Annotated in this window: 48 protein-coding genes and 1 pseudogene; 12 read left to right on the plus strand and 37 right to left on the minus strand. The window is 63.8% G+C overall.

Annotated features, from left to right (window positions below; all coding sequences use genetic code 11):
• Positions 1-96 precede the first annotated feature (96 nt).
• The 13 genes from ACK1VC_RS16110 to ACK1VC_RS16170 all read right to left on the minus strand — a co-directional run bounded on the left by ACK1VC_RS16110 (position 97) and on the right by ACK1VC_RS16170 (position 16860).
• A complete protein-coding gene (locus ACK1VC_RS16110; protein WP_033731667.1) occupies positions 97-798 on the minus strand; it encodes an NAD(P)H-dependent oxidoreductase in 702 nt (233 codons plus the stop codon).
• Positions 799-841: 43 nt separating this feature from the next.
• Entirely contained in the window at positions 842-2254 is a 1413-nt protein-coding gene (locus ACK1VC_RS16115) for an aldehyde dehydrogenase family protein (RefSeq protein WP_096426202.1), read from the minus strand.
• Positions 2247-3437 carry a pyridoxal phosphate-dependent aminotransferase gene (locus tag ACK1VC_RS16120; RefSeq protein ID WP_096426203.1) on the minus strand — a complete coding sequence of 397 codons (1191 nt, stop codon included), beginning with the start codon at positions 3435-3437 and terminating at the stop codon, positions 2247-2249. The genes ACK1VC_RS16115 and ACK1VC_RS16120 overlap by 8 nt, the downstream gene beginning before the upstream one ends.
• 24 nt (positions 3438-3461) lie before the next feature.
• Positions 3462-4691 carry an alanine racemase gene (alr, locus tag ACK1VC_RS16125; protein WP_016487566.1) on the minus strand — a complete coding sequence of 410 codons (1230 nt, stop codon included), beginning with the start codon at positions 4689-4691 and terminating at the stop codon, positions 3462-3464.
• Between the two features lie 34 nt (positions 4692-4725).
• Entirely contained in the window at positions 4726-6333 is a 1608-nt protein-coding gene (locus ACK1VC_RS16130) for a 5-guanidino-2-oxopentanoate decarboxylase (RefSeq protein WP_191086699.1), read from the minus strand.
• Positions 6326-8443, minus strand: a complete 2118-nt coding sequence (locus ACK1VC_RS16135; protein WP_096426204.1) for an acetate--CoA ligase family protein — start codon at positions 8441-8443, stop codon at positions 6326-6328. Before ACK1VC_RS16135 ends, ACK1VC_RS16130 begins: the two co-directional genes overlap by 8 nt.
• Before the next feature lie 17 nt (positions 8444-8460).
• A complete protein-coding gene (locus tag ACK1VC_RS16140) occupies positions 8461-9621 on the minus strand; it encodes an acyl-CoA dehydrogenase family protein (protein ID WP_449117987.1) in 1161 nt (386 codons plus the stop codon).
• Positions 9622-9653: 32 nt separating this feature from the next.
• Entirely contained in the window at positions 9654-10448 is a 795-nt protein-coding gene (locus tag ACK1VC_RS16145) for an enoyl-CoA hydratase/isomerase family protein (protein ID WP_070086532.1), read from the minus strand.
• A 342-nt stretch (positions 10449-10790) separates the two neighbouring features.
• On the minus strand, positions 10791-12197 hold the full coding sequence (locus ACK1VC_RS16150; RefSeq protein WP_096426206.1) for an amino acid permease: 1407 nt from the start codon (positions 12195-12197) through the stop codon (positions 10791-10793).
• A gap of 196 nt (positions 12198-12393) precedes the next feature.
• A complete protein-coding gene (locus ACK1VC_RS16155) occupies positions 12394-14646 on the minus strand; it encodes an ATP-binding protein (RefSeq protein ID WP_191086700.1) in 2253 nt (750 codons plus the stop codon).
• A complete protein-coding gene (locus tag ACK1VC_RS16160) occupies positions 14643-15428 on the minus strand; it encodes a substrate-binding periplasmic protein (RefSeq protein WP_016487573.1) in 786 nt (261 codons plus the stop codon). Before ACK1VC_RS16160 ends, ACK1VC_RS16155 begins: the two co-directional genes overlap by 4 nt.
• Positions 15425-16141 carry a response regulator gene (locus ACK1VC_RS16165; protein ID WP_449117988.1) on the minus strand — a complete coding sequence of 239 codons (717 nt, stop codon included), beginning with the start codon at positions 16139-16141 and terminating at the stop codon, positions 15425-15427. Before ACK1VC_RS16165 ends, ACK1VC_RS16160 begins: the two co-directional genes overlap by 4 nt.
• Positions 16142-16215: 74 nt before the next feature.
• A complete protein-coding gene (locus ACK1VC_RS16170) occupies positions 16216-16860 on the minus strand; it encodes a TetR family transcriptional regulator C-terminal domain-containing protein (protein WP_016487575.1) in 645 nt (214 codons plus the stop codon).
• 102 nt (positions 16861-16962) lie between these two features.
• Between ACK1VC_RS16170 and ACK1VC_RS16175 the strand changes: the two genes are divergently transcribed.
• The gene (locus ACK1VC_RS16175) at positions 16963-17709 is read left to right on the plus strand and encodes an enoyl-CoA hydratase-related protein (RefSeq protein ID WP_060517348.1); all 747 of its coding nucleotides are present in this window, start codon (positions 16963-16965) and stop codon (positions 17707-17709) included.
• A 165-nt stretch (positions 17710-17874) separates the two neighbouring features.
• Here the strand turns inward: ACK1VC_RS16175 and ACK1VC_RS16180 are convergent, their stop codons facing one another.
• The 4 genes from ACK1VC_RS16180 to ACK1VC_RS16195 all read right to left on the minus strand — a co-directional run bounded on the left by ACK1VC_RS16180 (position 17875) and on the right by ACK1VC_RS16195 (position 23021).
• A complete protein-coding gene (locus tag ACK1VC_RS16180; protein WP_102689024.1) occupies positions 17875-18930 on the minus strand; it encodes a lipocalin-like domain-containing protein in 1056 nt (351 codons plus the stop codon).
• Entirely contained in the window at positions 18920-21373 is a 2454-nt protein-coding gene (locus tag ACK1VC_RS16185; RefSeq protein ID WP_102689025.1) for an ABC transporter permease, read from the minus strand. Before ACK1VC_RS16185 ends, ACK1VC_RS16180 begins: the two co-directional genes overlap by 11 nt.
• Complete coding sequence (locus ACK1VC_RS16190) at positions 21373-22038, minus strand: ABC transporter ATP-binding protein (protein ID WP_191086702.1); 666 nt, start codon at positions 22036-22038, stop codon at positions 21373-21375. Before ACK1VC_RS16190 ends, ACK1VC_RS16185 begins: the two co-directional genes overlap by 1 nt.
• A gap of 122 nt (positions 22039-22160) precedes the next feature.
• Complete coding sequence (locus ACK1VC_RS16195) at positions 22161-23021, minus strand: DMT family transporter (RefSeq protein WP_191086703.1); 861 nt, start codon at positions 23019-23021, stop codon at positions 22161-22163.
• 512 nt (positions 23022-23533) lie between these two features.
• On the opposite strand from ACK1VC_RS16195, the gene ACK1VC_RS16200 reads away from it, so the two are divergent.
• Positions 23534-24601 (plus strand): aromatic ring-hydroxylating oxygenase subunit alpha, encoded by a 1068-nt coding sequence (locus tag ACK1VC_RS16200; protein WP_016487581.1) that lies wholly within the window; start codon positions 23534-23536, stop codon positions 24599-24601.
• A gap of 10 nt (positions 24602-24611) precedes the next feature.
• Positions 24612-25562 carry a PDR/VanB family oxidoreductase gene (locus ACK1VC_RS16205; protein WP_191086704.1) on the plus strand — a complete coding sequence of 317 codons (951 nt, stop codon included), beginning with the start codon at positions 24612-24614 and terminating at the stop codon, positions 25560-25562.
• 7 nt (positions 25563-25569) lie between these two features.
• Here ACK1VC_RS16205 and ACK1VC_RS16210 read toward each other — a convergent pair whose 3' ends face one another.
• The 3 genes from ACK1VC_RS16210 to ACK1VC_RS16220 form a co-directional block, all read right to left on the minus strand.
• Complete coding sequence (locus tag ACK1VC_RS16210) at positions 25570-26283, minus strand: GntR family transcriptional regulator (protein WP_016487583.1); 714 nt, start codon at positions 26281-26283, stop codon at positions 25570-25572.
• Positions 26284-26623: 340 nt separating this feature from the next.
• Positions 26624-27877: an OprD family porin gene (locus ACK1VC_RS16215; protein WP_191086705.1), complete on the minus strand. Its 1254-nt coding sequence runs from the start codon at positions 27875-27877 to the stop codon at positions 26624-26626.
• A 102-nt stretch (positions 27878-27979) separates the two neighbouring features.
• Positions 27980-29320, minus strand: a complete 1341-nt coding sequence (locus tag ACK1VC_RS16220) for an MFS transporter (protein WP_449117989.1) — start codon at positions 29318-29320, stop codon at positions 27980-27982.
• A 572-nt stretch (positions 29321-29892) separates the two neighbouring features.
• On the opposite strand from ACK1VC_RS16220, the gene mrdA reads away from it, so the two are divergent.
• Positions 29893-31788 carry a penicillin-binding protein 2 gene (gene mrdA, locus ACK1VC_RS16225; RefSeq protein ID WP_016487586.1) on the plus strand — a complete coding sequence of 632 codons (1896 nt, stop codon included), beginning with the start codon at positions 29893-29895 and terminating at the stop codon, positions 31786-31788.
• A gap of 234 nt (positions 31789-32022) precedes the next feature.
• Here the strand turns inward: mrdA and ACK1VC_RS16230 are convergent, their stop codons facing one another.
• From ACK1VC_RS16230 to ACK1VC_RS16250, 5 genes are all read right to left on the minus strand, one after another.
• Positions 32023-32739, minus strand: coding sequence for an ABC transporter ATP-binding protein (locus tag ACK1VC_RS16230; RefSeq protein WP_016487587.1), 717 nt, complete (start codon positions 32737-32739; stop codon positions 32023-32025).
• Positions 32736-33509 carry an ABC transporter ATP-binding protein gene (locus ACK1VC_RS16235; protein WP_016487588.1) on the minus strand — a complete coding sequence of 258 codons (774 nt, stop codon included), beginning with the start codon at positions 33507-33509 and terminating at the stop codon, positions 32736-32738. The genes ACK1VC_RS16230 and ACK1VC_RS16235 overlap by 4 nt, the downstream gene beginning before the upstream one ends.
• A complete protein-coding gene (locus ACK1VC_RS16240) occupies positions 33506-34753 on the minus strand; it encodes an ABC transporter permease subunit (RefSeq protein WP_023047821.1) in 1248 nt (415 codons plus the stop codon). The genes ACK1VC_RS16235 and ACK1VC_RS16240 overlap by 4 nt, the downstream gene beginning before the upstream one ends.
• Before the next feature lie 10 nt (positions 34754-34763).
• Positions 34764-35702, minus strand: coding sequence for a branched-chain amino acid ABC transporter permease (locus ACK1VC_RS16245; protein WP_016487590.1), 939 nt, complete (start codon positions 35700-35702; stop codon positions 34764-34766).
• A 130-nt stretch (positions 35703-35832) separates the two neighbouring features.
• Positions 35833-36981: a branched-chain amino acid ABC transporter substrate-binding protein gene (locus tag ACK1VC_RS16250; protein ID WP_024717576.1), complete on the minus strand. Its 1149-nt coding sequence runs from the start codon at positions 36979-36981 to the stop codon at positions 35833-35835.
• Between the two features lie 329 nt (positions 36982-37310).
• On the opposite strand from ACK1VC_RS16250, the gene ACK1VC_RS16255 reads away from it, so the two are divergent.
• Positions 37311-38036, plus strand: a complete 726-nt coding sequence (locus ACK1VC_RS16255) for a FadR/GntR family transcriptional regulator (RefSeq protein WP_016487592.1) — start codon at positions 37311-37313, stop codon at positions 38034-38036.
• A gap of 192 nt (positions 38037-38228) precedes the next feature.
• On the opposite strand, the gene ACK1VC_RS16260 is transcribed toward ACK1VC_RS16255, so the two are convergent.
• From ACK1VC_RS16260 to ACK1VC_RS16300, 9 genes are all read right to left on the minus strand, one after another.
• On the minus strand, positions 38229-39677 hold the full coding sequence (locus tag ACK1VC_RS16260; protein WP_016487593.1) for an NAD-dependent succinate-semialdehyde dehydrogenase: 1449 nt from the start codon (positions 39675-39677) through the stop codon (positions 38229-38231).
• 63 nt (positions 39678-39740) lie between these two features.
• On the minus strand, positions 39741-41426 hold the full coding sequence (locus tag ACK1VC_RS16265) for a thiamine pyrophosphate-binding protein (protein WP_016487594.1): 1686 nt from the start codon (positions 41424-41426) through the stop codon (positions 39741-39743).
• Positions 41427-41451: 25 nt separating this feature from the next.
• Entirely contained in the window at positions 41452-42648 is a 1197-nt protein-coding gene (locus ACK1VC_RS16270) for an NAD(P)/FAD-dependent oxidoreductase (RefSeq protein ID WP_016487595.1), read from the minus strand.
• A 136-nt stretch (positions 42649-42784) separates the two neighbouring features.
• Complete coding sequence (locus ACK1VC_RS16275; RefSeq protein ID WP_016487596.1) at positions 42785-43597, minus strand: NAD-dependent epimerase/dehydratase family protein; 813 nt, start codon at positions 43595-43597, stop codon at positions 42785-42787.
• Between the two features lie 25 nt (positions 43598-43622).
• Positions 43623-44825: a pyridoxal phosphate-dependent aminotransferase gene (locus ACK1VC_RS16280; RefSeq protein WP_016487597.1), complete on the minus strand. Its 1203-nt coding sequence runs from the start codon at positions 44823-44825 to the stop codon at positions 43623-43625.
• 3 nt (positions 44826-44828) lie between these two features.
• Positions 44829-46493, minus strand: a complete 1665-nt coding sequence (locus ACK1VC_RS16285; protein ID WP_016487598.1) for a hydantoinase B/oxoprolinase family protein — start codon at positions 46491-46493, stop codon at positions 44829-44831.
• 23 nt (positions 46494-46516) lie between these two features.
• On the minus strand, positions 46517-48592 hold the full coding sequence (locus tag ACK1VC_RS16290) for a hydantoinase/oxoprolinase family protein (protein WP_095115473.1): 2076 nt from the start codon (positions 48590-48592) through the stop codon (positions 46517-46519).
• A gap of 195 nt (positions 48593-48787) precedes the next feature.
• The gene (locus ACK1VC_RS16295) at positions 48788-49543 is read right to left on the minus strand and encodes an SDR family oxidoreductase (protein WP_016487599.1); all 756 of its coding nucleotides are present in this window, start codon (positions 49541-49543) and stop codon (positions 48788-48790) included.
• On the minus strand, positions 49536-50285 hold the full coding sequence (locus tag ACK1VC_RS16300; protein WP_016487600.1) for an SDR family NAD(P)-dependent oxidoreductase: 750 nt from the start codon (positions 50283-50285) through the stop codon (positions 49536-49538). The genes ACK1VC_RS16295 and ACK1VC_RS16300 overlap by 8 nt, the downstream gene beginning before the upstream one ends.
• Before the next feature lie 84 nt (positions 50286-50369).
• On the opposite strand from ACK1VC_RS16300, the gene ACK1VC_RS16305 reads away from it, so the two are divergent.
• A complete protein-coding gene (locus ACK1VC_RS16305) occupies positions 50370-50960 on the plus strand; it encodes a TetR/AcrR family transcriptional regulator (protein ID WP_016487601.1) in 591 nt (196 codons plus the stop codon).
• A 22-nt stretch (positions 50961-50982) separates the two neighbouring features.
• Here the strand turns inward: ACK1VC_RS16305 and ACK1VC_RS16310 are convergent, their stop codons facing one another.
• Positions 50983-51174 carry a hypothetical protein gene (locus tag ACK1VC_RS16310; protein ID WP_191086707.1) on the minus strand — a complete coding sequence of 64 codons (192 nt, stop codon included), beginning with the start codon at positions 51172-51174 and terminating at the stop codon, positions 50983-50985.
• Between the two features lie 36 nt (positions 51175-51210).
• Between ACK1VC_RS16310 and msuE the strand changes: the two genes are divergently transcribed.
• The 3 genes from msuE to sfnR are packed head-to-tail and all read left to right on the plus strand — an operon-like array spanning position 51211 to position 54078.
• Complete coding sequence (gene msuE, locus ACK1VC_RS16315; RefSeq protein ID WP_016487602.1) at positions 51211-51771, plus strand: FMN reductase; 561 nt, start codon at positions 51211-51213, stop codon at positions 51769-51771.
• Positions 51772-51780: 9 nt separating this feature from the next.
• A complete protein-coding gene (locus ACK1VC_RS16320; protein ID WP_016487603.1) occupies positions 51781-52968 on the plus strand; it encodes an acyl-CoA dehydrogenase family protein in 1188 nt (395 codons plus the stop codon).
• 9 nt (positions 52969-52977) lie between these two features.
• Positions 52978-54078: a sigma54-dependent transcriptional activator SfnR gene (gene sfnR / locus ACK1VC_RS16325; protein ID WP_191086708.1), complete on the plus strand. Its 1101-nt coding sequence runs from the start codon at positions 52978-52980 to the stop codon at positions 54076-54078.
• Positions 54079-54188: 110 nt separating this feature from the next.
• Here the strand turns inward: sfnR and ACK1VC_RS16330 are convergent, their stop codons facing one another.
• A complete protein-coding gene (locus ACK1VC_RS16330) occupies positions 54189-54815 on the minus strand; it encodes a glutathione S-transferase family protein (RefSeq protein WP_016487605.1) in 627 nt (208 codons plus the stop codon).
• 306 nt (positions 54816-55121) lie between these two features.
• Here ACK1VC_RS16330 and ACK1VC_RS16335 point away from each other — a divergent pair.
• From ACK1VC_RS16335 to ACK1VC_RS16345, 3 genes and pseudogenes are all read left to right on the plus strand, one after another.
• Positions 55122-55460 (plus strand): annotated as a pseudogene (locus ACK1VC_RS16335) (FAD-dependent oxidoreductase); the annotation flags it as partial.
• A gap of 12 nt (positions 55461-55472) precedes the next feature.
• Positions 55473-56255: an NAD(P)-binding domain-containing protein gene (locus tag ACK1VC_RS16340; RefSeq protein ID WP_191086710.1), complete on the plus strand. Its 783-nt coding sequence runs from the start codon at positions 55473-55475 to the stop codon at positions 56253-56255.
• A 216-nt stretch (positions 56256-56471) separates the two neighbouring features.
• Entirely contained in the window at positions 56472-56789 is a 318-nt protein-coding gene (locus tag ACK1VC_RS16345; RefSeq protein ID WP_016487609.1) for a DUF2388 domain-containing protein, read from the plus strand.
• Positions 56790-56848: 59 nt separating this feature from the next.
• Here the strand turns inward: ACK1VC_RS16345 and glcC are convergent, their stop codons facing one another.
• Positions 56849-57613, minus strand: a complete 765-nt coding sequence (gene glcC / locus ACK1VC_RS16350) for a transcriptional regulator GlcC (protein ID WP_016487610.1) — start codon at positions 57611-57613, stop codon at positions 56849-56851.
• Positions 57614-57671 lie beyond the last annotated feature (58 nt).

The raw sequence follows: 57671 nt of genomic DNA on the forward strand, positions 1-57671 counted from the left end.
CAGCAGCCCCGACAATTTGTACTGGGGCGCAGATCCTGGGGCTGCTGCGCAGCCCATCGCGACACAAGGCCGCTCCTACAGGGGGCTGCGCACGACTCAAGATAGAGGGTAAAGCGCCTCATCGAACTGGGCCAGGCGTGGGAACACCAATGGCTGGTCGTCCGAGAGCTGCTCCAGGCGCTGCCGGTATTGCTGCAAAAAGTCCTGGCGCGCCTCATCGCTGATATACGGCACATGCCAGGCCACGAATGGCGGCAGCACTTCAAGCCCCACATAAGCCAGCGTGCCCCGCAGTATCGGCCGCAGCATGTCTTCCAGCGGCCCATGAATCGCCCCTTCGCCAAACATGTGCTCGCGCCCGCCCAGGGTCACGGTCACCAGCGCCTTCTTGCCCGCCAACCCGCCCTGGTCGTAGAAACGCTTGCCGCCATAGCACACCCCCGACACCAGCACCCGGTCGATCCAGCCCTTGAGCATGGCCGGGGCCGAGAACCAGAAGATCGGGAAGTTCAGCACCAGCAAGTCGGCCCACAACAACTTGTCCAGCTCCTGCTGGATATCCTCGGCAAGGGCGCCGCGCTTGACCCCCTGGCGCTGCTCCAGGGCATACACCAGGTACTCGGGGTTCTCACGCTGGGTGAAGTCATCGGCACTGGCCACCGGGTTCCAGCCCATGGCGTACAGGTCGCTGACCTGCACCTGGTGGCCCTGGGCGCGGAAGGTTTCCACGGCCTGGTCGCGCAGGGCAGCGGTGAACGATTGCGGCTCGGGGTGAGCGTGGATGATCAGTACATTCACAAACATTCTCCTTACACAAAACAGGTTGTCTTGCAGCGGTGGCTCAGCACTGTACGGCTTTCACCTCGACGAACTCCGCCAGGCCCTCTTCGCCCCACTCGCGGCCGTTGCCCGACTGCTTGTAGCCACCAAACGGCGCCCGGTAGTTGAACCCGCCCCCGTTGATGAAGCACTGCCCGGCCCGAATCTGCCGCGCCAGCGCCAGGCCGTGCTCGCGGCTGCCCGCCCACACCGCGCTGGACAGGCCGAACGGCGAGTCATTGGCCAGCGCCAGCGCCTGGGCCTCGTCGGCGTAGGGGATCAGGCACAGCACCGGGCCGAAGATTTCTTCCTGGGCAATGCGCATGCGGTTGTCGACGTCGGCGAACAACGTGGGCGCCACGTAGAACCCGCGCTCGAAGCCGCCGCTATCACCACCGCACAACAAGCGCGCGCCCTCCTCCTGGCCCTGGCGAATGTAGTCGAGCACCGTGCGCCGCTGGCCTGCCGAACACATCGGCCCGAGAAAACTGGCCGGGTCACGCGGGTCGCCCATGACCAGTGCGCGGGTTTCGGCCTCGGCGATTTCCAGCGCCTCGGCGTAGCGGCTGGCCGGCAGCAGCATACGGGTCAGTGCCGTGCAGGTCTGCCCCGAGTTGATCATCACGTCCTGCACGCCATGGCGCACCGCAGCGTGCAGGTCGGCATCGGCGGTAATCAGAAACGGTGATTTGCCACCCAGCTCCAGGCACACCCGCTTCACCGTCGGCGCGGCCGCTTGTGCCACCCGGACACCGGCACCGGTTGAACCGGTGAACGACACCATGTCCACCTGCGGGTGCCGGGCCAGGGCCTCACCCACCTTTGCCCCCGGGCCGCTGACCAGGTTGAACACCCCGGCCGGCAGGCCGATGGCGTCGATCATTTCGGCCAGTAAAAACGCGTGCAACGGCGTTTCCTGGCTGGGCTTGACCACCACCGTGCAGCCGGCGGCCAAGGCCGGCGCCAGCTTGCCGATCATCTGGTGCAGCGGGTAATTCCATGGGTTGATGAAAGCGCACACGCCAACGGCCTCGCGGTACACCATCGAATTGCCGACTTCGCGCACCTCATCCATCAACCCGGTCAGTTCGGCGTACTGCGCAAGCCCCACAATCGGGCCTTCGACCTGCACCGCCTGGCACCACTGCACCGGCATGCCCAGTTCGTCGGTAATGGCCCCGGCCATTTCCGCCGCGTGGCTTTTCAGCTGCGCCACCAACGCCTGGATGTACCCTGCACGCACACTGGACGGCGTGCGCGACCAGCCAGCGAAAGCCCGCCGCGCCGCCATCACTGCCCGCTCGACATCCGCCTCGCCACCCAGTGGTACCCGGCCAATGGCCTGCTCGGTGGCCGGGTCGATCACCTCAGCCATACCCTGCCCACTCGGCACCTGCCAGGCGCCATCGATGTACAGCCGCGCATACTCACGCATTGCCGTACTCCCGTTTCAGCTCGTCGGCACAGCGGGCGATGCGCTGGCAGGCATCGACCAGCGCCGCATCGCCCAGCACCAGGCCCAGGCGGATATGCCCGGCAGCACTGGGGCCGAACGCTTCGCCGGCGAGTACCGACACGCCCTGGCGGTCCAGCAGGCGGTCGGCAAAGGCCTGGGCACTTACGCCGGTCTCACGGATATCAACCATCACGAACATGCCACCATCGGGCTTCAGTGCCTTCAGGCCCGGGCAGCCGGCCAGCTGTTCGCACACGAGGTCACGGCGCTGGCGGTAGGCCTCGCGCATGGCGGCCAGCTCGGGCAACGGCTGCTCCAGCGCCACCACAGCGGCGTCCTGAATGAAGTCGGGCGAGCCATACAGCATGCACAGCGCGAGGTTTTCCAAATGGGCGGCCAATTCGGTAGAACCGACCACCCAACCCACCCGCCAGCCCGTCATGGCATGCGACTTCGACAGGCTGTTGAGGGTGGCGGTGCGTTCGGCCATGCCCGGCAGGCTGGCAGGGCTGACATGCTCGCCCTCGTACAGCAATTCGCTGTACACCTCGTCAGAGATCAGCCACAGGTCGTGGGCAATGCACAGTTCGGCCAGTGCTTCCCAGGTAGCACGGGGCAGGCTTGCCCCCGACGGGTTGTGCGGGCTGTTCAAGGCCAGCGCGCGGGTGCGCGGGGTGATGCGCTCGGCCACGTCTTGCGGGCATACCCGAAAGCCGTTTTCCGGCTTGACCGGCACCGGCACCACCTTGGCACCACAGGCACCGAACACCGCCTCATAGGTCACATACATCGGTTCGGCGACAAGCACCTCGTCGCCTGGGTCCAGTACGCACTGGGCCACGCAGTACAGCGCGCACTGGGCCCCTGCCAGCACCGTCACCTGGTCGGCGTCGACGGCCTGGCCGCTACGCTGCTGGTGGCGCCTGGCAATGGCCTGGCGCAGGGCCAGCTTGCCGCGTACATCGGCGTAATGGGTGTGACCCGCCCGCAGGCTGTCGATGGCCGCCTCGACAATCGGCGCAGGTGTGTCGAAGTCTGGGTCACCCACCGACAACAGCAGGATGTCCTTGCCCTCGGCCTGCAGCGCCAGGGCGCGGTAGTGGATGTCCCAGGCCGCAGCCCCGTCGCCGGCGATGCGTTGGGTGAGCTTGGCGTAGCGCATGGTAATCTCCCTTCTTTGGCGGTTTCAGTCGACGAGGATCTTCGGGTTGGAACTGCCCCACACGGTGTACAGGTCGGCCAGCAGCGCGCCGTTGATTTCTTCCATCTCGGCCTGGGTGATTTCGCCCCCGGCCTGCTTGCCGAACAGCACCACTTCGTTGCCGCCCTTCACGTCCGGGAAGTCGGTGACATCGACCATCAGCGTGTTCATCGACACCTTGCCCACCACCGGTATGCGGTGGCCGTTGATCAGCACATGGCCCTTGTTGGTGAACACCCGGCGATAGCCATCGGAATAACCGACGGTGATGTTGGCCAGGCGCGAATCACGGGCCAGGGTGAAGGTGCGGTCGTAGCCGACGGTGTTGCCGGCCGGGTAACTGTGCACCGCCGCCACGTGCGACTTGAACTGCATGGCGCGTTGGTACTCGGTGCGCGCCGGCACGGTGTCACCGAACAGCGCGCCGCCGGTGCGTACCATGTCCAGGCGCGCCTCCGGCACCTCCAGGGTAGCGAACGAGTTGGCGGCGTGCAGGGTGAGCTTGCTGCGGTCGAGCTTCGCGTGCTTGATCAACCAATCGGTCTGCTCGTTGAAGGCCGCCAGGCCCTTGCGGACATCGTCCTTGTCTTCGACGGCGAAGTGGGTCATCAGCGCAACCAGCTTGAGGTGCTTCTGATCGGTGATCTGCAGCGCTTCGCCACGGCCGGACCAGGTCGCCATCTCCACACCGTTGCGGCTCATGCCACTGGAGTTGAGCGCCATATGTATGCGCAGGGTCTTGCCGTGGCGTGCGGCGATGGCATCGACCTGGCGGGCAAATTCGGCGCTGCCGACCAGCTCTTCCATGTCGTACTGCAAGGCATCTTCCAGCTCGCTGAGGCTGGCCAGGCGTACCCGCACCAGTTGCCCGGTGAAGCCACTGGCGCGGACCACGCGGGCCTCCTCGTTGCTGGCCACCGCCACGCAGGGCACGCCCTGGGCAATGATAGACGGCATCACCAGGCCGATACCGTGGCCATAGGCGTCAGCCTTGAGCACGGCGCACAGCCTGGACTTGCCAGCCAGCTCGGCCTGCAGGGTGCGGATGTTGTGTTGCAGGGCGCTGGCGCTGACTTCGACCCAGGCGTTGCTGTTCTGCACGGTCAGGGCGTTGGTGCCATTGTCCATCGACAGCGGAGGTGCGGCATACAGGGGGGCTTGACCGGTGATCAGCAGGGCCAGGGATGCGGCCAGCAGGGTGCGGCGAAATGGCATGTCGGTTTCTCTTGTTCTTGTCGTTGTGCGCGTCTTAACAGACGCAGGTGTGTTTGAGTTCGATGAAAGTAACGCCGGGGGTGGCGAAACCACTGGCCAGGTCGGCCTGCAGCGTGTCCAGATCACGTGGCTGGCGCACCGCGCAACCAAAGGCACGGGCCAGGCCGATGAAGTCCGGGTTACGCGGCAGCACGCCGACCGGCTCGATGTTCAGGCCGAGCATGTCATCGCGGATCTGCCCGAGGGCGTCGTTGTTCCACAGCAGCACCACCAAAGGCCGGTCCAGCTCCTCCACGGCAGTGGCGAGCTCCTGGGCGGTATAAAGAAAACCACCGTCGCCCACCAGCACCAGGCCCGGGCGGTGGCCGGTGGCAAGCATGCCGCCGATGCCGGCCGGCAGGCCGTAGCCAAGGGTGCCGTAGCCAGTGGGGTGCAGCCAGCTGCGCGGCGCCCGGCTGGCGAAAGCGTAGTTGCCGGTGTAGGCCAGTTGGGTCATGTCGCTGCTGATGAACGCCTCATCGGGCAGCACGGTGGCGATGCGGTCCAGAATGGCCTGATGCGTGGCCTGCAACGGTGCATGCCCGGTGCGGATGGCCTGGCGCAACTGGCTGACCGCTTCGCTGGCCTGAGCCGGGTCCCGGTCGAGTGCTGGCAGGTGTTCGAGCAAGCCGGCCAGGGTTTGCCGGGCATCACCTTGCAAGGCAATGGCACAGGGGTAGAAGTCGTTGAACTTGCGTGGGTCGATGTCCACCCGCAGCAGCTCGCCAGTGATTGGCAGGCGCTCGCGCCAGAAGTCGGTGTCGGCCATTTCGGTGCCCACTGCCAGCACCACATCGGCTTGGCTGATCAACTGCCAACCAGGCTCCACGCACAGGCTGGAACCCGCATTCAATGGCGCCTGCGGCGGCAGCAGGCCCTTGCCGGCCACGCTGGTGAATACTGGTGCGGCCAGCCGGGTGCTCAACTGCGCCAGCTGTTCAGCCGCGTGCAGCGCACCGCCACCGGCGATGATCATTGGCCGCTTGGCCGCTGCCAGCTTCAGGGCAGCCTGGTCGAGGGTTTCGCGGCACGGCTGGCCACGCTCGGGGCGGCGTGCCACCTCATCGCTCCAGTCACGGCTGACGGGTGCGGCCAGCACGTCCAGCGGCACCGAAATGTGCACCGGGCGCGGCCGCTCGCTGTCGAACACAGCCCAGGCACGGGCAATCAATTCGGGTAGGTCGTCGCCACTCAAAGCCACCGCAGAGAACGCGGTAATCGGCGCGGTCATGGCACGTTGGTCCTGGGTTTCGTGCAGGCAGCCCCAGCCCTTGCCCAGGCTGGCGGTATGGTTGACGCTGGAAATCACCAGCATCGGAATGGAATCGGCATAGGCCTGGCCGATGGCGGTGGCGGCGTTGGTCACCCCCGGGCCGGTGATGACAAAGCACACGCCCGGCTTGCCGCTCACCCGCGCATAGCCGTCTGCCATGAAACCGGCGCCCTGCTCGTGGCGGGTAAGCACATGGCGGATACCGCTGCCCAGCAGGCCGCGGTACAACTCCAGGGTGTGCACACCCGGGATACCGAAAACGGTCTGCACGCCATAGTTGGCCAAAAGGCGCACCAGCGCCTGGCCGGCAGTCAGGGTAAGGTCATTCATGTCGTTCTCCTTGCGCCTGGCCGAGGCGGATCAGCGCGTCGACCGCGAGGGTGCCGTGGGCACCGACCATCAGTGGGTTCACATCCAGTTCCAGCAGTTGCCCGGCGTTTTCGCAGGCATAGTCGGCTACCGCGCGGATGGCTGCGACCAAGGCGTCCAGGTCGGCGGCCGGCCGGCCACGGAAACCTTGCAGCAGGCTGGCGCTGCGCAGGCTCAGCAACGCGGCGCGGATGGCGCTGTCGGTAGTGGGCAGCAACAGGCTGACACTGTCCTTGAGCAGTTCGACCAGCACGCCACCGGCGCCGATTACCAACGCCAGGGCAAAGTCGTGTTCACGTTTGATGCCCACTATCAGCTCGGCCAGTGGCGGCGCGGCCATGGGTTCGAGCAGTATCTGGTCGAACGCTACCTGTGGGGCATAGGCAGCGATACGCTGGCGCATCTGTACCAGTGCAGCCTCCAGGGCAGCGGCATCGCGCAGGTTAAGTGCCACCGCACCGGCTTCGGTCTTGTGCGGCAGTTGTGCGCTGACCGCCTTCAGTACCAGCGGGTAACCTACGCGGGCGGCATCCACTACAGCGCGCTCGGGCGTACTGAGCACACCTGCCGGCACCGGCAAACCGAAGGCGCGCAGGGCTTGCTTGGCTTGCCATTCGTCCAGCAAACGGCCTTCGCCCGTGACGGCTTGTGGGCACAGCGGTACCCGCGCAGCCTCGCCTTGCTCCAGCAACCGTTGACGGTTGCGTTGGTAAGCGACGATGCGGCCCCAGGCCGCCAGGCCGTCTTCCACACCCTGCAGGGCGGCGATGCCTCGGGCATGCAGGCGCTCACGCGCACTGGCAGGCAGCAGCTCCGGAAAGGCGGAGGTGACAAAACCGATCTTGCCGTGACGCTCCAGCGCGTCGCAGTAAAGCGCCAGCAGCAAGTCGCACTCCTTGCGCTCGCCAGTGAAGGCCGCCGGGTAGTCCAGCACCAGCATGGCGGCATCGGCCGCGCCGCTCAGGGTGCTGTCGAGCATACGTTGCAGGGCAGCTTCATCGCCCCAGATGGCAGTGGTGAAATCCAGTGGGTTGACCAGGTTGGCATAGGCCGGCAGCACTTCGGCCAGTGCCGTCACTTGGCCTTGTTCAAGCTTTGGCAGGTGCAGATGGTTGCGTTCGGCATAATCGGCAATCAGGCCCGCATCGCCGCCTGAACAGGCCAGCGCGATCAGTTCGCCCTCTGCCGGCAAGCGCCCGCAAGCGGCGGCCTTGAGCGTTTCGACAAAGCTCACCGGGCCGCTGACGCGGATCACGCCCAGGCGCTGGAACAGGCTGTCGTACAGAGCATCGGAGCCGGACAACGAGCTGGTGTGGCTGAGCGCCAGTTCAGCGCCGATCTGCGACACACCCGTCTTCAGGGCAATGATCGGCGTGCCCTGCTGCAATGCCTTGTAAGCGGCGCGTGCAAAACCCGGTACGTTCTTCACGCCTTCCAGGTGCAGCCCGATGGCCGTTACCCGTGGGTCGTCGAGCATGACGTCCATCAACTCGGCCACCCCCAGTTGCGCCTGGTTGCCGACCGAGGCCATGTAGGCCACCGGCAGCGAGCGGTCGCTCATGGACAGGTTGTAGGCGAAGTTGCCGCTCTGGGTGAGGATCGCCACGCCCTTCTCCACCGGCTTGCCGCCGTGGGCCACCGGCCACAGGGCGGCACCGTGCAGGTAATCGAGCAGGCCATAGCAGTTGGGGCCGAGCAGGGCCATGTTGCCGGCCGCAGCGAGCAGGCGCTGCTGCAACTGGCGGCCCTCTTCGCCGCTTTCGGCAAAGCCGGAGGCATAGCAGATGGCACCACCGGCGCCACGCGCGGCCAGCTCGGCAACGCACTGCAAGGTCAGCTCACGGTTGGTGGCGATGAACACTGCGTCCGGGGCATAGGGCAAGTCGCCCACGTGTGCCACGCAGGGGATGCCTTCGAGGCTTTCATGCTGAGGGTTGATCAGCCACAGCTCGCCGCCAAAGCCACCTTCGGCGCAGCGCTTGAGCGCCCGCGCCATGCTGCGCCCGCCAACGAAGGCCAGGTGCCGGGGCGCCAGCAGGCGCTTGAGGTTGTCACGAATCGATTGCGACATGGGTGTTCTCCTGGCGCTCAGCGCAACAGCGGGCGCAGCAGTTCGCGGGCGATGATGTGCCGCTGGATTTCCGAGGTGCCCTCCCAGATACGCTCGATACGCGCGTTGCGCCAGATGCGCTCGACCGGCCCTTCGTCCATCAGGCCCATGCCGCCGAAGATCTGCACGGCTTCGTCGGCCACCTTGCCCAGTACTTCGCTGGCAAACAGCTTGGCCATGCCGGCTTCACCGTCGGTCATGCTGCCCTGGTCCATCTTCCAGGCAGTGTGCAGGGTGAGCATTTCGGCCGCGCGAATCTGCGTGGCCATGTCGGCCAGCTTGAACGACACGCCCTGGTAGCTACCGATGGCCTGGCCGAACTGCTTGCGGTCGGCGGCCCACTGCAGCGACAGGTCCAGGGCACGCTGGGCCTGGCCCACGCAGTTGGCGGCGACCATGACCCGGCCAGCGGTCAGCCAGGCGTTGGCCACTTCCCAGCCCTTGCCGACTTCGCCCAGTACCTTGCTGGCCGGCACCCGACAGTCGTCGAAGAACAGCTCGTAGGTGTGGTAGCCCCGGTTGCTCACGCACTTGGGCCCGCGGCGGATGGTCATGCCCGGTGTGCCGCGGTCGACCAGCAGCGCCGTGACCGCATTGCGCTTGCGCCCGTTGTGCTCGTAGGTGTCGGTGACCGCGAAGACAATGGCAAAATCGGCGTGGCCGGCGTGGCTGATGAAGTGTTTGCTGCCGTTGATGACAAAGTCATCGCCCTGGCGCACGGCGCGGGTCTTGATGGCATTGGCATCGGAGCCGGCGCCCGGCTCGGTGAGGGCGAAGCAATCGGTTTTTTCACCCTGCACGCAAGGCAGCAGGTAGTCGTTGATCTGCTCGTCCTTGCAGGCCATGAGGATTTTCGACGGGCGTGCGACAAACACGTGCAGCGCCCAGGACACCTTGGACAGCTCACGTTCGATCAGCGCCTGGGACAAGTAGTCCAGGCCACCGCCGCCGACTTCCTCGGGCATGTTGAAGACATAGAACCCGGCGGCGATGGCCTTGCCACGGATGTGTGCGGCCAGCTCTGGCGACACGGCATCGGCGCGGTCCACCGCTTCCTCATGGGGCGCCAACTCCTTGGCAACAAAGCTGCGTACCGCTTCCACCAACATTTCTTGTTCTTGGGTCAGTTGGAAATTCATCTGCAAAGGTCCTGATCAGGGTCGGTATCGGGTTACTGGCCGATAAAACGGGGGGCGCGGCGTTCTACCGAGGCTTGCAGCGCCTCGGCGCCATCCTGGCTGCGGCCACACAGCAGGCCCGCCTGGCGCTCGGCTTCCAGCTGCTCGGCCAGGGTGCGCCGGGCGCCATCGCGGATCAGCTGCTTGGTCTGCGCGTAGGCGAAGGTCGGGCCATTGGCCAGGCGCCCGGCCAGCTCGGCCGCCACGGCGGGCAGTTGCTCGTCGGCGCAGACTTCGCTGACCAGCCCGGCCGCCAGGGCGCGCTCGGCGCCCCACAGTTCATCGAGGAACAACAAGCGCTTGGCCTGCTCGCTGCCGATCAGCCGTGGCAGGTGCCAGCTGGCCCCGGCATCGGGGCTGTAGCCCATGCTGGTGTAGCCGGCCTTGAAGCGCGCAGAAGCGGCGGCGACACGCAGGTCGCAGCACAGGCTGAGGTCCATGCCACCGCCCACGGCAGTGCCGTTGATGGCGGCGATGGTGGGTTTGTCGAGGCTGTGCAGGCGCAACATCAGGGCGTGGGCGGTTTCGGTCCAGCCGTAGCTTTCCAGGGTGCCTGCGGCTTCGGCGGCAGCCCATTCGGCCAGGTCGGCACCGGCGCAGAAGGTGCGGCCGCTGCCAGTGAGCACCACCACGCGCACGGCCGGGTCGGCGTTATGGCTGTCGAGCAAGGCGTGCAGTTGCTTGAGGGTGGGGATGTCCAGCGCGTTGCGCTGCTCTGGGCGGTTGAGGGTGATCCAGGCAACGCCGGCTTCGACCTTGCTCAACAGTGACGACGACGGAATGGTCATGGGGGGCCTCGGTGTTGTTGTGATGGTTTTGGGAGGGCTTGATGAGGGAGATACTAAACGAGTGTTCAACAAGGCGGCAATTGGCGGAAAAATGGCCTGTAACATCACTCGAAAGCAACCTAACCTATTGTTTCAATAGTGATTTTTTTAAACTTGTGAGGGTTAAATCCGAGGTGGTTGTTACAACTTTGTACAACTGTGGGATTGCCGGGGGCGCTTTGCGCCCCTTTCGCGACACAAGGCCGCTCCCACAGGGTCTTTCACAGCGTTCAAGCCTGCGTAGTACCTGTGGGAGCGGCCTTGTGTCGCGATGGGCCGCAAAGCGGCCCCGGCAATCGTGAATCAAACGCCAGGCGCGCTGGGCTCGAAGGCGCCCTGCCGGCGGCGGTTGACGATGAAGTACGCCGCGTAGCACAGGGCAATGAAGCCAAAGCCCCAGTACAGCGACGGTCGCTGGGTTTCATCCAGCGCCAGGAACACGAACAGCGAGCTGCACAGGGTGATGCACAGCAGCGGCACCAGCGGGTACAGCGGCGCCTTGTACTTCAGGTCCTGCAGTTGCCCACCTTCACGCAGGTAGGCCTTGCGGAAGCGGTACTGCGCGAGGGCGATCACGATCCAGGTCACGGTGCCAGACATGCCGCTCACCGCCATCAGCACCATGAACAGGGTGTCGGCGGCAATGAAGCTGGTCATCAGCGACACCAGGGCAAAGCACAGGGTGATGCTCAGCGCCCGCAGCGGTACGCCGCGCTTGCTCAGCGGTGCCAGGCTTTTCGGCGCCATGCCGCTCTTGGACATCGCCCAGAGAATGCGCGTAGAGGCATACAGCCCAGAGTTGCCCACCGACAGGATGGCGGTAAGGATGACGAAGTTCATCACGTCGGCAGCAAAGGGGATGCCGACCATGTCGAATACCTGCACGAACGGGCTTTCCATCAGGCCGGCCTGCTCGAACGGCACAATGGCCGACAGCACGGCAATCGCCAGCACGTAGAAAATCAGCACGCGGAACACCACGTTGCGCACCGCCCGCGGGATGCTTTTTTCCGGGTGCTCGGTCTCGCCGGCCGCCACGCCCATGATTTCGCAGCCCTGGAAGGCATAGACCACGGTCATCATCACCGCGAACACCGCCGACAGGCCGTGGGGGAACAGCGACTCGCCCACCAGGTTGTCCAGCATTGGCGCCGGTGCCCCGCTGCTCAGCGGGATGGCGCCGAATATCACCAGCAGGCCGACGATGATGAAGCCAAGGATGGTCGCCACCTTGATGCCCGAGAACCAGTACTCGGCCTCGCCAAACGCGCGAGTGGCCAAGGCGTTGAGGCCGAACAGCACCACCACGAACAATGCCGACCAGTACCAGATCGGCACCTCGGGGAACCAACGGGTCATCAGCATGCCGGCGGCGGTGAACTCCAGGCCCACAGTGGTGGCCCAGCTCATCCAGTACACCCAGCCAATCATGAAGCCGGTGGCCGGGCCGATGAACTTGGTGGCGTGGGCCTGAAAAGAACCGGACACCGGCATCTGCACCGACAGTTCGCCCAGACACACCATCACCAGATACATCAGCAAGCCCGCCACCAGATACGCCAGGATCGCGCCCACCGGCCCGCCCTGGTTGATGGTCACGCCCGAGCCCATGAACAGGCCGGTACCGATTACCCCGCCCAGCGACAGCATGAAAATGTGCCGGCTTTTCAGGGCGCGGGTGAGCTGGATTTTTTCGTGGTTGTCAGTCATGGCGCACCTCGCCATTGCGGCAGGTACGGGGGGCGGTACAAAGGAGGGGCTGAGCGCTACGGCATGTCATTATTCTTGTCTCCAATAAGCCTCATGGACCGCGTGCAACACGGTTGCCATGGATTATTGGAAACGGATGTAAGGTGCCGTTGTACGAACGGATCGAAGATGTAAAAAGTCGTAAGTTTTTTGTACGTCAGCTCTGGATCAACCGTTCCAGCGTGTCGCGGGCCTGGCCGAGCTGGTTTGCCAATGGCTCGGCGAGGGCGTTCAGCGCCTGCCCGTCATGCTGGCGGGCTGCATCCTCCAGGCGTCGCAACAGCGCAGCCAGGCCAGAAAAACCCAGGGAGTCGCAACTGCCGGCGAGGCGATGGGCCAGGTGCAGCACTTCGGTAAAGTCCTGGGCCGTCAGCGCCTCGGCCAACGCCGTGGCGTGCTGCTCCAGGGACTGGCGCAACACGTTCAACAGGCCCTGCAGCTTCTGTGCGCCCAGCAGCGAGCGGTGAGTGGCCAGCAGCGACCAGTCCATGTTCGCGTCATTACCGGCCTCTTCGGTCGGCGTTGCGTCGGCCAGCGCCTGGCGCAGGTTGGCCAGCCGCAGTGGCTTGGCCAATACACCTTGCATGCCGGCCTCCAGGTAAACTGGCACTTGCCCCGGTTGAACGCCCGCCGTCAGTGCCACGATCCGGCTGTGTTGGTTAGGCCCAGGGGTGGCGCGAAGCTGCCGGCACAGCTCCACCCCGCTCATGCCGGGCAGGTGAACGTCGAGCAGGATCAGGTCGAAGCGCTGCTGTGTGCACACCTGCAGGGCCTGCCCGGCATCTTCGGCAAAGCTCACCCGGTGGCCATCACGCACCAGCAAGCCGCCGGCCACGTCCCGGTTCAGCGCGACGTCCTCGACCACCAGGATATCCAGGCTGGCGCTGGCCCCCTGGGCGGCGTCAAGGGGCGAAACCGGCTGCCCAAGGGCGATGTCGAGTTCGAACCAGAAGCAACTGCCCTGCCCTTGCACACTGTCCAGGCCAATACAGCCTCCCAGCTTTTCCACCAGGTGTTTGCAGATCGCCAGGCCCAGACCCGTGCCGCCGTAGCGCCGGGCCACGGCCTCGCTGGCCTGGACAAAGCGGTCGAAGATTTTCGCCTGTACGGCCGGCTCGATGCCGATGCCGTTGTCACTGACCGACAGCCGCAGGCGCTGCGCGGTCGCATCACTGGCCAGCACCTGCACCTTGAGCCGCACCTGGCCGTGCTCGGTGAATTTGATGGCATTGGCCAACAGGTTGCTGAGCACCTGACGCAGGTACTGTTCGGCGCCGTGCTGGTAGACGGCCAATTGCTCATCAACCTCCAGGTGCAGCGTGTCGCCGTTGTCCACGGCCATGGGTTCGAGCAGCGCCAGCACCTCCTGGCACAATTGGCGCAGCGAAAAGCCGACCCGTTCGGCGCGGCTCTCACCTTCTTCTAGCCGGGCGAAATACAGCACTTCGTTGAGAATCGCCAACAGCCCCTCGCCGGCCTTGTACAGAGCCTCCACCCGCTGGCGATCGGCTGCTTCCAGCCGGCCACCGCGTAGCAGCTCGGCCATGCCCAGAATGCCGTTGAGCGGGGTGCGCAGCTCGTGGCTCATGGTCGCCAGGAAGCGCGACTTGGCCAGGTTGGCGGCCTCAGCGTCATCCTTGGCCCGGGCCAGGCTGGCTGTACGTCGTTCGACCATGGCCTGCAGTTCGTCGCGCTTGTCTTGCAACGCCAGGCGGTCGCGCTCGCGGCGCTCGATGTCGCTGAGGATGGCGCGGCGCATGTCGTCCAGGGCATGGGCCACGGTGTCAATTTCATCCGGCCGCGCCGAGCGGCGGCGCCCCAGCCGCAGCGGCTCCTGCCACTGCCCGGCGCCAATACGCCGGGCGAACTCGGCCATCACTTGCAGGTGGCGGGTAACCAGGCGATAGAACAGGCCCGACAGCGCTACCGCCAGGCCACACAGGAACACGCCCATCCACAGCAGGCTGGCAAGGCCCGTGGCGTACAGCCGACGGTGCACCGCACCCAGGTCGATACTGACCTCCAGCTCGCCCAGGTGCCTGGCCGGCCCCGTGGGGGGCTGATAGTCCAGGGGGAAGCGCTCGATGCGCAGCGGCCCTCTGGGTTCAGCCTCCCCACGTAGCAGCTGAAAATCGTCGCTGACCAGGCGCACCCGGGCCACATCGGAAAAATCCACCAGGCCGCGCAGTTGTGTGTCCAGCTGCGCCTCGTCCAGGTCCCACAGGCTGCGTTCCAGGCTGGCCAGGTAGCCGGCGCGGATCAACGCCATGCGGGCCTCGATGTCGCGCATTTCGCGGCGGTATTCGAAGTACAGCTGCACGCCACTGGCCAGCACGGTGAAGCACAGGCTGAACAGCAGGATGAACCGCAACAGACGGCGCAGCAGGCCATCGGTGTGCAGGCGTATCATCGGGCATCTGCCGGCAGGTTGATCATGTCGCGGTAGGTGACTTCGCTCTGCTCCAGCCAGCGCGCGATTTCGCCAGCCTGGTTCATGCGCCGCAGCTGCGCGTCGATTTCGTCCATGTGCTGGCTGAGGGGTGATTGCCTGGACACGGCAACGCGCAGGTAGTCCACGCTCAGTGCCCGGGGCAATACGCGGATGTCCTGCGCCCCGGGCAGGTGCTCGATAAACAGCTGGCCAGTGCGCCGCTCCTGGATGACGTAGTCGATGCGCCCGCGCATCAGCTTGCCAAAGTTCTGCTGGCTGGAAGACACCCGTTCGATGTTCTGGTGCCGGGCGACGAAGCGGTCGAATTCGGCGCCGTAGCTTTCGCCGTACAACAGGCCGCCGCGGTAGCCGGCCAGGTCTTCCAGGCGCTGGAAACTGACCGGCCGCAGGCGGTTGTAGAACACCGCGACTTCTTCGCGTACCACCGGCTCCGTGGAAAAGCGCATGCGCTGGTCCCGCTGATCGCTGTTGTAGGCCAGTACCACGTCCACACGCCCGGCGGCGGCGTCCATCAGGCAACGCTTCCAGTTGCCCAGCACCACGGTCTGCACTGGGTAGCCCATGCGGGCGAACAGTTCGCGCACCACGGTTGGCGCCAAGCCACGCACCTGGTGGCCGTCGCTCCAGGACATCGGCGGGTACACCGGGTAATCGCAGTAGCGCACCGTCTGTGCTGCGCCGGCCGGCACGGCGAGCAACGCCAGCACCATCCCCCAGGCACGGCGGGCGCGGTGGATCATGCGGCCACGCTGGCAGCGAACAGGTAGCCGGTACCGTGAATGGTGATGATCAGTTGCGGCTCGGCCGGGTCATCGTGCAGCTTGCGCCGCAGGCGGCCGACCAGCACATCGATGGAGCGGTCGTTGGGCACCCACTCGCGGTTGCGAATCTGGTCCATCAACTGGTCGCGGCTCAGGGTATGGCCGCTGTTGCGCAGGAACACGCTGAGCAACTGGAACTCACCGTGGGTGAGCAGGGTTTGCCCCCCGCGTGGATCGATCAGGCGACGGCGGTCGGTGTCCAGCGCCCAGTCGGCAAACTGCTTCAGCGACTGCGCGCAGGCCGGTGCCGGTTGCACTTCGCGGGCATGGCGCACGCGGCGGATCAGGTTTTTGGCGCGCGATACCAGCTCACGGGGGTTGAGCGGTTTGATCACGTAGTCATCAGCACCACATTCCAGCCCGACAATGCGGTCGATGTCGTCGTTACGGCCGGTAATGAGGATGATGCCCACCTCCGAGCGCACGCGCAGTTCGCGGGTCAGGGTGAGGCCGTCCTTGCCAGGCAGGCGGATATCCAGCAACACCAGGTCGACGTCCTGGCTGCCGAGCAAGGCTTCGGCCTTTTCCGCCGTATCGGCGCAGTGCACGTCATAGCCTTCCTGGGACAGATAGGCCTGCAGCAAGTCACGAATAAGCGGATCGTCATCGACGATCAATACCCGAGGCGTCATTGCGTGTTGTCTCTTTTTTATTGGTGTTGTTCTACACACTCGCGCCAGCAGCGTACTCGTTACTGAACAGACGATCAACAGCCCTCGGGCAGGCTGAAGCGCCGCCGGCCGCCGGCCTGCAGGCCATCGACCCAGGCTTCGCAGATAATCACGCCTTGCTCGGGGGTGAAGGTGCCGGGGTTAAGCCCTGACTCCAGCCACAGGCCATCGAGCAGGGCACTGAGGCTGATGGCCGCGAGATCGGCATCGAAGCCCTGCCAGCCCTCCTGCGTGGCCAGCTCGGCCAGCAACCGGCTCAGTTCCTTGCGGTACTCGCCATAGGAATGGTCATGCACCTGGTTGATCGCGTCGGCTGTCTTCACCGCGCCCCAGAAGGCCAGCCAGGCGTCGAGCAGTTGCGGGTCGAGCAACTCTGCACAGAACGAGGCGCGGAAAAACGCCGACAACCGCTCGCGGGCATTGGGCGCAGCCTGCGCCATGGCGTCACGCAGCAGCCCCATCACCCGGCCGGTGACGGCCAGGTAGGCTTCGGCCACCAGTTCATCCTTGCCGGCGTAGTGGTGGCTGATCAGCCCCACCGAGACACCGGCCTCGGCCGAGATCTTGCGGATCGAAGCCCCCTGGAAACCATGGCGCTTGAGGCACACCAAGGTCGCTTCGACCAGGTTGGCCTTGCGTAATTCCGGCAGCATACGGTGGTAGCGGGCTTCCTGGCTCATCGGCAGTTCTCGGTTCCAGTGCGGGGCTGAACGACTGTACAACAAGCCGGACTGCGTGATAAACCCTTGGCACTCCCGCCCACAACAACAAAAACGGCTGCCATGAACGACCTGATCACACGCGAGCTGGACCAAGGCCTGCTGACCCTGGCCTTCAACCGCCCCGACAAGCTAAATGCCCTGAACACCGCCATGTACCAGCAACTGGGCGACTTGTTGCTGGCGGCGGGTGAAGACCCTGCTGTGGATGTCATCATCCTCACCGGAGGGCCGCACTGTTTCACGGCTGGCAACGACCTGCGCGACTTTCTCGACAACCCGCCCACTGACCTGGACAGCCCGGTGTTCCGCCTGATGCGGGTGGTCATGGGCCTGGACAAGCCGCTGATCGCGGCAGTCAGTGGCGCAGCAATCGGCATCGGCGCCACCTTGCTGTTGCATTGCGACCAGGTGCTGGTCAGCCGCTCGACCAAGTTGCGCATGCCTTTCGCACCGTTGGGGGTGTGCCCAGAGTTTGGCTCCAGCCTGCTACTGCCCCGCTTGCTTGGCCAGGCCCGCGCCGCCGGCCTGCTGCTGGGTAACGCGTTGCTGGATGGCGAACAGGCAGTGGCCTGGGGGCTGGCCAATGAGCTGCATGAAGATGGCGAACAGTGCCTGGCCGCAGCGCGCAAGCTGGCGCGGCAGCTGCAAAGTTACCCGCAGGCGGCATTGCGCATCAGCAAGCGGCTGATCAAGGACAGCCAGCGGGCGGAGCTGGAGGCCACGGTGGCGCGTGAAAGCCAGTTGTTCATCGAGTGCTTGCGCACCGACGAAGCACGCGCCGTGTTACGGCGGCTGATCAAAGACTGAAACGATGACGCGTCCCTTGTGGGAGCGGCCTTGCGTCGCGAAAGGGGTGCGCAGCGCCCCCGGGATTTGCGCCTCGCCGCAGAATTGCCGGGGCCGCTGTGCGGCCCTTTCGCGACACAAGGCCGCTCCCACAGGGTGGGTGCATGATCGCGGGAATGTGTTGCACTAGTAGCCTGTCATCTCCAGATACCCGCGCCCACCCGCACTCCCGCTCAACCGCACCGGTCCTTCCCAGTAAGGGAACCGCGTATCCATCCAGGCCCGTGGTTCCACCGCCTCGACCTGCACATCCACCCCCTGCGCCGGCACCTGCACCCGCCAGTGCGTCGGTACCTGCTTGCCATTCTTCTGCTCGGCCCAGGCCAAGGCCTGCAACTGAACCTGCGCGCCCAGCAGCGCGACCACTTCACCGTGCGGGCCAACCCACGTGCCGGCGCGGTAGGCATCGCCCTCAGCCTGACGCACCTGGAACACCATCAGCCTGGCACCATTGTCCAGGTGCAGGGAAAACCAGTCCCACCCCGTTTGCCCGGCCGCCAGCGGCTGGCTGCTCCACTCCCGGTCGAGCCAGGCCTGGCCGGTGACCGCGATGCACATGCCTTCACGTTCCACTTCCCCGCGCACCCGGTAAAACGGCTGGCTGTAATAGTACGAGGCCTGCCCCTTGCCGGATTTCTCGCTGTAACCCTGATCGCCATGCAGCACCAGGGGCCGATCACTGCGCAAACGCAAGTCGTAGCGAAAGCCTTCGCCACCGGCAACCATGTGCAGGCTTTCGATACCCCCCCTGCCCTGCAATGACCAATCATTGATCCACGCCCGGAACGGCTGGGCCTGCACACCAGCCTGGCCGATACCGCCACGCGCCAGGGTTTCGCCAGACTGGTGACCACCCGGCCCGGTCAGGGCCGCGTGCCCCATCCACAGGTTGGGGCTGTTCCAGTCGGTGGTTTCAGGGCCGGGGCGCAGGGCCGAGCGGAACAGGGTCCACTGGGCGCCCCAGTCACGCCCCTGGGCGTCCTTGAGGTTGGCGGTGACGTACCACCATTCGATGCGAAAGCCATCGTGTGCGCCATGGTCACGCGGGAATTCCAGGCGATGCGCGCGGACCACCTGGCTGAAACCGTCCGCCTGCTGCCCCAGCCCGGCATAGCTTTGTGGCGCCGGCGGGTCACAAGCGCATAGCAGGCCGCATAGCAACAGCAAGGTGTTACGCTTCATCGGCAAACGGCCTCAACAATTCACGGGGCTGGCGGCGCGCCAGTTGCCACAGCGGCCAGGCGCTGGCCAACAGGCTGGTGAACAAACCCAGCGCGGCCAGTTGCAGCAACTGCACGGGGAAAACGTAAAGCGGCAGGCGCCAGCCGAACGCCTGCACGTTGACCACCGCCACCAGGCCCCAGGCCAGCAACACCCCCAACGGGATTGCCAGCAGTACCGTGAAACTGCTCAGCATCAGGGTCTGCCCCAAGCTCAGCCACACCAGTTGCCTGCGCTGCACACCCAGTGCCCACAGGGGGGCCAGCTGGCTCAGCCGCGTCTGGCCCAACGTCAGCAAGTTGATGAACAGCGCCACGCCGGCCACGCCAAGCGTGAGGCTGTTGAGCGCGGCGGTGGCGGCGAAGGTGCGGTTGAACACTTCGGTGGACCAGCGTTTCAGGCTTGCCTGCTCCACCACGCGGCTGTCGTCCAAGGCGAAGTGCTGCTGCAACGCTGCCTTGATGACGGGCAATTGTTCAGCGGGCAGATCAACGCTCAACCCGGTCAGCGTTGCCTGCGGCCATTGCCTGCGCAACCAGCTGGCATTGACCAGTACGTGCCCCTTGGGGTTACCGTAATCGGCATAGATCCCCACCACCGTCATGGCCTCTGAAGGCAGCGCCAGGCGATCGCCCAGTTGCAGCTTCAGGCGCCTGGCCAGCTGTTCGCTGAGCATCACCGCATGCCCGCCGGCCAACGTTTCCCAGGCGTGAGGCTGCTGCTGCAGCAACGGCCAACGCTTGAGGTAGACCGGGTGATCGACGATGCCCTGAAGCTGCACTGGCCAGCCCTGCAACTGCGTTTCTACACGCCAGCCGGGCAGCACCACACTGGCTGCCGATTGCTGCCCTAGCCATTGCGCAATTTCCAGACCTTGGGCGGTATCCCGAGGGCTGACGTACAGGTCGGCAGACAGGCGCAGGTCCAGCCAGCCGACAAAAGTCTTGCGAAAGCCTTCGGTCATGCTGCCCACGCCGACACTGGCAGCCAACGCGAGCAACAGTGCCATCAACGCCAAACTCAGTGCCGGCAGTTGCTGGCGGCTATCGGCGACGAACCATTGCGCCAAAGGTCGCCGGCAATACGGCGTCAGCAAGGCCAGAGCCCGGTCGAGCAAGGCCGGCAACAACAGCGCCGCCGCCAGCAACAACCCAGCCAGCATGGCAAACGCGCTGGCCAGGCGGTTACCCAGCAGGCCGCAGCCCAAGGCCAGCAGCAACAGAACGCACGCTATGCAAGCCTGGCGCCTCAACCATGGCCCCTGCGCCAGCCGCCAGGCCTGAGGCTGCGCCAACGCCAGTAATGGCAACCGGGCAGCACGCAACACGCTGCCCAGCCCTGCCAGCAATGCCCCCAGCACGCTCACAAGCACCCCCACCAGCCACCACCACGCGGGCAGGCTCAGGGAACCGGCAACCTGGGCGCCGTACAGGCCGCGCAAACTGGCTGCCACATCGGGCAATAACCACGCCGCCAGCACATACCCGCTGGCCACGCCGGCCAGCCCGCCCAGGACGGCGAACAGTCCCAGCTCCAGCATCAAGGCGCACAGCAGGGTGTTCAAGCTGACGCCACAGGCGCGCAGATTGCGGATCAATCCACGCCGCTGTTCTAGCGCCAGACCGATTGCGGCATGGGCGATAAACAGGCCTACGACGAACGCCAGCAGGCCGAGAGCAGTCAGGTTGAGGTGAAAGCTCTCAGTCAGCCGCTGCAACCCGCCGTCGTCCTGTTGCGGTTGCAGTTCGAGGTAAACCGCAATATCAGCAGGCAGCGGCCCTGGCTTGCCGGCCACCAGCAATCGCGACAACTGCCCAGGCGCGTGCAGCAACCGCTGGGCATGGCCGATATCGACCACGATCACGCCGGGCGCCAATGCAGGCTGCAGGACCATGGGTGGCAACAGTTGCCCTTCGCTGTCGCGCACCGCTTCCCCACGCTCTGCGCCCAGTTGCCGCAAGGTGTCTGGCCCGGCCCACGCTTGCCCGGGCGTGCCGATGAACGCCTGCACATCGAATGCTTGCGGCTGCACACCGGCAATGCTGCTGGCTGGCGGCAGGCTCAAAGGGTCGATGCCCAGCAGGCGCACGCTGCGCGCGGGCTCCCCAGGCAAACGCAAGCGCCCTTCCAGCACGGGCATTACTGGCCAACCCTGCTTGCGCAATTGCACGTAAAGCCCTTGGTCGAAGCGCTCCCCGTTGCGCGGCACTAGCTGCGCCTGCAGCGGCCCGGCCAGCACGGCACTGGCCCGGGCGTAATCGCTGCGTGCCTGGCTGTTCAGCGCCTGCACGCCCGTCCACAGCGCCGTGGCCAGCCACAGCCCGGTGAAGATGCTGAAAAACTGCACACGATGGCGCCGCCAATGGCTGAACAACGCCAACAGGGCCAGCGACAAAAGCCTCATCACCCCAACTCTGGCTGAACGCGGCCGGCCTGCAGCTGGCAACGCCGCTGCAAGCGTGCCGCCAGCCGGGAGCTGTGGGTCACCATCAACACACCGCTGCCGGCCTCGGCGACCAGTTCCAGCAACAGGCTCAGCACCTCATCGCTGCTGGCTTCGTCAAGGCTGCCGGTGGGTTCGTCAGCCAAAAGCCAGGCCGGGCGCCCAGCCAGCGCGCGGCCGATGGCGACCCGTTGCTGCTGGCCACCGGACAACTGCTCTGGGTAGCGCGCCAGCAAACCTGCCAAGCCCAACTGCTCTGCCAGGTAAGCCACCCATTGTGGGTCATGCCTGCCCGCCAGCCTGGCTTGAAAGGCCAGGTTCGCCGCCACGTCCAGGCTGCTGATCAGGTTGTATTGCTGGAACACCAGCCCAATCCCCTGCCGTCTCCACTGCGCCAGGGACGCCTCCGAACGGCCGTCGAGCGGGACGTCATCGATCAGGATACGGCCGCTGTCGGCACGGTCCAGGCCGGCAATCAGGTGCAGCAACGTGCTCTTGCCGCTGCCAGACTCGCCCATCAGCGCCAGGCTGCTGCCGCGTGCCAGGCGCAGGTCCACACCCTGCAGAACGGGGAGCGGGCCTTGGGGGGTGAGGAATGATTTGTGGAGCTGTTCGATGGCGAGCATCGACGGGCCTTTATGGTATGCGTCTGCTAAGTAATAGCAGGTCCGACCCGCAGAGGTGTACAGTCATCCCGTCGCAGTTATGTTTTCTCCCCTCCATGATTCATCCTGGGCCGGCGTAGCGCCTACAGCAGATGCAGCACTACCGCGCCTAGCAAAACGAAACTCACGCCCAACAACTGCCCTGCTGTTAAACGCTCTTTAGAGAACATATAGCCAAGCATAGCCGCCACCCCACCAGAAAGCGTACTAATCACCGTTACAACGGCAATCGAACCCTCAAGCACCCCAAATGAAAACGCTGCGAAACCACCCAGATTGAAAAGACTGGCACCGCTCAAGTTGCCACAATCTTTCAAGGTCAAATTGTTACCCCCTTGAAAATCACGATAGATAAGCAACAGAAACAGAGCGCCCACGCAGTAGTTCAACCAGAGCATGTTGATTGGGCCTACAGCGGGCAGCGCATATTTACCTTGAACCCAGAAACTGAAGCCGTAAAAACCAGCTGCCAGCAGCGCAAAAACTATTGCCTGCCCCTCGCGTCGGTTTAAGCGAGACGCGGGATTGCTGTGCCCCAAGCCCACAGCCATCACACCAAAGGCGCAGATGGCGATCCCAATAAACTGATAGGCAGTCAAGCGTTCCCCTCCTGCCCAAGCCAAGATCGTTGTGACGATACCGTAGGACGTCACCAGTGGCGCAACAATTGCGGTGCGGCCCTCAGTTAACGCTTTGGCCAGTGAGAGAGCGCCTAGTAGCGTCAACACCGCCGCGACAAGACAGAGGATCATGGATTCTACACTGACTGCGACAATCGAATTGAGGCTGCTTGATTGCAAAGCAAAAACACTCAGAACTACCAGCCCCAATAGTTGACTGTAGAGCACTGAACGCTTGATACCGAGCGACCTGCCATTTACGCTTACCAAATAATCTGTAGCGCCCCAACATATGGCTGCCACCAAGCCCATTAGCACATCCACTTCAACACCCCTTTGTTGTATTTAGCGAGCCTCACTTCGCTTACACCTATCATGTTTGCAAGCATTTCATTCAATAAGCCGCTTGCTGCCCCTGTCAATGGCGTGTGTGCAACTTTGCGTGACGAGAGTCATCACGTAGGAATCATCTGATCTTAAGTAGATCCTTTCGCCTACAAGATATCGGATAATTCTTAGGTCACTTCTATCATCTACATAACTCGCAACCAAATGACACGGGGGTCGCCCGTGTTAGCGGGCAAGCCTGCTCCTCCAGAGGGTGCGTCAGCCCTTGGCTCTTGGCCAAGGCACACGTCCACCTGCCTTCAAGACCTGCCGCTGAAACCGCCCCATCTGCTACCGAGAGTGCCCTCAGGGATTGGCATTAATGGATCCACTGATCGTTCGATAACCGCACATGACCAGCGAAAGATACGCATAATGTGTTGACCTGCTTCTCATACCAGAGCTCTAATGGATCCATTAAATAAAAACAAAACCCTGGAGAGCCTTCCATGTACCCCAAAAACACCTGGTACGTCGCCTGCACCCCCGACGAGATAGCCACCAAGCCCCTGGGTCGACAGATCTGCGGCGAAAAGATCGTGTTCTACCGCGCCAAGGAGAACCAAGTGGCCGCTGTCGAGGACTTCTGCCCCCACCGCGGCGCACCGTTGTCGCTGGGCTATGTCGAGGACGGCAACCTGGTGTGCGGCTATCACGGCCTGGTCATGGGCTGCGACGGCAAGACTGTGTCGATGCCGGGCCAGCGGGTGCGTGGCTTCCCTTGCAACAAGACCTTTGCGGCCGTCGAGCGCTACGGCTTTATCTGGGTCTGGCCCGGCGACCAGGCGCAGGCCGACCCGGCGCTGATCCCGCATCTGGAATGGGCGGTGAATGATGAGTGGGCTTACGGCGGCGGGCTGTTCCACATCGGTTGCGACTACCGGCTGATGATCGACAATCTGATGGACCTCACCCACGAAACCTATGTGCATGCCTCCAGCATCGGCCAGAAGGAAATCGACGAGGCCCCGCCAGTCACCACCGTCACAGGAGACGAGGTGGTCACCGCCCGGCATATGGAAAACATCATGGCCCCGCCCTTCTGGCGCATGGCCCTGCGTGGCAACGGCCTGGCCGACGATGTGCCGGTGGATCGCTGGCAGATCTGCCGCTTCACCCCGCCCAGCCATGTGCTGATCGAAGTGGGCGTAGCCCATGCCGGCAAGGGTGGCTACCACGCCGAAGCGCAGCACAAGGCGTCGAGCATCGTGGTCGATTTCATCACCCCGGAAACCGATACCTCAATCTGGTACTTCTGGGGCATGGCGCGCAACTTCGCCGCGCACGACCAGGCCCTGACCGACAACATTCGTGAGGGCCAGGGCAAGATTTTCAGCGAAGACCTGGAGATGCTCGAGCGCCAGCAACAGAACCTGCTGGCCCACCCCGAGCGCAACCTGCTGAAGCTGAACATCGATGCTGGCGGCGTGCAGTCGCGCAAGGTGCTGGAGCGGATTATCGCCAAAGAACGTGCGCCGCAGCCGCAACTGATCGCCACCAGCGCCACCCCTGCCTGAGGAAGCCGACATGATCGATGCCGTAGTGGTATCCCGTAACGATGAAGCGCAGGGTATCTGCAGTTTCGAGTTGGCGGCGGCGGATGGCAGCCTGCTGCCGGCGTTCAGCGCCGGCGCGCATATCGACGTGCATTTGCCTGATGGGCTCGTGCGCCAGTATTCGCTGTGCAACCACCCCGAAGAACGCCACCGTTATCTGATTGGCGTCCTCAACGACCCGGCTTCGCGGGGCGGCTCACGCAGCTTGCATGAGCAGGTGCAGGCCGGCGCCCGGCTGCGCATCAGCGCGCCGCGCAACCTGTTCCCGCTGGCCGAGGGTGCGCGGCGCAGCCTTTTGTTTGCCGGTGGCATCGGCATTACCCCGATCCTGTGCATGGCCGAGCAGTTGTCCCACAGCGGCCACCCGTTCGAGCTGCACTACTGCGCCCGCTCCAGCGAGCGTGCGGCCTTTGTCGAGCGCATTCGCAACGCGCCATTCGCTGATCGCCTGGTCGTGCACTTTGACGAGCAACCGGAAACCGCACTGGATATCGCTCAGGTGCTGGGCAACCCGCAAGACGATGTGCACCTGTATGTATGCGGGCCCGGCGGGTTCATGCAGCATGTGCTGGCCAGCGCCAAGGGGCTGGGCTGGCAAGAGGCCAGCCTGCACCGCGAGTACTTTGCCGCAGCGCCCGTGGATGCCAGCAACGACGGTAGTTTTTCGGTGCAGGTGAGCAGCACGGGGCAAGTGTTCGAGGTGCCAGCCGACCAGACCGTGGTGCAGGTGCTGGAACGCAACGGTATCGAGATCGCCATGTCATGCGAGCAGGGTATTTGCGGCACCTGCCTGACGCGGGTGCTGCAAGGCACGCCGGACCATCGCGACATGTTCCTCACCGAAGAGGAGCAGGCGCTGAACGATCAGTTCACGCCCTGCTGCTCGCGCTCGAAGTCGCCGCTGCTGGTGCTGGATATCTGAACCAGTTTTACGACAAGGGCAGGATGACTTTCATGCTCGCGTCCGCCGTTGCGCCGCCAAAGGTCTCGGCGTAGCGCAAAGTGGCATTGGCGTGCTCGCGCATGATCGCTTCGGCGCGGGCACCCTGACGGTTGGTCAGGGCGTCGAACACCGCGTGGTGCTGCATATGGGCGAAGTTGAAGCGCCGGTACTCGCGGGCCAGGTCATGGCGGTCCACGGCCAGTGCGGTGACCGAGGCGAACGGCAGGTGGTCGTTGCGTGCCAGGGCATCGGCGATGGCCGGGTTGTGGCTGGCTTCGATGATCACCTGGTGAAAGCGCATGTTCAGGTCGTGATAGGCCTGCAGGTCCTCTTCGGTGACGAAGCCCTTGTCGAACAACTGATCGCCCTCGACCAGGCACTGTTGCAGCGCCGCGCGCGCTTGCGCCGACAAGCCACGCTCTGCAGCCTGGCGAGCGGCCAACCCCTCCAGCACGCCGCGGACCTCCACCGCACCTGCGATGTCATCGGCGCTGACCGAGCGCACCTGAAAACCCCGGCCGCCAAAACGCACCAGCAGGCCTTCCTGCTCGAGGGTACGAAACGCCATGCGCACCGGCATGCGGGAGACGCCGAACAGTTCGGCAGTGGGGACTTCCATCAAGCGCTCGCCGGCCGCCAGCTCGCCCGAGGCGATCATCTTGCGCAGCGCAACCAGCACCATTTGACCGGGTTTGCTCATCCAGGCTACTTCCAGGGACATGAGCGGGCATCTTAGCGCAAGCCGAGGGGATGCTGCAGGCCTGTTCGGAGCGCACCACACAAAGCTCGAGACAGGTGTGTGCATGTGGGTTCACCCGCGAAGCAGGCAACGCGGTACCTGGCACCGGCTTTGCCGGTGTTCGCGGGACAAGCCCGCTCCCACAGATACCGCGCTAGATTCCGGATATTGAGCAACACAATGGCCCCCACAGTTTTCGCGCCAGCTTTCAGGTGTGGTGCAAGACAGTTGCCCCCACAGGTACTGCATAAGCCTGAACCCTGCGCGATACAAGGAGCGTGCTCACTGGGCATATTGCCGCTTAAAGCGTCAGCGGGTAGCTGACGATCAGTCGCGTCTGGTCGAAATCGCTGTTGAAGCTGCGCCGGTTGGTGGCGTTGTTCAGGCGGATGTTGAGGTTCTTCAGCGCTCCGCTCTGGAACGTGTAGTTCACCTCGGTATCACGCTCCCACTCCTTGCCATTGCTGCCCGCCGCCGTGGTGGCATTTTCGCCATGCCCGTAACGCACCATGGCCAACAGTCCCGGCACACCCAGCGCGGCAAAGTTGTAGTCGTAGCGCACTTGCCACGAGCGCTCGTCGGCGTTACTGAAGTTGCCGTTGAACATGTCGTTACCCAAGGTGCGGCCGCTGCTGCCGTACACCGACATCCACTGGCTGTCGCCACTGACTTTCTGCAACCCCAGGTACAGCGTGTGGCCACTGTGCGAAGCTGACAGCAGAGCGTAACCAGTGCGGCTCTTGATATCGCCAATGCGCGCCTGGCCGTCATCCCGGTCGATGAAGTAACCCAGGTTGGCCCCCAGCGTCCACTCGCCCACTCGCTGGCTATGCAGCAGGTTGAAGTAGCTTTGCTGGTAGATATCCTCCAGCTGCGAATGCCAGGCGCCAATCAGCGTACGCTGCTGGTTGAAGCGGTATTCTGTGCCGGCGTAGTTGAAGCCGTCCGAGGTAACCCCGGGCGCGGCCCAGGCAGAAAGGTCCTGCATATCGGACGAGTTGCGCAGGCTGACCTCGCGGTACTGGCCGGCTTGCAGGCTCAGGCCTTCGATTTCCCGCGAGTCGAGCATGGCGCCACGGAAGGTCTGCGGCAGCAGGCGGCCATCGTCGTAGCGCAGCAGCGGAATATCCGGCAGCAACTCACCCACCTTCAGCTCGGTCGATGAAATACGCAGCTTGGCCGCCAGCCCGGCGCGGCCATACTCGTCGGCCGCACGCCCGTCATCGTGCACTGGCAGCAGTTCGGAGCCGCTGGTACCGCGGCCACTGTCCAGCTTCATGCCGAACATCGCGATGCCGTCCAGGCCAACACCGATCAGCCCCGGGGTGTAGCCAGAGCTGAACTTGAAGATGAAGCCCTGGGCCCATTCTTCGACTTTGCTCTTGGCCGCTCCTGGGTCGCGGAAATCGCGGTTGAAGTAGTAGTTGCGCAGTGTCAGCCCGGCCTTGGCATCTTCAAAAAAGCCCCCCTCCTCGGCCCAAGCCGGCATACCCAGGCCAAGTGCCAGCGAAACCACCGAGGCCGAACGGGCCAGAGTGCAGGTTGTGTGCATCATTATTATTGTTCTCCGCTTTCAATAGGCGCAGCCGAACGCCCCAGGCCAACTTGGCCCAGGGCAGCACGCTGCATTCAGGTACCCGGCCAGGCCGGGTTGCGCTCAGTGGCTCAGTGCATCTGCCGGCTGCGCAGGCGCCGGCTTGGTCATTGGGCGCAGCAACAGCAGGCAACCCGCGGCAAGCACGAATACGCTGGCAAACACCCCGTACAGGTGCAGTGGCTGCCAGCCGCCATCGAGCAACACGCCGGCCACGGTCGGCGACAAGATGGCGCCCATGCGGCCGATGCCGATGCCCCAACCCACGTCGGTAGCGCGCACCGAGGCGTCATAGACCACCGGCGACAGGGCATACAGGCCGGCTACGCAGCCATTGGAGAACAGCCCGATCAGCAGCCCCAAGGCCAAGGCTGCACTGACCGACGCGCCATTGACCACAAATAGCACCAGCAACGCCGCCGTGATCAGCATGAACAGCGCCAGCACGCGGGTGAGTGGCCAGCGCGACGCCAGGCCACCGATCAGCGCCGCGCCGAGGATGCCGCCGACACTCAACAGCACCCCGCCGGTGATGCCCTGCTGTGCCGACAGGCCGGCGGCGACCAGCAGTTTCGGCGTCCAGCTCATGACGAAGTAGAACCCGAACATGACCAGGAAGAACAGTAACCAGATCACCAGCGTGGTGCGGCGCATGGCCGGCGCCAGCAGTTGCCGGAAGCCGCGGGCGGCGCCCGGCTCCCTTGCTACGGGTGTTGGCAGGTGTGCCAGCGCCGGCTGGCCAAGGCGCATGGCCAGGCGGTTGACCCGTGCCAGCGCATTGGCCGGTCGACGCGCCAGCAGAAAATCCAGCGACTCCGGCAGCCACAACAGCACCAGCGGGATTACCAGCACGGTGACAATGCCGCCAAACAAAAACACCGAGCGCCAACCCCAATGCCCCAGCAGCCATACCGCCAGCAAACCGCCCAGCGTCGCGCCCAGGGCGTAGCCGGTTGACTGCAGGCTCACCGCCAGGCCGCGCCAGCGTTTGCTGGCGTACTCACTGGCAATCACATTGCTGCTGGCCAGGATGCCGCCAATGCCCAGCCCGGTCAGGCCACGCAGCAGCGCCAGTTGCAACGGGCTCTGGCTCATTGCCGAGAGCAACATGCCAATACCGGAAAGCGCCAGGCACAGCAGGATCAGCGGGCGGCGGCCAAAGCGGTCGGCCCAAGGCGCGATGAACAACGAACCGGCCGCCATGCCGAACAGGCCGGCACTGAGCAGCAGCCCCACCTGCGCCCCGTTAAGGCCCCATTCGGCGGACACCGAGGCAGCGGTGAAGGCCATCACCAGGACGTCGAAGCCATCGATCATGTTGAGGACGATACAAATACCGATGGCCAGGTACTGAAAGCGGCCCATCGGGTCGTTGTCCAGCCGTTGCTTGAGATCGGCATTCATAGGGTCACCTGCCGGCCTGGGTTGGCCACAAGTGAGAGGACAGATGTGCAGACGCAGGCGAAGCGGTAGGAACCATGACGGTTCCGTGGCCGTGAGAAGCCATTCATGACTTGGACCCTTTTTGTAATTGTTATCGCATACGGCAGGAGGGCTCCTGCCGCTGTCAGGCGCTCAATCAACCAGATAATGGATCCACAAACAATGAGCAAGGCTTAGTCCCCCCAGTTAAACCGTTCATGAAAAAGATAAAATCATCAAACAAAATTTTGTTTATCTATATTAATCAGGTATTTACAGATTTAATGCTGGATAAAAATTTTGTTCGTTTATCGAACGCTACAATTTTGTGGATCCATAAAAGAAGCCCAAATCCATGCCTGAGCGCTCAAGAGGCAGCAGCGATGAACAAATCTTCATGTTCCCCGCCAGCGCCCTGATTCCGGGGTGGGCAGACATTAACCGCCCACCGTCAGTCGCCACTCGCCTTGAGGGCGCGGTGGGTGTTGCGTAGCATCCCCGGCCCGATCGCGCGCCCGTACAGCCACCGCGATACCTGCAGACAAGAGCTACTGATGCCACAACCCATCCCCCTCAAGGACCACGAAAAGGAAAAGCACCTGGTCAATCGCCGGCTCCTGGCCTGCGCCATCCTGGTCTTCAGCCTGGTCGCCGTGCTGGTGGGGCGGCTGTATGTCTTGCAGGTGCTGCAGCACGACCAGCAGACCGCCGTGTCGGAAAACAACCGTGTGCACGTGCTGCCCATCGCCCCCGAACGCGGGCTGATCTACGACCGCAACGGCGTGGTGCTGGCCGACAACAAACCCAGCTTCGACCTGACCATGACCCGCGAGCGGGCCGGCGGCGACTCGGCCAAGGTGCTCGACACCCTCACCCAGGTGCTAGGCCTGACCGAAGACGACCGCAAGCAGTTCGACAAAGACCTGCGCCGTGGCCGCAAGCCGTTCGAACCGGTAACCCTGATGGTGGGCCTGAGCGAAGAGCAGATCGCCCTGGTGGCGGTGAACCAGTTCCGCCTGCCGGGCCTGGAAGTAGAGCCACAGTTCATCCGCGAATACCCCTTGGCCGAACATTTCGCCCACTCGGTGGGTTATGTGGGGCGCATCAACGAGAAAGAGGCCAAGGTTCTCGACAGCACCGAGTACCGTGGCACCCAGTCAATCGGCAAGACCGGTATCGAACACTTCTACGAAAGCCAGCTGCACGGGCATGTGGGCTACGAGGAGGTCGAGACCAACGCCCAGGGCCGGGTGATGCGCGTGCTCAACCACAAGGCCCCGACCCCGGGACAAGACATCGTCCTGACCCTGGACGCCCACTTGCAGGTGGCCGCAGAAAAGGCCTTGGGCGACCGCCGTGGCTCGGTGGTGGTACTGGACCCGGCCAATGGCGACGTGCTGGCAATGGTCAGCAACCCCAGCTTCGACCCCAACCTGTTCGTCAAGGGCATCAGCTTCAAGCAGTACGCCGAACTGCGCGATTCCATCGACCGACCGCTGTTCAACCGTGTGCTGCGCGGCCTATATGCCCCAGGCTCGACGGTGAAACCGGAAGTGGCCATCGCCGGCCTCGACAGCGGCGTGATCACCCCAGGCAGCCGGGTGTTCGACCCGGGCTATTACGAGCTGCCCAACTATGACCACAAGTACCGCAACTGGAACCGCAGCGGCGACGGCTGGGTGGACATGTACACCGCCATCATGCGGTCCAACGACACCTATTTCTACGACCTGGCGCACAAGCTGGGCATCGACCGCCTGCATGACTACATGGCCGAATTCGGCCTGGGCCAGAAGGTGTCGCTGGACATGTTCGAAGAGGCCTCCGGGCTGATGCCGTCGGCCCAGTGGAAGCGTGCCACCCGGCGCCAGGCCTGGTTCCCGGGCGAAACGCTGATTCTTGGCATTGGTCAAGGTTACATGCAGGTCACCCCGCTGCAGCTGGCCCAGGCCACCAGCCTGCTGGCGAGCAAGGGCGTGTGGCATCGCCCGCACCTGGCCATGACCGTGGGTGGCGATGCGCCGGTGGACCCCAACCCGATGCCCAACATCGTGCTGCACGACAAGCATGCCTGGGATCAGGTCAGCCAGGGCATGCAGATGGTCATGCACGACCCGCGCGGTATTGCCCGCGCCGCTGCGGCGGGCGCGCAATACCGGATCGCCGGCAAGAGTGGTACCGCGCAGGTGGTGGCGATCAAGCAGGGTGAGCGTTACAACCGCAACAAGACCCTGGAGCGCCACCGCGACAACGCCCTGTTTGTCGGCTTTGCACCGGCCGACCACCCGAGTGTGGTGGTGGCGGTGATGATCGAGAACGGTGAGGCTGGGGGCCGGGTGGCGGGGCCGGTGGTGCGCGAGGTGATGGATGCTTACCTGCTGGATGAGCAAGGGCACCTGAAGCCTGAGTATGCGGGCGGTGCAAGTGGCCGTAACGTGCCACACATCTGAGAATTCGGGGCTGCTTCGCGCCCAATGGCTGCGGTGCGGTGCTGGGCTCGGGGAACCTGCCTGGGAGGAAATCGGCCATGGGCCTACTAGCCTCTTCGCGGGCACGCCCGCGCCCACAAGTACTGCACAGATCCTGAGGCCTGTGAGATCCCTGTGGGAGCGGGCGTGCCCGCGAAGAGGCCAGCAAGACAAACACTCAACCCCAGGGCAAATCCTCTTGTCATTGTGATTGGATCATTCGCCCAGGTAGGCCTTCTTCACCTGGTCGTCATGCAACAAGGTCTTGGCACAGCCTTCCAGGCTGATACGGCCGCCATCGATCACGTAGGCGCGCTGACAGGTCTGCAGCGCCAGGCGGGCGTTCTGCTCCACCAGCAGTAGCGTTACCCCGCCCTTGACCACTTCGACGATGGTTTCGAAAATCTTCTGCACGATGATCGGCGCCAACCCCATGGAGGGCTCGTCCAGCAACAATAGCTTGGGCCGCCCCATCAGTGCCCGTGAAATGGCCAGCATCTGCTGCTCGCCACCCGACATGGTGCCGGCCAGCTGAAAGGCACGTTCTTTCAAACGCGGAAAGATACCGTACATGCGTTCGATGTCAGCACCGATGGCGTCCTTGCCGTCGCGCCGACTGAAGGCCCCCATCTCGAGGTTTTCGTGCACCGTCAGCTTGGGGAAAATGCCCCGCCCTTCCGGCACCAGCGCCAGCCCCTCGCGGATCAGGTCATGGCCCTTGATCGCCGCGTGCGCCTTGCCATCGAAGGTGATGCTGCCGGCGCTGGGCTTCAGCAAGCCGGCCAAGGTTTTCAGGGTGGTGGTCTTGCCGGCGCCATTGGCGCCGATCAGCGCCACCATCTCACCCTCGCCCACCGTCAGGTCGATGCCCTTGATGGCCTGGATAGCCCCGTAGCTGACCTTCAGGTCACTCACTTGCAGGATGTTTTTCATGCCACTGCCTCTGCACCCAGGTAGGCCTCGATCACGCGTGGATCCTTGCGCACGTCGGCCGGCAGGCCGTCGGCGATCTTGCGGCCGAATTCCAGTACGGTGATGTGGTCGCAAAGGCCCATCACCAGCTTCACGTCGTGCTCGATCAACAACACTGTCTTGCCATCCGCCTTCATCTTGCACATCAGCTGGCGCAAGCCTTCGGTTTCCGAAGCGTTCATCCCCGCCGCCGGTTCGTCGAGCGCAATCAGCTTTGGCTCGGTGGCCAGCGCCCGAGCGATTTCCAGGCGGCGCTGGTCGCCGTAGGACAGGCTCTTGGCCAGTTCACCGGCCAAGTGGCCGATGCCGACGTAGTTCAGCCAGTAACGCGCGGCCTGGCGGATTTCCCGCTCTTCACGCACACAGGCCGGGGTACGCAGAATTGCGCCGAACACACCACTGCGGGTGCGTACGTGGCGGCCGATCATCACGTTTTCCAGGGCGGTCATGTTGTGGAACAGGCGGATGTTCTGGAAGGTGCGGGAGATGCCTGCCTCCACCACCTTGTGCGGTTTGCTGATGCGCAGTGGCTTGCCGTCGAACATCACCCTGCCCTGCTCGGCCCGATACAGCCCAGTGAGCACGTTGAACAGCGTGGTCTTGCCGGCGCCATTGGGGCCCAGCAGGCCGCGGATCTCGCCGCGACGGATGCTCAGGTCAATGCCATGCAGGGCCTGCAGGCCACCGAAGAACTTGCTCACCTGATGCAGCTCGAGAAGGAAATCGCTCATGCCTTGTCCGCCTGTTTGATCGGGAGTTCGAAGGAGGCTTCGCTGGCCGGTCCATTGATTGCAGTGCTGAGCACCGCAGGCGCCGGCTCGGCTTCAGGGTCGTCATCGTGCAGTTCGGCACGGCGGCGACTGGACGGCCAGAGTCCTTCGGGGCGAAAACGCATCACCAGGATCAGCGCCAGGCCGAATACCAGCATGCGCAGGGTTGAGGCATCCAGCACGTTGCGCAGGATATCGCGACTGATGAAGGTGACGTTGTCCATCACCCACGGCTGGACCCAGTTGACCAGGTCGCGGAACAGTTCGGGCATCACCGACAGGATCAGCGCCCCCAGCACCACGCCCCGGATCGAGCCCATGCCGCCGAGCACCACCATGGCCAGGACCATGATCGACTCCATCAGGGTGAACGATTCGGGGCTGACGAAACCCTGGTAGCTGGAGAACAGCACACCGGACACCCCGCCAAAGGTCGCCCCCATGGCAAAGGCCAGCAGCTTGAGGTTGCGCTTGTTCAGGCCCATGGCCTCGGCCGCCACTTCGTCTTCGCGCAGGGCCATCCAGGCGCGGCCGATACGCGACACTTCCAGGCGCTTGGACAGCACGATGCAGAGGATGACGACGAACAGGAAGAACAGGTAGTAGCTGATCACCGGCGACACGGGCAGGCCGAACAGGCTCCAGCTTTGCTGCAGCGACAGCACCGGCGTTGCCCCGGCACCTGGCGCGTGCGCCCATGCCCCGAAGTCGACGTGCAGCGGGGCAATGTTGCTGATGCCCTGGGGACCGTTGGTGAGGTTCACCGGCTGGTCCAGGTTGTTCATGAAGATGCGAATGATCTCGCCGAAGCCCAGGGTGACGATGGCCAGGTAATCGCCGCGCAACTTGAGTACCGGCGCACCGATCAGCACCCCGCAAATGGCCGCAGCCACGGCAGCCAACGGGATGATCACCCACACCGGCCAGTCCAGCACAGCCTCAAGCAGGCCGGCCATTTGCAGGTGGGGCGAAGCCAGCAGTGCATACAGGTAGGCACCAATGGCGTAGAAGCCGATGTAGCCCATGTCGAGCAGGCCGGCATAACCGATGACAATGTTCAGTCCCAACGCCAGCAGCACGTAGAGCATGGCAAAGCCAAGAATGCGCACCCAGGTAGCGCCCAGCATGGGAATGGCCTCGACCAGGAACGGCAAGGCGATGAAGCCGAGAATCAACAACAGGTACTGGGTCTTGAGGTTTTTCATGACTGCCTCCTCACGCCCGGTCAGCCTGGCGTTCGCCAAGCAGCCCATTGGGCCGGAACAGCAACACCAGGATCAGCACCGCAAAGGCGAAGATGTCCTGGTAGTTGGCCCCCAGGAAGCCGCCCGTCAACTGCCCGGTGTAGCCTGCCGCCAGCGATTCGATCAGCCCCAGCAACAGGCCACCGGCCATGGCCCCGAACAGGTTGCCGATACCACCAAGCACCGCTGCGGAGAATGCTTTCAGGCCCAGCAGCAGGCCCATGTAGGCATCGGCCTGGCCGTAGTTGATGGCGCGCATTACCCCGGCGATGGCACCCAGGCTGGCGCCAATCAGGAAGGTGGCGCTGATCACCCGATTGATGTTGATGCCCATCAGCCCGGCCACTTCCTGATTCTGCGCGGTGGCGCGCATGGCTTTGCCCAGGCGAGTCTTGTCCACCAATAGCCACAAGCCAAGCATGATCACCACGGCAACCAGCATGATCGAGAGCTGCACGTTGGTGACAGTGGCGCCGAACACGTCCACGGGCCGCGTCTCTACCACTTCAGGGAAGGTCTTGTAGCCGCGCCCCCAGATCATCATCGCCAGGTTCTGCAAGGCGATGGAGATGCCGATGGCAAGGATCAGCGGGGTCAGCCGCGGGGCTTTGCGCAAGGGCCGATAGGCGTACTTTTCCATGCCTTGGGCCAGCAGCATGCACACCACCGCAGCAGCCATGATTGCCAGCAGCAACGTGATGACGCCAGGGGCAAAGCCGGCGCCAGCGAGCATTGTCAGTACCGAAATGGTGACCATGGCGCCGATCATCACCACCTCGCCGTGGGCGAAGTTGATCAGGCCGATGATGCCGTAGACCATGGTGTAGCCCAAGGCTACCAGGGCATAGATGCTGCCCAGCACCAGGCCGTTAAGGACCTGTTGCAACAAGATATCGAAATTACCGTCCACGCGCTGAATCCTCGAAACTGCGTTGTCGTCGGCGCGCGGCGGCTCAGCGCCACACGCCGACTGGCCTGGCAGGTGGGAAAAGTCTTCTTGTTATGTCGCAGGCGTGCGCCCGCTTGTTATGGGGTGAAACTCAATCGCGCTCGACCGACAAGGTTTTCCAGCCACCTTCGGCGAACTGGAACACGGTGGCAGCCGGGTTCTTCAGGTTGCCCTTGTCATCGAAGGCGATGGTGCCGGTGACGCCGTCATAGCTCTGGCTCTTGAGCACTGGCAGATACACTTTGGGGTCGTCGGAGCCGGCCTTGACCATGGCGTTGATCGCGGCCCAGGTGGCGTCATACGCAGCGGGCGACGACTGCACCACACCCACGCCGAACTTGTCCTTGAGCTTCTGTTCGAAGGCTGCCCCTTTGGGCATGTCCAGCAGCGGCGTGCCATAGTTCCAGGCATAGGTACCTTCGGCGGCGCTGCCAGCCATCTGCTTGAACGAGTCATTGGGCAGGTTGCCGATGTTCATGAAGCGCGCCTTCAGGCCCAGGTTTTTCATCTGCTTGGCCATGGGTGCGGCCTGGTAGTCGAGTGCCGCGAAGAACACCGCGTCGGCCTTTTGCGCCTTGGCAGTGGTGAGGATGGCGTTGAAATCGGTGGACTTGTCGTTGGTGTACTCACGCACCACCACATTGCCGCCAGCCGCCTTGACCGCCCTGGTCACCTCGTCGGCCAGGCCTTGGCCATAGGCGGTGCGGTCATCGAAGATGGCGATGCGCTGGGCCTTGAGCTGGCTGACCAGGTAGTTGCCGGCGTAGCGGCCCAGGGTGGCGTCGTCGTTGACCGTGCGAAACACCGAAGGGATGCCCTGCTGGGTCAAGGTGGGGTTGGTGGCCGAGGGCGAGATCTGCGGGATGCCGGCGGCGGCGTAGATCTTCGAAGCCGGGATGCTGGTGCCGGAGTTGTAGTGGCCGATCACCACCGCCACTTTCGAGTCCACCAGGCGTTGCGCCACCGCCGTGCCCGTGCGTGGGTCGGCGACATCGTCCTCGGAGACCAGTTTGAACTGGGCCACCTTGTCACCGATTTTCAGTTGCTGCTGGTTGGCCTCTTCTACGGCAATCTGAATGCCATGCTCGACGTCCTGTCCCTGGTGCGCCGAAGGGCCGGTCAGGGGGCCGGCGAAGCCGATCCTGACAACTTCACTGTCTGCTGCGTTTGCCGTCCCCATGGCCATCAGCAATGTTACCGCGGTCGCGAGGGCTGTACGCCCTCCCTTGTTGTTATTCATGCTCAGCTCCCAGTAGTGATTGGACGAACCTCGACATCGCTTACCGCATGCGAAATGGCCGGAACGCCATCGCACTTGTAAGATAACAGTCATCAGGCAACTGTCAATGGGTGTATGCTACACGAGCAGGTAAAATAATTTTCCCGGCGACGAGATCTGCGTGGTCAAGAAGTGGGGCATCAGACGAGCTAGTAAGATGTTTGATAACATATGCCGACAACATCACCGCTGGTTGGCTACGGATCCCGCCGCAAGGGGCATGAGGGCTGCGCGCAACCTGCCGGAGAATCAACCGTGATGAGCCAATCAGTTTCAGGAGCAACCCTTCTATGAATGCGTCGTTAGGCACGCGTCGCGCCAATCTGGCGGAAATCGTGATCCAGGAGCTTTCCAGCCGGATCGACACTGGCACCTACGGCCCGGGCGACAAGCTGCCGTCCGAACAAGCGCTGTGCAAAGAGTTCAACGTCAGCCGCCCGGTCATCCGCGAAGCGGTGGCCTCGCTGCGCCTGGGCGGGCGCCTGGTTGCCCGTCAAGGTGTGGGCGTATTCGTGGTCGAGCAGGATGTGAAACGCATCGGCTTTGCCATCGACAGCGTGGTCGATGACGTACGCGCTGCGGCGCAGATCCTTGAATTGCGCCTGGGGATCGAGGCGGAATCGGTGGCCCGCGCCGCCGAGCGCCGCAGCCCGGCCAGCATGGCGGCGATCACCGAGGCGTTCGACCGCTTCAACTCGCTGGACGGTGCCACGCAGGAAGAGGAAGCCAAGGCCGACTTCGAATTCCACCTGGCGATTGCACGGGCCACCAACAACCCGCATTTCACGCAATTGCTGGAAGCGCTGGGGCCGGACATCATCCTTGACCTGAACCTCAAACATGGCCAAGTAACCGGCAAGAACCGCCAGGCACACATCAAGAAAATTGCCCGCGAGCACGGGGCAATCCTGTCAGCGATCAGCATGGGCGATGTGGCCAGCGCACGTACGGCGCTGCGCAAGCACCTGGAAGAAAGCCTGTCGCGCTACCAGCGGCTGCTCGACAGCAAGGCCTGATCGTAACCCTGTATCGGCCTCTTCGCGGGTAAACCCGCTCCCACAGTGACCGCACGGCCTTCAAATCATGCGCCGTACCTGTGGGAAATTTCCACAGGTGCCATGCAGATCTTGAGAGCTGTGCAGTACCTGTGGGAGCGGGTTTGCCCGCAAAGAGGCCGGTACAGGCAACCTCAGAGCCTCAGGAATGCCTTAAAGCCCAAGGCACACATACTTGAGTTCCAGGTAATCCTCGATCCCGTAGCGTGACCCCTCCCTGCCCAACCCCGAGGCCTTCACCCCGCCAAACGGCGCCACTTCAGTCGCCACCACGCCGACGTTGACCCCGACCATGCCGTACTCCAGCGCTTCCGTCACCCGCCAGATGCGCCCGACATCCCGGGCATACAGGTAGCAGGCCAGGCCGAACTCGGTGTCGTTGGCCTGGGCAATCACTTCCTCCTCACTGCCGAAGCGGAAGATCGGCGCCACCGGCCCGAAAATTTCCTCGCGCGCCACGCGCATGTCCGGCGTCACATCCGCCAGCAAGGTCGGCTCGAAGAAGGCCTCGCCCATGGCGTGCCGACGCCCTCCCGCCACCACCCGCGCACCGGCCTCCACAGCTTCGCCGACCAGCCGTTCGACACCATTGGCCGCACGCCCGTCGATCATCGGGCCGACCTGTGTACCTGGTGCATCGCCCTGCCCGACGACCAGCTCACCCACGCGCTCGGCAAAGCGCGCCACGAAGCGCTCGTAGATGCCGTCCTGGATATAGAAGCGGTTGGCGCACACGCAGGTCTGCCCGCTGTTGCGGAACTTGGCGATCAGCGCGCCTTCCACCGCTTTTTCCAGGTCGGCATCGTCGAACACGATGAACGGAGCGTTGCCGCCCAGCTCCATGGTCACCTTCTTCACCGTTGCCGCCGACTGCCGCAGCAACTGGATGCCGATGGGGGTCGAGCCGGTGAACGACAACTTGCGCACCACCGGGCTGGCCGTCAGCTCGCCGCCAATGGCCGCCGAATCGCCGGTCACCACGCTAAGCACACCCACCGGGATACCGGCACGCTCGGCCAGCACGCACAGTGCCAGCGCGCTGAACGGGGTTTGCGAAGCGGGCTTGAGCACCAACGTGCAGCCCGCCGCCAAAGCCGGCGCCGCCTTGCGGGTGATCATCGCCGCCGGGAAGTTCCAAGGTGTAATCGCCGCACACACACCAATCGGTTCCTTGGTCACGATCAAGCGCCGATCAGCGTTCGGCGAAGGAATCACATCGCCATAGATGCGTTTGCCTTCCTCGGCATAGAACTCCACATAAGCGGCGGCAAAGGCAATCTCGCCACGGGATTCGGCCAGGGGCTTGCCCTGCTCGGCGGTCATGATGCGCGCCAGGTCTTCCTGATGAGCGAGGATTTCGCGGAACCAGGCCTGCAGCCGGGCGGCACGCTCCTTGGCAGTCAGCGCCCGCCACGCTGGCAAGGCGCACTCGGCAGCCGCGATGGCACGGCGGGTTTCTTCTGCCCCCATCCGCGGCACGTGGCCCAGCACTTGGCCGGTGGCCGGGTTGGTCACGGCAATGCGCTGGCCGCTGTCAGCCGCCAGCCATTTTCCATCGATATAGCAAACTTCACGCAGCAGATCACGATCGGCAAGTTTCATGTCGATTGGCTCGTTCGGATAATGAAAAAAGGTGGGGCCGGACCGCGCCCCACCCGAGGTGAATCAGCGCTTGGCTTGCAGGGCCTTGTCGCGAATCTGGCTGAGGGTCATGCGCGGGGTCAGGGCTTCGGGGTCGACCTGCACTTCGATCAGCGCCGGCTTGCCGGATACTTGGCAACGCTCGAAAGCGGCAGCGAAGTCCTCGGTACGGGTAACGGTTTCACCGTGCAGCCCATAGGCGCGCGCCAGGGCGGCAAAGTCCGGGTTGTGCAGTTCGGTGCCGGACACCCGCCCAGGATAGGTGCGCTCCTGGTGCATGCGGATGGTGCCGTACATGCCGTTGTTGACCACCACGGTGATCACCCGTGCGTCGTAGTGCGCCGCAGTGGCCAGTTCCTGGCCATTCATCAGGAAACAACCGTCACCGGCAAACGCCACCACCGTGCGCTGCGGGTAGGTCAGCTTGGCCGCCACTGCCGCCGGCACGCCGTAGCCCATCGAGCCGTTGGTAGGCCCGAGCAGCGTGCGGAATACACGGTGCTGGTAGCCACGGTGCACCCAGCCGGTGTAGTTGCCGGCACCACAGGTGAGGATGCTGTCGGCCGGCAGGGTCTTGTTCAGCCAGGCGATCACTTCGCTCATCTGCACATCACCCGGCGAGCGCGGTGTTTCGAAGTTGCCGCGGTAGCCGCTGTTCAGGCTGGCGACCCAGTCGGCGAATTCCGCCGGACGCACCGCCTGCAAGGCAGCGGCCTGGGCCAGGAAGCTGCCGGGGCCGGCATTGATGCCCAGGGTCGGCTGGTAAACGCGGCCGATCTCCTCGGCGCTGGCATGTACATGCACCAGCGCCTGCTTTGGCGTTGGAATGTCGACCAGCGCATATCCGCCCGTGGTCATCTCACCCAGGCGGGCACCCACCACAATCAACAGGTCAGACTGCTTTACCGCATCGACCAACACCGGGCCGGCAGCCAGGCCCAGGTCACCGGCATAGTGCGGGTCGGTGTTGTCGAACAGGTCCTGGCAGCGGAACGACGCCGCCAGTGGCACGTTCTGCGCCTGCACGAAGCGCTTCAGGTCGGCCACCGCCTGGTCATTCCAGCCACCGCCACCGGCAATCACCAGTGGCCGCTGGGCCTTGGCCAGCAGCGCCTGCAACTCGCCCAGTGCCTGGGGCGCCGGAGCAGCCTCGACACGCTGGGCCGGGCGCGCATCGGCGACCTGCACCAGGTCGGTGAGCATGTCTTCTGGCAGCGCGATTACCACCGGACCAGGGCGGCCACTGATGGCGCGCTGGAAAGCCTGGTTGACCAGTTCGGGAATGCGCGCGGCATCGTCGATCTGCACCACCCACTTGGCCATCTGGCCGAACATGCGCCGGTAGTCCACTTCCTGGAAGGCTTCGCGTTCGATCTGGTCACGTGCCACCTGGCCGATGAACAGCAGCATCGGCGTGGAGTCCTGGAACGCGGTGTGCACGCCCACCGAGGCGTTGGTGGCACCTGGGCCGCGGGTGACGAAGCAGATGCCTGGCTGGCCTGTCAGCTTGCCGTAGGCCTCGGCCATGTAGGCAGCACCGCCCTCCTGGCGGCAGACGATCAGGTCGATCTCATCCTGCACATCGTGTAGCGCATCGAGCACTGCCAGGTAGCTTTCACCTGGCACGCAGAACGCACGCTCGACACCATTCACCCGCAGGGCATCGACCAGTACCTGGCCGCCACTGCGCTTCACTTCGGAGTTGCTCATTGTTGTTCTCCCTCATGCGCTGCGGTCAGATGACCGAATCTTCCAGGAACGGCTTGTTGTCGATCACCCGCTGGTAACTCAGCGCGCTCAGGTCGAGCGAGCGGTAGCCGCCATAGGTGATCAATTCGGACAGCCCCCGACCAATGGCCGGTGCCTGCTGCAGCCCATGCCCGCTGAAGCCATTGCAGAACAGGAAGTTGTTCACCTCGTTATGCGGGCCAACGATGGCGTTGTGGTCCAGCACGCAGAAGTCGTAGTGCCCGGCCCAGAAGTTGACCACCTTGATGCCTTCGAACGCCGGCACCCGCTCAGCGAGGATCGGCCACACCTCTTCGTCGAACTCTTCGTGCAGCACATCGAAATCTTCGAAGTCCACTTCCGGGTCGTTTTTCGGGTAGGTACCGCCCAGGTAGAACTTGCCTTCGGGGCGGAAGAACACCCCGGTCGGGTCGATGGTCAGGGGCACGGTGCCTTCCAGCGGGGTACGGCAATCGAACACGAACAGCGAGCGGCGGCGCGGCTCGACCGGGATATCCAGGCCGGCCATGCGCGCCACCTTGGTACCGCGGGTACCGGCACAGTTGACCAGCAGGCCGCAGCCGATGCGCTCTCCGCTGGCCAGTTGCACGCCGGTAATCCGGTCGCCTTCACGCTGGACACTCACCACTTCGTTCTCGATGTACTCGATGCCCATCGAGCGCGCCTTGCGGCGGAAGCCGTTGAGCATGCCCAGGCTGTCGAACCAGCCTTCACCGCTACGCCCGTAGCTGGCACCGGCGAGGCTGTCGATGTTCACCCAAGGGAATGTGCGCTGCAGCTGCTCGGGGTCGAGCAAGTGCACGTCAGCGCCGTGGGATACCTGGGTATCGTGCAGGCGGCGCAGCACTTCGTAGCCTTTGTCATCACCCAGAAACAGGTAGCCGTTCTCGTGGAAGGCCAGGTCCGGGCGATCGCCATCTACCTCCATCACTTCGGGGAAGCTGCGCACGAACTCGGCACCGAATCTGGAAATTTCGATGTTGATCGGGTTGGAGAACTGCTGGCGGATCGAGCTGCTCGACAGCGCGGTGGCCGACTTGTTGTAGGTCCAGTCGCGCTCGATGACCAGTACCGAACCGTTGAAGTCCGGGTTGTTGGCCAGGAAGTAGGCGGTGGCGCTGCCGTTGACCGCGCCACCGACGATCACCACATCGTAATTCTGTTGTTTAGCGGTGGAAGCCATGGAATTAGCTCTCTTCTGATGTTGCGATATACAAGATTCACACTCGCCACGCGGGCTTCTTTTACCCGCACCGGCCTCTTCGCGGGTAAACCCGCTCCCACAATGGGCCGCGCTGTCCCTGTGGCAGACGAGGCGATTATTTCGGGTCTTCGAAGTGCCCGGCGCCGGCGAAGTTGCCGCCGTGGTAGCGCGCGGCCGGTTCGTTCGGATCCAGTGGCGGGTGCTCGGCCAGCACCTTGTCACGGTAGTCGTCGGCGCTGTCCTTGGGCACGTAACCGATGGACGAAGCCAGGCGGTTGTCCCACAGGCTTTCGCGGTTGGCCGACATGCCGTAGACGATCATGTGCCCGACCCGCGGCGCCAGCAGCGAGCGCTCGGTGAGCTGGGCGAAGTCGTCGAACGACAGCCAGGTAGCGAGCATCCGCCGGTCCAGTGGCTCAGGGAACGACGAGCCGATGCGCAGGTTGACCGACTCGATGGCGAACTTGTCCCAGTAATAGCGGCCCAGGTCCTCGGCGAAGCACTTGCTGACGCCATACAGGCTGTCGGGGCGGTGCGCGGCGGTTGCGTCGATGGTTTCGGTGCGGTCGTAGAAACCGATGGCGTGGTTGGAGCTGGTGTACACCACACGCTTGACGCCATTGCGCCGTGCCGCTTCGTAGATGTTGTAGGTGCCAACGATGTTACCGTTGAGGATCTTGTCGAAGGTGTCCTCCACGGGTACGCCACCCGCATGCACGATGGCGTCGACGCCTTCAGTCAGCGGCAGCACATCGTTGAAATTGGCCAGGTCGCAACGCACCAGCTGTTCATGCGGCGCAGCGTGGCCCATCTCGGCGATGTCGGTCAGGCGCAGCTCGTCGGCGAAAGCGGCCAGGTGCTTGCGCAGCACGCTGCCAAGGCGTCCGGCGGCGCCGGTGATCAGCAGTCGTTTGAAAGGCTTGCTCATGTCTTACCTCGAATGCTTGGTGGGGTCAGGACAGCGCCGCGAACGCATCGCGCAACTGCCCCAGGGCTTGTTCCAGTTCCTGCCGCGACGTGGCGAACGACAGACGAATGTAGGGCTCAAGGCCAAACGCCGAACCCGGGACGGTCGCGACCTTGCCAACGCGCAGCAGGTAGGCCGAAAGGTCGGCATCGTTACAAATGACCTGGCCATCGGGGGTGCGCTTGCCAATGAAGGCACTGACGTCAGGGAAGGCATAAAACGCGCCCTGTGGCATCTGCAATTGCAGGCCCGGGATCTGCGCCAACCCCTGTACCACCAGCGCGCCACGCGCCTGGTACTCGCGGTTGGCTTCGCGCACGAAGTTCTGCGGCCCGTTCAGCGCCGCTACGGCCGCCAGCTGCGAAATGCTCGACGGGCAGGTGGTGGTCTGCGATTGGGTCTTGTTCATCGCCACCACCAGGTCTTTTGGCCCGGCGGCGTAGCCAAGCCGGTAGCCGGTCATGGCATAGGCCTTGGACACACCGTTGATCAGCAAGGTGCGCTCACGCAACTGCGGGCAAGCCGTGACGAAGGACACGAACGGCTGATCGCCCAGCACGATGTGCTCGTAGATCTCGTCAGAGATGATCAGCACGTTCGGGTGCCGCTCCAGCACCTTGCCCAACGCAGCAAACTCTTCTTGGGTGAAAATCGCACCGCTCGGGTTGTTCGGCGAGTTGAGCATCACCCAACGGGTGCGTGGGGTGATGGCAGCTTCCAGCTGTTCGGGCTTGAGCTTGAAGCCCTGCTGCGCGCTGCACGGGATGACCTTTGGCACGCCACCATTGAGCAGGGCCATGTCGGTATAAGACACCCAGTACGGCGCCGGGGTGATTACCTCGTCACCCGACTCGAGCGTAGCGAGGAAGGCATTGAACAACAGTTGCTTGGCACCATTGCCCACGCAGATTTCGTCCAGGCCATAGACCAGATCGTTTTCCCGGGCAAACTTGTCGACGATGGCCTGGCGCAACACTTCAAGGCCATTGGGCCCGGTGTAGTGGTTGTTGCCCGCGCGCATTGCCTGGTACGCGGCCTCGATAACGTGAGCCGGCACGTTGTAGTCTGGCTCGCCAAGGGCCAGGTTGATGACCGGTTCGCCCTGGGCCAGCATCTGCTTGGCCAGTACCGACACCGCCATGCTTGGCGAGCTTTTTACCGCACGCACGCGGCTGCTTTGCACGTCCATTTTCTAGCGCTCCTGGGCGGCGTCGAAGCCGTAGTCGTTGCGTGCCTGTTCGGCGCTGATGTAGCCCGCACGCACATCGCGTTCAACCTGTCTGGGGTCGCGCTGGCGCGGGTCACCGTAGCCACCACCACCGGGCAGGCGCAGCACCAGGCGACGCTCGGCAGGCACGAACTGCTGGCCCTTGCCGCGCAGCAGGCTGCCATCGTCCAGGCCGACAAAACCTTCGGCGCCCGCTTTGCCACCCTCCAGGCCGCGTGCCGCGTACTGGATACGGTCGAACATGGCACTGAAGCGGAAGCTGTAACCCTCGGCCGCCGACACTTCGATCTCCTGGCCCAGGCCGCCGCGCAACTGGCCGGCGCCACCAGAGCCTTCACGCAGCTCCTTGCGCCACACCACCACCGGGCCAGCATGCTCGGTGGCTTCCACCGGCATGGTGTGCACGCCGCTGGGGAACGCCGTGGCACTGAGGCCATCCATGGCCGAACGGGCACCCATGCCGCCACTGTTGAACATCAGCATCTCGGCATTCCGGCCTGTCGGGTTGCTTTCCAGCGGGCGCACGCTCAGGTGCAGGTTCCACAAGGCACTGGCGCCCTCGGCCGGCACTTTGCCGGGCAGGCACTTGTGCAGTGCGCCAAGCACCAGGTCGGGCACGAAATGGCCCAGCACATGGCGCACCGACACCGGCGCCGGGTGCTTGGCGTTGAGGATGCAGCCTTCCGGCGCAGTGACCTCGAACGGCGCCAACGATGCAGTGTTGTTCGGGATTTCCGGCGCGACGATGCATTTGAGGCCATAGCAAGCATAGGCCTTGGCGTAGCCCAGCGGCACGTTGATGCCGAACTGGCTCATGCCCGAAGTGCCGGTGAAATCGCTCTTGATGCCGTCGGAGCCAACAGTGAGGGTCACCACCAGGGTCACCGGCACGTCGTAGCCATCCAGGGTCATGCTGTTGGTGTAGGTACCGTGGGGCAACGACTTGAAGCATTCAAGGGTAGCGCGGCGGCTGTGCTCCAGGATGAAGCCACCGATGTGTTCCAGGTCGTCCAGCTTGAACTCTTCGAGCATGTCCAGCAGGCGTTTGTGACCGGTCTCGTTGCACGCCGACAGCGCATAGAAGTCGCCCACTACGCGGTCGTTCTCGCGCACGTTGTTGCGCAGGATGTTGATCAGGTCGCGGTTGACCTTGCCGCGCTCGAACAGCTTCATGATCGGGATGAAAAGCCCTTCCTCGTACACCTCGCGGGCATCGGGGCCAAAACCGCGGCCACCGATGTCCACCACGTGGGCGGTACTGGCGAAGTAGCCGATCAGCCTGCCTTTGTAGAACGACGGCGAAACGATGGTGATGTCGTGCAGGTGGCCGGTACCCTTCCACGGGTCGTTGGTCACGTACACATCGCCTTCGAAGATGTTGTCTTCGCCGATGTCGTTGATGAAGTGCACCACCGCCTCGGCCATGGTATTGACGTGGCCCGGGGTACCGGTGACTGCCTGGGCCAGCATGTTGCCGGCACGGTCGAACACCCCCGCAGACAGGTCGCCGGCTTCACGTACGCTGGTGGAAAACGCGGTGCGGATCAGGGTCAGCGCCTGCTCTTCGACCACCGAGACCAGGCGGTTCCACATCACCTGCATTTGAATGTCGATCAAAGTATCGCTCATGGTTCTGGCTTCCGAATCAGGCGTTAGCGGCGCACGACCAGCAGGCAGCCGTCTGGCTGGACCGTGGCGGTGAAGTTGGAGGTGACGAAGGTCGAAGTTTCGCGCTCGACGATGATCGCCGGGCCGTCCACACGGGCACCGACCTGCAGCTCTTCGCGTGGGTAGATGCCGGCTTCGACGAAACCGCCAGCGGCCACGTCGAACACCTGGCGCCGCGTGACTTCGTGGGCGCGGTAGGCAGCGCCCACTTCTTCGATGCGTGCCACCGGCGGCAGCGGCGAACTGGCCCGGACCGACCAGCTGACGATCTCGATGTCCGGTCCTTCGATGGGGCGGCCGAAGAAGCGGGTGTAGGCTTCTTCGAAGCGCGCCTTGAACTCTACCGTGTCGGCAGCGCTGAAGGCTTTGAAAGGCAGCGCGACGGGGATTTCCCAGCCCTGGCCGACATAGCGCATGAATGCGGTGCAGTCCATTTCCGGCTCGCCTTGCGGCATGCCCTGGCGCAGGAAGCCCAGCGACTCGGCTTTCATCTCGTCGATCAGGCCGTTGACTTGCGCGGCCTCGAACTCGGACAGGCGCACGAAGGCGCTGCGTACGGCCTCATAGCCGAACGGCGCACGCAGGAAGCCAATGGCCGAGCCCACCCCGGCACCGGCCGGGACGATGAAACGCGCCACGCCCATTTTTTCGCACAGCCGCGCAGCGTGTAGCGGGCCTCCACCACCAAAGGTGATCATGGTGTAGTCGGCGATGTCTTTGCCGCTTTCCACCGCGTGCACACGGCCGGCGTTGGCCATATTCTCGTCGACCACTTCGCACACGCCGAACGCTGCTGTGTCGGCCTGCATGCCCAGCGGCTGGCCGATCTCCCGGGCCATGGCGTTGGCGGCGTTGTCTCGGGACAGGCGTAGCGCGCCACCGGCGAAGTTGTCGGCATCCAGGCGACCAAGCAGCAGATTGGCGTCGGTGATGGTCGGCTCCAGGCCGCCACGGCCATAGCAGGCCGGGCCAGGCTCGGACGCCGCGCTGTGCGGGCCCACGCGAATTTGGCGCATGCTGTCGATGCTGGCGATGGAACCACCACCCGCGCCGATCTCGACCATTTCCACCACCGGGATGGAAATCGGCATGCCGCTGCCCTTCTTGAAGCGGTAGGTACGTGCAACTTCGAAGGTTTTCGCGGTTTTCGGCACCTGGTCTTCGATCAGGCAGATTTTTGCCGTGGTGCCGCCCATGTCGAACGACAGCACGTTCTCCAGCTGGTAACGGCGGGCGATGTCGGCAGCAAAGATGGCACCACCGGCCGGGCCGGACTCCACCAGGCGCACCGGAAACTCTGCTGCGCTCTGCACCGAGATGATGCCGCCGCCGGAGTGAATCATGAACACCGGGCAATCGGCGCCCTCTTGCTTGAGGGTAACCACCAGGCGGTCCAGGTAGGATTTGATCAGCGGCTTGACGTAGGCATTGGCGCACACGGTATTGAAGCGCTCGAACTCGCGCATCTGCGGCGAGACTTCACTGGAGATGGAAATCGACAGCTGCGGCAGGCGCGCCTGCAGGGCATCGCGCAGCTGGCGCTCGTGGGCGCCGTTGACGTAGCTGTGAATGAAGCCGATGGCGACGCTCTGGTAGTTGCCTTCGGCGATGCGCTCGACCAGGGCATCGATTTCGGCCTGCGCAGGGGCAATCAGCACTTGGCCTTTGACATTCAGGCGTTCACGCAGGGTGTAGCGGTGTTCGCGGTCGATCAGCGGCGGCGGCAGGACGATGTTGATGTCGTACTGCTCGAAGCGGTTCTCGGTGCGCATTTCCAAGGTGTCGCGGAAGCCTTCGGTGGTGATGAAGGCTGTGCGTGCGCCACGGCGCTCGATCAGGGCGTTGGTGGCCAGGGTGGTACCGTGGATCAACTGATCAATGTCCGACAGCGCCAGGCCTGCCTGCTCCACCACCTGGCGCACGCCAGTGAGGATGGCCCGTTCGGGCAGCTCATAGTCGGTCAGGATCTTGGTCGAATGCAGCACGCCGTTCACGTCCAGCGCGATATCGGTGAAGGTCCCGCCTATGTCCACGCCGACCCGGCATGATGTCGCAGTCATCGTCATATCCCCTGCAGTGCTTTGTAGTTGTCTCGACCGGCTGAAACGGTCTTCATGTAAGTTATATGTTGTCTTACAGGTGGTCAAGCACCTATTTTCCCAAATCTCGCCTTCCTATGCCGGCTTCTGCCGGAGCGGTTCAGCGAGGCGCCAAACCGCCGCGAAGAGGCTGGCACAGGCAACACAACTGCTAGATCAACCCGCAGTCTTGACCATCCGCCCGCCACCCACCGCCTGCGCCGTGGGGAACACTTCCAGCCGCGACACATCCACCTGCCGGGGCATCTTCAGCGCCGCCAGCAGCAGCTGTGCGATGTCTTCCGGCTGGATCGACTCGTAGCCGTCATACAGCTCGCTACCCGCTGCCTGCATGCCCATCGCTGCCTTGTACAGCTGGGTCTGCACCCTGCCCGGGGCAATTTCGGTCACCCGCACCCCGCTGCCCAGCAGATCACAGCGCAAGGCATCGCAGAACAGGCTGACGCCGGCCTTGGACGCCCCGTACACCGCCGCACCAGGGTGCGGCGCGCGGCCGGCACTGGAGCCGATGAAAAACAGATGCCCCCTGCCCCGCCCGACCATGCCCGGCAACACCTGGCGCGCCAGGTGCAGCGGCGCCTTGAGGTTGATGTCGAGCATATTGTCGATTTCGGCTTCGTCGATGTCCTGGAACGCCGCACGGGTAGACAGAATGCCCGCGTTGTTGACCAGCACATCCACCGCCTGCCCTTCCAGCGCGGCAGCCAGCGACCGGTAGTCGCGCACATCCGCCTGCAAGGTGGTCACACCTGGCTCGCCAGCAAGCTCCGCCAGCGCCTGCGGGCTGCGCCCCACGGCAATCACCTGCAGGCCGGCGTCACGCAGCGCCAGCACGATGGCCTTGCCGATACCGCTGGTAGCCCCGGTCACCAGCGCGCGCTGGTAGCCCTCGGGGAATGCGACTTCAGGCATAGATGTAACCCCCGCTGACAATCACGTTTTCACCCGTGGCATAGCTGTTGCGGCTACTGCCCATCATCACGATCCACTCGGCGATTTCTGCCGGCTCCGCCGCGCGGCCCAGCGGGTTGGCGGCGGCCAGTTCGCCAAGGAAGCCCAACTGCTTGGCGCGCTCGGTGGCAAAACCGGCCGGCGCCACCGAGTTGACCAGGATCTGGTCCTTGGCACAGGCCTGGGCGAACGACTTGGTCAGGCTTACCACCGCAGCCTTGGTCGCCGCATAGTGGGCGTTTTGCGGGTGGGCCTTGAAGGCATCCACCGAGGTGACGTTGACGATGCGCCCGGTCACCGCCGGGGCTGCCACGTACTGCTGCATGTGGCGCACCGCCGCGACCATCATGTGGTAGGTGCCCTTGATGTTCACGGCGTTTTCCAGGTCCCACTCTTCGTCGGTGATCTCGAAGATGTCCTGGCGCGGGTAGATGGCCGCGCTGTTGACCAGGCAATGCACCCGTCCCAGGCCTTCAACGATCTGTGCGAAGGCTGCGTGGGCGGTGTCCTTGCGGGCAATGTCACCGACTGCGATTGCCACCTCCACACCCTGCCCGCGCAGCTCTTCTGCAGCTTGTACCAACAATTGCTCGTTGCGGTCGATCAGGCCGATTTTGCCAGCGCCACGCTTGACCATCAGCCGGGCTGTTTCCAGGCCCAGACCCGAGGCACCACCTACGATCACCACCGTTTGATTATCCACAAAACACCTCCGCGATTGAGTCTTTACGTAAGATGCCTGTTGTCTTACATTTGGTCAAACATCAATTCGCCGACAGGTGCTGCCATGCCCGCTTCCAGCCTCTCGCCCGTACCTACCCCACACGCCCGGGACCGCTTGCTGGATGCGGCCACCGCGCTGTTTGCCAGCCATGGCTACCAGGCCATCGGCCTGCGTGACCTGGCCAGTCACCTGGGCCTGCGCGCCGGCTCGCTGTATCACCATATCGATACCAAACAGGGCCTGCTGTTCGAGCTGATCGAGTCGAGCCTGACCGACCTGCTGTATGAAACCCGACAATGCCTCAAAGGCGCCCGAGCCACCAGTGAACGCTTGCCCTGTTTTGTACAGGCCTTTGTGACCTACAGCCAAGCCAACCCGGACAAGCTGGTGTTGCTGACGCGGGAGGCCATGAATCTGAACGAGGAGCAACTGTTGCAAGTTGAACAGTTGAAAGCTGAATACAGCGGGCTACTCAGCGACATCGTCGCCGCCGAGTGCGGCCTGACGACTCCGCGCGCGCGGTCGATTGCCCATGCAGTGCTGGGCTTGCTGTGCGGGCAGGCGCAATGGGGGACTGTAATGACCGCCAAGGAGCAACTGGTGACCTTCGTGCAGGGCATCGTCGGTACCGGCAAAACAGCCGTACATCGATAAAATAGAATAACAATATAAATTCTTATTCTTTTTTTAATGAAAAATAATCCTCTATAACTCTCGCCACTGCACAGCCGCCAACACTTGGCCAACTGTTGGCAGCGCAACACCCGATCAACACGAAACGCCCGTCCGGCAACAGCAGATCGCCTTTGAAAAGTTGCTGACTTGTTGATTTATAGGGATTTTTTAATTCGGCACGACGATTGCTCAAGCAAAGTCCCGCTCAACCAGAACCGGAGACCTGCCCATGAGCACCCCACTGAACGTCGTAGCCCTGTCCGGCGGTACTTCCCGCCCTTCGCGCACCCTGGCCCTGACCGAGGCAATCCTGGCCGAGCTGGCCGAACACCTGCACATCAAGCCGCACCTGATCGAACTGGGCGACATCGCCCGTCCGCTGGGCAGTGCCCTGTGGCGCAGCGAACTGCCCGAAACCGTCGAACAGCAGCTGCGCCTGGTGGAAAAGGCCGACCTGCTGGTGGTGACCACACCCGTGTACCGTGGCAGTTTCACCGGCCACTTCAAGCACCTGTTCGACCTGATCGGCCAGGACGCCCTGGTCGACACCCCGGTACTGCTCGCTGCCACCGGTGGCAGCGAACGCCATGCACTGGTGCTCGACCACCAGCTGCGCCCGCTGTTCAGCTTCCTGCAGGCCCTGACCCTGCCCATCGGCGTGTTCGCCAGCCAGGCGGAACTGGCCGACTATCGGGTGTCCAGCGATGCCCTCGCCGCCCGCATCCGCCTGGCCGCCGAGCGTGCCGTGCCGCTGTTCGGCGCCCACCACGCATTGCGTAAAAGCGCCTGAGGAGCGGCCATGAATGCACCTGTAAATGCCCCCCTGCGCCCGGCGTTGGCAATCGCCCGAGAACTGGCCGGGCAGTTTGCCCAGACCGCCGTCGAGCGCGACGAGCGCGGCGGCACGCCAAAAGCCGAGCGCGATGCGCTGCGTGGCAGCGGCCTGCTGTCGCTGGCGATCCCGCAGGCCTTCGGCGGCCAGGGCGCCAACTGGCACGACACCTTCGCGGTGGTGCGCGAATTCGCCCGGGTCGACAGCTCCATCGCCCATGTATTCGGCTTTCACCACCTGATGCTGGCCACCGTTCGCCTGTTCTCACGCCCGGACCAGTGGCAGCCGTGGTTTGAACAGACCGCCCGCAAACAGTGGTTCTGGGGTAATGCCCTGAACCCGCTGGACACGCGCACGGTGGTCAAGCACTTCGACGGCTGGTGCGAGTTCTCTGGCAAGAAAAGCTTCTGCTCCGGCGCCAGCGACTCAGAAATGCTCATCGCCTCGGCGGTGGACGAACGTGCCGGCGGCAAACTGCTGATCGCCGCCATTCCCAGCGGCCGCACCGGCATCAGCCTGCACCGCGACTGGAACAACATCGGCCAGCGCCAGACCGACAGTGGCAGCGCCACATTCGAACGTGTGCGGGTCGAGCACAATGAACTGCTGCTCGACCCAGGCCCCCTGAGCACGCCGTTTGCCGCCCTGCGGCCGCTGATTGCCCAGTTGCACTTCGCCAACCTGTTCCTTGGCATTGCCGAGGGCGCCTTCGACGAAGCCCGCCAGTACACGCTGAAGGAAAGCCGGCCGTGGTTCCGCTCCAGCGCCGCCAGCAGTGCCGAAGACCCTTACGTGCTGCGTCATTACGGCGAGTTCTGGGTCGGCCTGGAAAGCGTGCGCCTGCTGATCGAACGGGCCGCGCGCCAACTGGACGCCGCCTGGGCCAAGGAACATGCCCTCACCGCCGAGGAGCGCGGCGACCTGGCGCTGGCCATCGGCACCGCCAAGGTCGCCGCCAGCCGTCACGGCCTGGACATCTGCAACCGCCTGTTCGAAGTCACCGGTGCCCGTGCCACCCATGCCTCGCTGCGCTTCGACCGGCACTGGCGCAACCTGCGCACACAAACCCTGCACGACCCGGTGGACTACCGCATCCACGAACTCGGCGAGTGGGCCCTCAACGACAAACGTCCTGCCCCATCCTTCTACTCCTGAGGACTGCCCATGCAACTGCTGACCCTCCCCCCGTCACCGACACTGGCCACCTCGATCAGGGCGACCGCACAGGTCTTCGAAGACCCCAGATCGCAGGCGCTGCTCGCTCACTTGCAACAGGTCGCCCCCAGCGAGGCCAGCGTCCTGATCATTGGCGAAACCGGCACGGGCAAGGAGCTGGTCGCGCGCCACATCCACAACCTCAGCGGCCGGCGCAACGGGCCGTTCGTTGCGGTCAACTGCGGCGCATTCTCCGAATCGCTGGTGGAAGCCGAACTGTTCGGCCATGAAAAAGGCGCCTTCACCGGCGCCCTGTCGGCCAAGGCCGGCTGGTTCGAGGAGGCCAACGGCGGCACCCTGTTCCTCGACGAGATCGGCGACTTGCCACTGCCGATCCAGGTCAAGCTGCTGCGCGTGCTGCAGGAGCGCGAGGTGGTACGGCTTGGGTCGCGCAAGAGCATCCCGATCAACGTGCGGGTACTGGCTGCGACCAACGTGCAGCTGGAAAAGGCCATCAATGCCGGGCATTTCCGCGAAGACCTGTATTACCGCCTGAACGTGGTGACCTTGCAGTTGCACCCGTTGCGCGACCGCCCGGGTGACATCCTGCCGCTGGCCCGGCACTTCATCCGCACTTACAGCGACCGGCTTGGCTACGGACCGGTGGAACTGAGCCCCAAGGCACAGACCAAGCTGGTGGAATACAGTTGGCCGGGCAATATCCGTGAGCTGGAAAACGTGATTCACCACAGCTTGCTGACCTGTGGCGACGGTACGATACAGGCACAGGACCTGCGTTTGTCCAACCTGCGCATCGAGCGACAAGAAGAGGAGCCGGCAGGCAATGGTGTGGAGGACCTGCTACAGCGGGCATTCAGCCGGCTGTACGAGGAGCAGTCGGGCGACCTGTACGAGAAAGTGGAAAACGCCCTGCTGCGCTCGGCCTATCGGTTCTGCCATTACAATCAGGTGCATACCGCGCAATTGCTGGGGTTATCGCGCAACATCACCCGCACGCGACTGATTGCGATTGGCGAGCTGGTGGTGAACAAGCGGCGCGGGCAGGTACAGCAGGCGCTGGATAACCGGGTGGTGCGGTTGTCGATCTGAGTTTTGTAATGCCTGAGCCGGCCCTTTCGCGGCTAAAGCCGCTCCCACAGGGACAGCGCAAGCTTGAAGCTTATGCAGTACCTGTGGGAGCGGGCGTGCCCGCGAATGGGTCAGGATGCCGTGCGCGGCATCAGTTCATACGGATGCTTCCAGCCTGGCAGCGCCTGGAGCCGCGCCTTCCACGCCTCGATATGGGTGAACTCCGCCAATGGAATACCGGTGTCTTCCGGCATGAATACATACCCCGCCAACGACAGGTCGGCGATGGTCAGCCGGCCGCCAACCATGAACGGCGTCTTCGCCAGGTGCGCGTCGACAATGCGGTAAGCCGCCGTGGCACGCTCACGCAGGAACCGGGTCACGTCCGTTTCGCCGGTATTCTTCAGGCAGAACAGAAAGCGCAGCGCGGCGTAATAGCTGGTGAACTTGTGGTTGTCGAACAGCATCCAGCGCCAGATCTCGCGCTTTTCGTCATCGTCACGGGGCCCGAACTGGCCGGTCTGTTCGGCGAGGTAGTCCAGAATCAGCGCAGACTGGGTGAAACGCTTGCCAGCGTGCTCCATCACCGGCACCTCGCCCTGCTCGTTCACCTCATCGCGCCAGGTTTGCTCACGTGTCTGGCCATGGAAGAAGTCGACGAACACCGGCTGCCAGTCCTGACCCGTGAGTTCGAGCATCAGCGCAGCCTTGTAGGCGTTGCCGGATTCGGCGAAGCAATGCAGCTTGTAGTCGGGCATGGTGGGACCTTCAGTTTCCTTTGAATGATCGTATCGAGTCATTCACGGGTTCACCCGCGAAGAAGCCGTAGCGCCGAGCAAATCACGCTCGGCCCGGCGCGGTCAATCCGTCCGCAGGCAATCCTGCAGCCATAACATCCCGTTCCCCGTCCCTCCCGTCATAGTCCCCGCCCAACCGCCAATGCCATAGTGGACAAAACAACACGGATAAAAACCATGTACAGAAACACCTCTACCCCCGCGCACGACAACGGTTGCGGCGGTTTCGGCGCCAACCCACGCCACATCGCCCGTGCCGGACGCCAGCATCGCGATTCGTTCGAGCGGCGCTTCCCGATGCTGTCTGGCATGGCGTTTGAATAGACGTGGGGTGCCTCGATGGGCCTGTCGCGCAACCACCTGTCGCACTTCGGTACCCTCGCTCCCAACATGCATGCGGCGCTGTGCTGCAACGGCCTTGCCATCACCCGTGGCACAGCTACCGTTACCCTGCTGGCCGACTGGGTGAGCGGCGAACGCGACGCGCTGATCGACGTCCTTCTGGACTCCGCAGGCCCCAACCGCAACCCGCCGGAGCCGCTGCTGAGCGCCGGCGTCAACCTCAACCTGCACCGGGGCCAGCGCCGCGCCGGCCTGCAAAGCTGATCAGGAGGCACCATGCATAGCCTTGGCATTCTCGGGGTGGGCGAGCTCACCGAAAAAACAGTCATCGGCCTGCGTCGCAGCGGTTTCGAAGGCCCCATCCTGTTGTCACCGCGCAATGCGCAACGGGCAGCCGTGCTGGCCCAGGAGCATGGTTGCCAGGTGATGGCAAGCAACCAGGCAGTGGTCGACCAGGCAGAACTTGTGATCCTTGGCGTGCGCCCGCAATCGCTCGCCGAACTGGCAAATGACGTACAGCTGCGCTCAGGCCAGCGCCTGGTCTCGCTCGCCGCCGGGGTCAACCTTGCGCAACTGTCCACCGCGTTCCCTGGTGCCCTCTGTGTGCGTGCGATGCTGTCGTATGCGGCGCAGTACAACCAGTCCACGGTAGTGGTGTGCCCACCCGATGCGCTCACTACGCAGTACCTGGAGCCACTGGGCAAACTGGTGGTGCTGCAGGGCGAGCCGGAATTCGAGCTGGCCACCGTGGCGGCGTGCATGAATGGCTGGTTCTACTTCTTGCTGCACGACCTGCAGCAGTGGCTGATGGACAAAGGCCTGCCCGCAACCGAAGCGCGTGCGCTGGTGCTGGGCAACCTGCAAGACTGCGTGGCCAGTGCCGGGCAGCAGCCAGCGTGTACGCTCAAGGCCTTGGGCGAGGCCATTGCCACGCCGGGCACCTTTACTGCCGATGGCCTCGCGGTGCTGATGCATCAGCCGGTAAGCGCCACCTGGGGCGCGGCATGCGAGGTGGTACTAGACGGGCTGTTGACGCGGTCAGGGCTGGCCGGGCAGTAAGGGATGATCGAACGTATCAGCCCCCGGTAAACGGACCAGCCGTTTTCGTGTGCTTTGCCCGGGGGAAGACCACCAACCAGTTGGCCTGCCCCTGCCTCGGGGGCCGCGCGGCGGCCCCGACAATCTCCAGCCTGCAAAGGGAACTACCCGCCCCCCTGGCCCTCTTAAACACTGAGTGGTTTATTTCCCTGTGCTTCACGTATTGGAGAACTCGACATGCGCCACCTACTCCTCGCCCCTGCGCTGCTGCTCCTGCTGCCTGCCGGTGCTGCCCTGGCCCGCGTCGATGCGGGCGACGTCGCCACCTCAGCCGGTGTTTCCGCTTCGCTGTATTCGACCTTCAAGGACGACAAACGGATCATCCCGGCCCGTGACGAGCTTTCTGCCTTCGTCGCCAGCGGCGGTGCAATCCGTGGCGCCTATGTAGAGTCGGCGCTGGAACAGGCGCGCAAGGACCACCCAGGGCTACAGGCCAATGATGAAGAACTGGCCAGGGCTATTCTTTCCCAGGATGACCGCATAGCCGATCATTGAGGCAATCCTGTGCCGGCCCTTTCGCGGGCTTGCCCGCGAAAGGGCCGGCACAGGCAGCATCACCCCCAACCATCCATGCGCATGGTCGCCCTGACCAGGCGCTGCTCTTCCTGCTCGATCTCCCGCAAACTGTCGCGTATCCCGTTGATATGCTCACGCGCAGCCCGCTGCGCCTGCTCCGGCAATTGCTCCATCACCGCCTGATACAACCGCGCATGCTGCCGATCAATCTGGCGTTTCTGCGCCGGCCGGCAGTACAGGTTGTTGACCGAAGCAAACACGGTGCTCAAGGTCAGATCACTGAGCGATTGCAGGGTATGCACCAGCACCGGGTTATGTGACGCCTCGCTGATCGCCCGATGGAAGGCATGGTCACGGCGGGCATGCTCACGGGCGTCCAGCGCCTGGGCCGACTCGTGGGCAGCCAGCATTTCTTCATAACGCCGGCGAATCAGCAAGCGGTCGACCTCGGTGGCACGCAACGCTGCCAGCCGCGCCGACTCGGCCTCCAGCAAAGCCCGTACCTCCAGCAAGTCGAACAGCGTGCGTGGCTGCGAACTAAACAGGTGCATCAATGGGGTGGCACCCACCTGCCCCGTCAGGTCCGCAACGAACGAGCCTCGCCCCTGCTCGGTGTCGATGATGCCGCGCCCGCGCAAAATGCGTAGCCCTTCACGCAGGGCCGAGCGTGAACAACCCAGCTTCTCTACCAGCCGCCGCTCCGATGGCAGGGCCTGGCCCACCTTCAACACGCCGTCGACGATCAGCCGCTCGACCCGCTCGGCCACCTGGTCGGCGACCTTGGCTTTGCCGTCAGTAACCATTGTGCCCCCTCCTGCTGGTAGGACCAGTTAGCCCATCTATCCAAATCTAGCCGGGTAA

The organism is Pseudomonas sp. XP2, from assembly GCF_053557975.1.

What these genes read in the sequence shown, in the direction of transcription:
- sfnR (WP_191086708.1), top strand. Translation starts at nt 52,978, where the DNA reads ATGCAACTGCTGACCCTCCCCCCGTCACCGACACTGGCCACCTCGATC.
- ACK1VC_RS16150 (WP_096426206.1), bottom strand. Translation starts at nt 12,197, where the DNA reads ATGACTGACAACCACGAAAAAATCCAGCTCACCCGCGCCCTGAAAAGC.
- ACK1VC_RS16170 (WP_016487575.1), bottom strand. Translation starts at nt 16,860, where the DNA reads ATGAGCCAGGAAGCCCGCTACCACCGTATGCTGCCGGAATTACGCAAG.
- ACK1VC_RS16280 (WP_016487597.1), bottom strand. Translation starts at nt 44,825, where the DNA reads ATGGACGTGCAAAGCAGCCGCGTGCGTGCGGTAAAAAGCTCGCCAAGC.
- ACK1VC_RS16345 (WP_016487609.1), top strand. Translation starts at nt 56,472, where the DNA reads ATGCGCCACCTACTCCTCGCCCCTGCGCTGCTGCTCCTGCTGCCTGCC.
- ACK1VC_RS16240 (WP_023047821.1), bottom strand. Translation starts at nt 34,753, where the DNA reads ATGAAAAACCTCAAGACCCAGTACCTGTTGTTGATTCTCGGCTTCATC.
- ACK1VC_RS16320 (WP_016487603.1), top strand. Translation starts at nt 51,781, where the DNA reads ATGAATGCACCTGTAAATGCCCCCCTGCGCCCGGCGTTGGCAATCGCC.
- ACK1VC_RS16130 (WP_191086699.1), bottom strand. Translation starts at nt 6,333, where the DNA reads ATGAATGACCTTACCCTGACTGCCGGCCAGGCGCTGGTGCGCCTTTTG.
- mrdA (WP_016487586.1), top strand. Translation starts at nt 29,893, where the DNA reads ATGCCACAACCCATCCCCCTCAAGGACCACGAAAAGGAAAAGCACCTG.
- ACK1VC_RS16265 (WP_016487594.1), bottom strand. Translation starts at nt 41,426, where the DNA reads ATGAGCAACTCCGAAGTGAAGCGCAGTGGCGGCCAGGTACTGGTCGAT.
- ACK1VC_RS16220 (WP_449117989.1), bottom strand. Translation starts at nt 29,320, where the DNA reads ATGAATGCCGATCTCAAGCAACGGCTGGACAACGACCCGATGGGCCGC.
- ACK1VC_RS16250 (WP_024717576.1), bottom strand. Translation starts at nt 36,981, where the DNA reads ATGAATAACAACAAGGGAGGGCGTACAGCCCTCGCGACCGCGGTAACA.
- ACK1VC_RS16205 (WP_191086704.1), top strand. Translation starts at nt 24,612, where the DNA reads ATGATCGATGCCGTAGTGGTATCCCGTAACGATGAAGCGCAGGGTATC.
- alr (WP_016487566.1), bottom strand. Translation starts at nt 4,691, where the DNA reads ATGCCATTTCGCCGCACCCTGCTGGCCGCATCCCTGGCCCTGCTGATC.
- ACK1VC_RS16160 (WP_016487573.1), bottom strand. Translation starts at nt 15,428, where the DNA reads ATGATCCACCGCGCCCGCCGTGCCTGGGGGATGGTGCTGGCGTTGCTC.
- ACK1VC_RS16285 (WP_016487598.1), bottom strand. Translation starts at nt 46,493, where the DNA reads ATGAGCGATACTTTGATCGACATTCAAATGCAGGTGATGTGGAACCGC.
- ACK1VC_RS16135 (WP_096426204.1), bottom strand. Translation starts at nt 8,443, where the DNA reads ATGTCGCAATCGATTCGTGACAACCTCAAGCGCCTGCTGGCGCCCCGG.
- ACK1VC_RS16230 (WP_016487587.1), bottom strand. Translation starts at nt 32,739, where the DNA reads ATGAAAAACATCCTGCAAGTGAGTGACCTGAAGGTCAGCTACGGGGCT.
- ACK1VC_RS16295 (WP_016487599.1), bottom strand. Translation starts at nt 49,543, where the DNA reads ATGCCTGAAGTCGCATTCCCCGAGGGCTACCAGCGCGCGCTGGTGACC.
- ACK1VC_RS16175 (WP_060517348.1), top strand. Translation starts at nt 16,963, where the DNA reads ATGAACGACCTGATCACACGCGAGCTGGACCAAGGCCTGCTGACCCTG.
- ACK1VC_RS16115 (WP_096426202.1), bottom strand. Translation starts at nt 2,254, where the DNA reads ATGCGTGAGTATGCGCGGCTGTACATCGATGGCGCCTGGCAGGTGCCG.
- ACK1VC_RS16210 (WP_016487583.1), bottom strand. Translation starts at nt 26,283, where the DNA reads ATGAGCAAACCCGGTCAAATGGTGCTGGTTGCGCTGCGCAAGATGATC.
- ACK1VC_RS16145 (WP_070086532.1), bottom strand. Translation starts at nt 10,448, where the DNA reads ATGACCATTCCGTCGTCGTCACTGTTGAGCAAGGTCGAAGCCGGCGTT.
- ACK1VC_RS16290 (WP_095115473.1), bottom strand. Translation starts at nt 48,592, where the DNA reads ATGACTGCGACATCATGCCGGGTCGGCGTGGACATAGGCGGGACCTTC.
- msuE (WP_016487602.1), top strand. Translation starts at nt 51,211, where the DNA reads ATGAGCACCCCACTGAACGTCGTAGCCCTGTCCGGCGGTACTTCCCGC.
- ACK1VC_RS16140 (WP_449117987.1), bottom strand. Translation starts at nt 9,621, where the DNA reads ATGAATTTCCAACTGACCCAAGAACAAGAAATGTTGGTGGAAGCGGTA.
- ACK1VC_RS16215 (WP_191086705.1), bottom strand. Translation starts at nt 27,877, where the DNA reads ATGATGCACACAACCTGCACTCTGGCCCGTTCGGCCTCGGTGGTTTCG.
- ACK1VC_RS16120 (WP_096426203.1), bottom strand. Translation starts at nt 3,437, where the DNA reads ATGCGCTACGCCAAGCTCACCCAACGCATCGCCGGCGACGGGGCTGCG.
- ACK1VC_RS16260 (WP_016487593.1), bottom strand. Translation starts at nt 39,677, where the DNA reads ATGAAACTTGCCGATCGTGATCTGCTGCGTGAAGTTTGCTATATCGAT.
- ACK1VC_RS16305 (WP_016487601.1), top strand. Translation starts at nt 50,370, where the DNA reads ATGCCCGCTTCCAGCCTCTCGCCCGTACCTACCCCACACGCCCGGGAC.
- ACK1VC_RS16180 (WP_102689024.1), bottom strand. Translation starts at nt 18,930, where the DNA reads ATGAAGCGTAACACCTTGCTGTTGCTATGCGGCCTGCTATGCGCTTGT.
- ACK1VC_RS16155 (WP_191086700.1), bottom strand. Translation starts at nt 14,646, where the DNA reads ATGATACGCCTGCACACCGATGGCCTGCTGCGCCGTCTGTTGCGGTTC.
- ACK1VC_RS16235 (WP_016487588.1), bottom strand. Translation starts at nt 33,509, where the DNA reads ATGAGCGATTTCCTTCTCGAGCTGCATCAGGTGAGCAAGTTCTTCGGT.
- ACK1VC_RS16340 (WP_191086710.1), top strand. Translation starts at nt 55,473, where the DNA reads ATGCATAGCCTTGGCATTCTCGGGGTGGGCGAGCTCACCGAAAAAACA.
- ACK1VC_RS16200 (WP_016487581.1), top strand. Translation starts at nt 23,534, where the DNA reads ATGTACCCCAAAAACACCTGGTACGTCGCCTGCACCCCCGACGAGATA.
- glcC (WP_016487610.1), bottom strand. Translation starts at nt 57,613, where the DNA reads ATGGTTACTGACGGCAAAGCCAAGGTCGCCGACCAGGTGGCCGAGCGG.
- ACK1VC_RS16165 (WP_449117988.1), bottom strand. Translation starts at nt 16,141, where the DNA reads ATGACGCCTCGGGTATTGATCGTCGATGACGATCCGCTTATTCGTGAC.
- ACK1VC_RS16270 (WP_016487595.1), bottom strand. Translation starts at nt 42,648, where the DNA reads ATGGCTTCCACCGCTAAACAACAGAATTACGATGTGGTGATCGTCGGT.
- ACK1VC_RS16255 (WP_016487592.1), top strand. Translation starts at nt 37,311, where the DNA reads ATGAATGCGTCGTTAGGCACGCGTCGCGCCAATCTGGCGGAAATCGTG.
- ACK1VC_RS16190 (WP_191086702.1), bottom strand. Translation starts at nt 22,038, where the DNA reads ATGCTCGCCATCGAACAGCTCCACAAATCATTCCTCACCCCCCAAGGC.
- ACK1VC_RS16275 (WP_016487596.1), bottom strand. Translation starts at nt 43,597, where the DNA reads ATGAGCAAGCCTTTCAAACGACTGCTGATCACCGGCGCCGCCGGACGC.
- ACK1VC_RS16185 (WP_102689025.1), bottom strand. Translation starts at nt 21,373, where the DNA reads ATGAGGCTTTTGTCGCTGGCCCTGTTGGCGTTGTTCAGCCATTGGCGG.
- ACK1VC_RS16330 (WP_016487605.1), bottom strand. Translation starts at nt 54,815, where the DNA reads ATGCCCGACTACAAGCTGCATTGCTTCGCCGAATCCGGCAACGCCTAC.